The 56,370-nt window shown below is 69.3% G+C and carries 54 protein-coding genes (1 of these 54 only partly in view); 13 read left to right on the forward strand and 41 right to left on the reverse strand.

Translation table 11 applies throughout. The features are described 5' to 3' along the window. Positions 1-141: 141 nt before the first annotated feature. The 9 genes from F787_RS0111365 to bluB all read right to left on the reverse strand — a co-directional run bounded on the left by F787_RS0111365 (position 142) and on the right by bluB (position 8,982). Positions 142-1,416 (reverse strand): flagellin, encoded by a 1,275-nt coding sequence (locus F787_RS0111365; protein ID WP_028492254.1) that lies wholly within the window; start codon positions 1,414-1,416, stop codon positions 142-144. A gap of 292 nt (positions 1,417-1,708) precedes the next feature. Further along, positions 1,709-2,497: an adenosylcobinamide-GDP ribazoletransferase gene (gene cobS, locus F787_RS0111370; RefSeq protein ID WP_028492255.1), complete on the reverse strand. Its 789-nt coding sequence runs from the start codon at positions 2,495-2,497 to the stop codon at positions 1,709-1,711. Beyond that, entirely contained in the window at positions 2,494-3,105 is a 612-nt protein-coding gene (locus F787_RS0111375) for a histidine phosphatase family protein (protein WP_028492256.1), read from the reverse strand. Before F787_RS0111375 ends, cobS begins: the two co-directional genes overlap by 4 nt. Next, complete coding sequence (cobT, locus tag F787_RS0111380; protein ID WP_028492257.1) at positions 3,102-4,175, reverse strand: nicotinate-nucleotide--dimethylbenzimidazole phosphoribosyltransferase; 1,074 nt, start codon at positions 4,173-4,175, stop codon at positions 3,102-3,104. The genes F787_RS0111375 and cobT overlap by 4 nt, the downstream gene beginning before the upstream one ends. A 28-nt stretch (positions 4,176-4,203) precedes the next feature. Beyond that, complete coding sequence (gene cobU / locus F787_RS0111385; RefSeq protein WP_018870691.1) at positions 4,204-4,731, reverse strand: bifunctional adenosylcobinamide kinase/adenosylcobinamide-phosphate guanylyltransferase; 528 nt, start codon at positions 4,729-4,731, stop codon at positions 4,204-4,206. After that, positions 4,728-6,236 carry a cobyric acid synthase gene (locus tag F787_RS0111390; protein ID WP_028492258.1) on the reverse strand — a complete coding sequence of 503 codons (1,509 nt, stop codon included), beginning with the start codon at positions 6,234-6,236 and terminating at the stop codon, positions 4,728-4,730. Before F787_RS0111390 ends, cobU begins: the two co-directional genes overlap by 4 nt. Then, positions 6,229-7,287 (reverse strand): threonine-phosphate decarboxylase CobD, encoded by a 1,059-nt coding sequence (gene cobD, locus F787_RS0111395; protein ID WP_028492259.1) that lies wholly within the window; start codon positions 7,285-7,287, stop codon positions 6,229-6,231. Before cobD ends, F787_RS0111390 begins: the two co-directional genes overlap by 8 nt. Further along, positions 7,274-8,203 carry an adenosylcobinamide-phosphate synthase CbiB gene (gene cbiB / locus F787_RS0111400; RefSeq protein ID WP_028492260.1) on the reverse strand — a complete coding sequence of 310 codons (930 nt, stop codon included), beginning with the start codon at positions 8,201-8,203 and terminating at the stop codon, positions 7,274-7,276. Before cbiB ends, cobD begins: the two co-directional genes overlap by 14 nt. Next, a complete protein-coding gene (gene bluB / locus F787_RS0111405) occupies positions 8,200-8,982 on the reverse strand; it encodes a 5,6-dimethylbenzimidazole synthase (protein WP_028492261.1) in 783 nt (260 codons plus the stop codon). The genes cbiB and bluB overlap by 4 nt, the downstream gene beginning before the upstream one ends. 283 nt (positions 8,983-9,265) lie before the next feature. Here bluB and F787_RS0111410 point away from each other — a divergent pair, with 283 nt between their 5' ends. The 5 genes from F787_RS0111410 (at position 9,266) to F787_RS0111430 (ending at position 13,316) form a co-directional block, all read left to right on the forward strand. Then, entirely contained in the window at positions 9,266-10,183 is a 918-nt protein-coding gene (locus F787_RS0111410; RefSeq protein WP_028492262.1) for a cobalamin-binding protein, read from the forward strand. 6 nt (positions 10,184-10,189) lie between these two features. Continuing rightward, the gene (locus F787_RS0111415; RefSeq protein ID WP_018947826.1) at positions 10,190-11,161 is read left to right on the forward strand and encodes an iron ABC transporter permease; all 972 of its coding nucleotides are present in this window, start codon (positions 10,190-10,192) and stop codon (positions 11,159-11,161) included. A gap of 1 nt (position 11,162) precedes the next feature. Further along, positions 11,163-12,017, forward strand: coding sequence for an ABC transporter ATP-binding protein (locus tag F787_RS0111420; protein ID WP_019570675.1), 855 nt, complete (start codon positions 11,163-11,165; stop codon positions 12,015-12,017). 3 nt (positions 12,018-12,020) lie between these two features. Beyond that, positions 12,021-12,380, forward strand: a complete 360-nt coding sequence (locus F787_RS0111425; protein ID WP_019590306.1) for a hypothetical protein — start codon at positions 12,021-12,023, stop codon at positions 12,378-12,380. A gap of 87 nt (positions 12,381-12,467) precedes the next feature. Beyond that, positions 12,468-13,316 carry a pirin family protein gene (locus F787_RS0111430; RefSeq protein WP_028492263.1) on the forward strand — a complete coding sequence of 283 codons (849 nt, stop codon included), beginning with the start codon at positions 12,468-12,470 and terminating at the stop codon, positions 13,314-13,316. 28 nt (positions 13,317-13,344) lie between these two features. On the opposite strand, the gene F787_RS0111435 is transcribed toward F787_RS0111430, so the two are convergent. The 17 genes from F787_RS0111435 to rnhB form a co-directional block, all read right to left on the reverse strand. Then, positions 13,345-13,767, reverse strand: coding sequence for a putative toxin-antitoxin system toxin component, PIN family (locus tag F787_RS0111435; protein WP_018870701.1), 423 nt, complete (start codon positions 13,765-13,767; stop codon positions 13,345-13,347). After that, positions 13,764-14,000 carry a hypothetical protein gene (locus tag F787_RS0111440; protein WP_018870702.1) on the reverse strand — a complete coding sequence of 79 codons (237 nt, stop codon included), beginning with the start codon at positions 13,998-14,000 and terminating at the stop codon, positions 13,764-13,766. Before F787_RS0111440 ends, F787_RS0111435 begins: the two co-directional genes overlap by 4 nt. 60 nt (positions 14,001-14,060) lie before the next feature. Next, positions 14,061-14,207, reverse strand: coding sequence for a hypothetical protein (locus tag F787_RS16800; RefSeq protein WP_018870703.1), 147 nt, complete (start codon positions 14,205-14,207; stop codon positions 14,061-14,063). Further along, positions 14,204-14,428 (reverse strand): addiction module protein, encoded by a 225-nt coding sequence (locus F787_RS0111450; RefSeq protein ID WP_028492264.1) that lies wholly within the window; start codon positions 14,426-14,428, stop codon positions 14,204-14,206. The genes F787_RS16800 and F787_RS0111450 overlap by 4 nt, the downstream gene beginning before the upstream one ends. A gap of 32 nt (positions 14,429-14,460) precedes the next feature. Then, positions 14,461-15,966: a glycerol kinase GlpK gene (gene glpK / locus F787_RS0111455; RefSeq protein ID WP_028492265.1), complete on the reverse strand. Its 1,506-nt coding sequence runs from the start codon at positions 15,964-15,966 to the stop codon at positions 14,461-14,463. A 35-nt stretch (positions 15,967-16,001) separates the two neighbouring features. Further along, complete coding sequence (locus F787_RS0111460; protein ID WP_028492266.1) at positions 16,002-17,792, reverse strand: ABC transporter transmembrane domain-containing protein; 1,791 nt, start codon at positions 17,790-17,792, stop codon at positions 16,002-16,004. 40 nt (positions 17,793-17,832) lie between these two features. Then, positions 17,833-18,213, reverse strand: coding sequence for a VOC family protein (locus F787_RS0111465; RefSeq protein ID WP_042805918.1), 381 nt, complete (start codon positions 18,211-18,213; stop codon positions 17,833-17,835). Continuing rightward, complete coding sequence (gene ispF / locus F787_RS0111470) at positions 18,210-18,710, reverse strand: 2-C-methyl-D-erythritol 2,4-cyclodiphosphate synthase (protein WP_018870708.1); 501 nt, start codon at positions 18,708-18,710, stop codon at positions 18,210-18,212. Before ispF ends, F787_RS0111465 begins: the two co-directional genes overlap by 4 nt. Then, positions 18,707-19,450: a 2-C-methyl-D-erythritol 4-phosphate cytidylyltransferase gene (ispD, locus tag F787_RS0111475; RefSeq protein ID WP_028492268.1), complete on the reverse strand. Its 744-nt coding sequence runs from the start codon at positions 19,448-19,450 to the stop codon at positions 18,707-18,709. The genes ispF and ispD overlap by 4 nt, the downstream gene beginning before the upstream one ends. Further along, positions 19,443-19,832, reverse strand: coding sequence for a cell division protein FtsB (gene ftsB, locus F787_RS0111480; RefSeq protein ID WP_019570668.1), 390 nt, complete (start codon positions 19,830-19,832; stop codon positions 19,443-19,445). The genes ispD and ftsB overlap by 8 nt, the downstream gene beginning before the upstream one ends. A gap of 39 nt (positions 19,833-19,871) precedes the next feature. Then, positions 19,872-21,149 carry a phosphopyruvate hydratase gene (eno, locus tag F787_RS0111485; RefSeq protein ID WP_018870711.1) on the reverse strand — a complete coding sequence of 426 codons (1,278 nt, stop codon included), beginning with the start codon at positions 21,147-21,149 and terminating at the stop codon, positions 19,872-19,874. A 63-nt stretch (positions 21,150-21,212) separates the two neighbouring features. Further along, positions 21,213-22,055, reverse strand: coding sequence for a 3-deoxy-8-phosphooctulonate synthase (kdsA, locus tag F787_RS0111490; protein ID WP_018870712.1), 843 nt, complete (start codon positions 22,053-22,055; stop codon positions 21,213-21,215). Between the two features lie 14 nt (positions 22,056-22,069). After that, complete coding sequence (locus F787_RS0111495) at positions 22,070-23,740, reverse strand: CTP synthase (RefSeq protein WP_019022781.1); 1,671 nt, start codon at positions 23,738-23,740, stop codon at positions 22,070-22,072. A gap of 152 nt (positions 23,741-23,892) precedes the next feature. Continuing rightward, the gene (gene tilS, locus F787_RS0111500; RefSeq protein ID WP_081694127.1) at positions 23,893-25,176 is read right to left on the reverse strand and encodes a tRNA lysidine(34) synthetase TilS; all 1,284 of its coding nucleotides are present in this window, start codon (positions 25,174-25,176) and stop codon (positions 23,893-23,895) included. Then, a complete protein-coding gene (locus F787_RS0111505) occupies positions 25,151-26,116 on the reverse strand; it encodes an acetyl-CoA carboxylase carboxyltransferase subunit alpha (protein WP_019022783.1) in 966 nt (321 codons plus the stop codon). Before F787_RS0111505 ends, tilS begins: the two co-directional genes overlap by 26 nt. 90 nt (positions 26,117-26,206) lie before the next feature. Next, positions 26,207-29,782 (reverse strand): DNA polymerase III subunit alpha, encoded by a 3,576-nt coding sequence (dnaE, locus tag F787_RS0111510; RefSeq protein WP_051246130.1) that lies wholly within the window; start codon positions 29,780-29,782, stop codon positions 26,207-26,209. After that, complete coding sequence (gene rnhB / locus F787_RS0111515; RefSeq protein WP_028492271.1) at positions 29,779-30,402, reverse strand: ribonuclease HII; 624 nt, start codon at positions 30,400-30,402, stop codon at positions 29,779-29,781. The genes dnaE and rnhB overlap by 4 nt, the downstream gene beginning before the upstream one ends. Before the next feature lie 121 nt (positions 30,403-30,523). On the opposite strand from rnhB, the gene F787_RS0111520 reads away from it, so the two are divergent. The 3 genes from F787_RS0111520 to lpxB are packed head-to-tail and all read left to right on the forward strand — an operon-like array spanning position 30,524 to position 33,806. After that, positions 30,524-31,534, forward strand: a complete 1,011-nt coding sequence (locus tag F787_RS0111520; protein ID WP_028492272.1) for a Gfo/Idh/MocA family protein — start codon at positions 30,524-30,526, stop codon at positions 31,532-31,534. Further along, the gene (locus tag F787_RS0111525; RefSeq protein WP_019591341.1) at positions 31,531-32,628 is read left to right on the forward strand and encodes a DegT/DnrJ/EryC1/StrS aminotransferase family protein; all 1,098 of its coding nucleotides are present in this window, start codon (positions 31,531-31,533) and stop codon (positions 32,626-32,628) included. The genes F787_RS0111520 and F787_RS0111525 overlap by 4 nt, the downstream gene beginning before the upstream one ends. Continuing rightward, positions 32,625-33,806 carry a lipid-A-disaccharide synthase gene (lpxB, locus tag F787_RS0111530; RefSeq protein ID WP_028492273.1) on the forward strand — a complete coding sequence of 394 codons (1,182 nt, stop codon included), beginning with the start codon at positions 32,625-32,627 and terminating at the stop codon, positions 33,804-33,806. Before F787_RS0111525 ends, lpxB begins: the two co-directional genes overlap by 4 nt. Positions 33,807-33,939: 133 nt before the next feature. Here lpxB and lpxA read toward each other — a convergent pair whose 3' ends face one another. From lpxA to rpsB, 13 genes are all read right to left on the reverse strand, one after another. Continuing rightward, entirely contained in the window at positions 33,940-34,722 is a 783-nt protein-coding gene (lpxA, locus tag F787_RS0111535; protein ID WP_028492274.1) for an acyl-ACP--UDP-N-acetylglucosamine O-acyltransferase, read from the reverse strand. Next, positions 34,719-35,177, reverse strand: a complete 459-nt coding sequence (gene fabZ, locus F787_RS0111540; protein WP_028492275.1) for a 3-hydroxyacyl-ACP dehydratase FabZ — start codon at positions 35,175-35,177, stop codon at positions 34,719-34,721. The genes lpxA and fabZ overlap by 4 nt, the downstream gene beginning before the upstream one ends. A 74-nt stretch (positions 35,178-35,251) precedes the next feature. Then, positions 35,252-36,268: a UDP-3-O-(3-hydroxymyristoyl)glucosamine N-acyltransferase gene (gene lpxD / locus F787_RS0111545; RefSeq protein WP_028492276.1), complete on the reverse strand. Its 1,017-nt coding sequence runs from the start codon at positions 36,266-36,268 to the stop codon at positions 35,252-35,254. After that, on the reverse strand, positions 36,261-36,776 hold the full coding sequence (locus tag F787_RS0111550; protein WP_019022791.1) for an OmpH family outer membrane protein: 516 nt from the start codon (positions 36,774-36,776) through the stop codon (positions 36,261-36,263). Before F787_RS0111550 ends, lpxD begins: the two co-directional genes overlap by 8 nt. Before the next feature lie 53 nt (positions 36,777-36,829). Then, positions 36,830-39,163 (reverse strand): outer membrane protein assembly factor BamA, encoded by a 2,334-nt coding sequence (bamA, locus tag F787_RS0111555; protein WP_028492278.1) that lies wholly within the window; start codon positions 39,161-39,163, stop codon positions 36,830-36,832. Between the two features lie 39 nt (positions 39,164-39,202). After that, a complete protein-coding gene (rseP, locus tag F787_RS0111560) occupies positions 39,203-40,567 on the reverse strand; it encodes an RIP metalloprotease RseP (RefSeq protein WP_028492279.1) in 1,365 nt (454 codons plus the stop codon). Next, positions 40,564-41,766, reverse strand: a complete 1,203-nt coding sequence (ispC, locus tag F787_RS0111565; RefSeq protein WP_028492280.1) for a 1-deoxy-D-xylulose-5-phosphate reductoisomerase — start codon at positions 41,764-41,766, stop codon at positions 40,564-40,566. The genes rseP and ispC overlap by 4 nt, the downstream gene beginning before the upstream one ends. A gap of 41 nt (positions 41,767-41,807) precedes the next feature. Next, a complete protein-coding gene (locus F787_RS0111570; protein WP_028492281.1) occupies positions 41,808-42,635 on the reverse strand; it encodes a phosphatidate cytidylyltransferase in 828 nt (275 codons plus the stop codon). After that, on the reverse strand, positions 42,628-43,380 hold the full coding sequence (gene uppS, locus F787_RS0111575; RefSeq protein ID WP_042805921.1) for a polyprenyl diphosphate synthase: 753 nt from the start codon (positions 43,378-43,380) through the stop codon (positions 42,628-42,630). Before uppS ends, F787_RS0111570 begins: the two co-directional genes overlap by 8 nt. A 12-nt stretch (positions 43,381-43,392) precedes the next feature. After that, a complete protein-coding gene (frr, locus tag F787_RS0111580; RefSeq protein WP_018870730.1) occupies positions 43,393-43,950 on the reverse strand; it encodes a ribosome recycling factor in 558 nt (185 codons plus the stop codon). Further along, positions 43,947-44,681, reverse strand: coding sequence for a UMP kinase (gene pyrH, locus F787_RS0111585; protein ID WP_028492283.1), 735 nt, complete (start codon positions 44,679-44,681; stop codon positions 43,947-43,949). The genes frr and pyrH overlap by 4 nt, the downstream gene beginning before the upstream one ends. Before the next feature lie 104 nt (positions 44,682-44,785). Continuing rightward, positions 44,786-45,655, reverse strand: a complete 870-nt coding sequence (gene tsf / locus F787_RS0111590) for a translation elongation factor Ts (protein WP_019590323.1) — start codon at positions 45,653-45,655, stop codon at positions 44,786-44,788. Between the two features lie 63 nt (positions 45,656-45,718). Further along, on the reverse strand, positions 45,719-46,483 hold the full coding sequence (gene rpsB / locus F787_RS0111595) for a 30S ribosomal protein S2 (RefSeq protein WP_019022798.1): 765 nt from the start codon (positions 46,481-46,483) through the stop codon (positions 45,719-45,721). A gap of 213 nt (positions 46,484-46,696) precedes the next feature. Between rpsB and map the strand changes: the two genes are divergently transcribed. Further along, positions 46,697-47,482 (forward strand): type I methionyl aminopeptidase, encoded by a 786-nt coding sequence (map, locus tag F787_RS0111600; RefSeq protein WP_028492284.1) that lies wholly within the window; start codon positions 46,697-46,699, stop codon positions 47,480-47,482. 31 nt (positions 47,483-47,513) lie between these two features. After that, positions 47,514-50,219 carry a [protein-PII] uridylyltransferase gene (gene glnD / locus F787_RS0111605; RefSeq protein ID WP_028492285.1) on the forward strand — a complete coding sequence of 902 codons (2,706 nt, stop codon included), beginning with the start codon at positions 47,514-47,516 and terminating at the stop codon, positions 50,217-50,219. Here the strand turns inward: glnD and F787_RS0111610 are convergent. Continuing rightward, on the reverse strand, positions 50,152-50,961 hold the full coding sequence (locus F787_RS0111610) for an OmpA family protein (RefSeq protein WP_028492286.1): 810 nt from the start codon (positions 50,959-50,961) through the stop codon (positions 50,152-50,154). The two genes, glnD and F787_RS0111610, sit on opposite strands and share 68 nt — an antisense overlap. Next, positions 50,958-52,040 carry a hypothetical protein gene (locus F787_RS0111615; protein ID WP_028492287.1) on the reverse strand — a complete coding sequence of 361 codons (1,083 nt, stop codon included), beginning with the start codon at positions 52,038-52,040 and terminating at the stop codon, positions 50,958-50,960. The genes F787_RS0111610 and F787_RS0111615 overlap by 4 nt, the downstream gene beginning before the upstream one ends. 286 nt (positions 52,041-52,326) lie before the next feature. Between F787_RS0111615 and F787_RS0111620 the strand changes: the two genes are divergently transcribed. The 3 genes in view from F787_RS0111620 to F787_RS0111630 are tightly spaced (at most 49 nt apart) and all read left to right on the forward strand, a layout consistent with a single transcriptional unit that may run on beyond the window. Continuing rightward, complete coding sequence (locus F787_RS0111620) at positions 52,327-53,259, forward strand: phosphate/phosphite/phosphonate ABC transporter substrate-binding protein (protein WP_028492288.1); 933 nt, start codon at positions 52,327-52,329, stop codon at positions 53,257-53,259. 34 nt (positions 53,260-53,293) lie between these two features. Then, the gene (locus tag F787_RS0111625; protein WP_028492289.1) at positions 53,294-53,686 is read left to right on the forward strand and encodes a DoxX family protein; all 393 of its coding nucleotides are present in this window, start codon (positions 53,294-53,296) and stop codon (positions 53,684-53,686) included. 49 nt (positions 53,687-53,735) lie between these two features. After that, on the forward strand, positions 53,736-56,370 hold the 5' portion of the coding sequence (locus F787_RS0111630; protein ID WP_028492290.1) for an EAL domain-containing protein. The gene runs 164 nt beyond the window's last position; 2,635 of the gene's 2,799 nt are visible here — the first part of the coding sequence; it begins with the start codon at positions 53,736-53,738; its stop codon lies beyond the right edge, outside the window.

A 56,370-nucleotide genomic window follows, 5' to 3' on the forward strand; every position in this document is an offset into this window, starting at 1 on the left:
GGAGCGCGCTCGCGCGCGAAACCCGCACCCGCCCAAACCACCGGCCTTCACGATCTCCCCCACCACAAAAAAGGCCCGCCCCGATCACTCGGGGCGGGCCCTGGGATGGCCCGCGGCACGGGCCCGGAGGAAACCTCCTTGTTACTGCAGCAGACCCAGCACGTTCTGCGGCACCGCATTGGCCTGGCCGAGCACCGAGGTGCCGGCCTGCTGCAGCACCTCGGCGCGGGTCAACTCCGCCGTCTCCGCCGCAAAGTCCGCGTCCATGATCCGCGAACGCGCATCCGACAGGTTCTCCGAACCGATCTCCAGGTTGGAGATCGTGCTCTCGAAGCGGGTCTGTACCGCACCCAGCTCGGAGCGCAGCGAACTGATCTGGGTCAGCGCGCCATCCAGAGCACCAATCGCCTCGGTAGCAGAATCACGCGAGGTGACGTCGATATCCGTCAGGTCGATGGGTTCGGAAGGTTCCTCGTCACCGAAAAAGGCATTGTCGGCAGCCTCCCCATCATCTTCATTCTGCGAAACCTCGAACGGCGAGTTGAATGCGCCGGTCAATGCAATGCCCTGGTTGCCGTCATCGTCGACCCGGATCGATGCCTGGATGTCAGCAGCCTGCAAGGCCTCGTTCGCCGCCGCAGTAGCTTCTTCATCAACGTTACCGTTATCCATCACGTCATCTACGCCTTCCGCAAGCGTAGAATTGATCGCGCGCACCACGTCATCCAGAGACTCCACCCCGTCAATTTCGTCGAAATCCACCGTCACGGTACCGACCGGATCATCGCCATTGTCGGGATCAGCCCCCGGCGCATAGACTTCAATCTCGATGTTTTCCATCTCATCAAAATCGAAGTCCTCCAGCTCCGACGAGCTGTAGACCCCGCTGCCGACCACCTCCTGAGAACCCAGCTGGGTGGTGCGCGCGTCCACCTCGGTAACCGAGATCATCTGGCCCTGGTTGGCACCCACCTGGAAGAACAGCTCCTCGGCGCTGCCATCGAGGATTCGCTGGCCATTGAACTCGGTGTTGTTCGCGATCCGGCCCACCTCGTCCATCAGCTGCTGGACCTCGTCATTCAGCGCCTGACGGTCCGACGCCGAGTTGGAGTCGTTCGCCGCCTGTACGGACAGCTCGCGAGCCCGCTGCAGGGCATCGCTGACCGTATCCAGCGCACCCTCGGCGGTCTGCGCCAGCGAGATGCCGTCGTTCGAGTTGCGTACCGCCTGGTTGAGGCCGTTGATCTGGCTGGTGAAACGCTCCGAGATCGCCAGACCCGCCGCGTCGTCCTTCGCACTGTTGATGCGAAGCCCCGACGACAGACGCTCCAGCGACTGCGAAAGCGCGCCCTGCGACTCGTTCAGGTTGCGCTGGGCATTCAGCGACATCACGTTGGTGTTGATGACCTGGGACATGGTTGTTTCCTCCGGAACTAGGGTGCCGGCGGGGCCGGCTGAGGCAATCCTTCTGCGGCGTCATGCCGCCTTCGATTCCCTTAACGACCGTTCGGGCTAAGGCTTTAGGGATCCGGATGATTTTTGTCCCGGATGAAGGGATGCCCGCGCCCGGTCGGGCAATGCCGAATCGGCCAGGGGGCTGGCCTCCTACGGTTGAACCCGTGCCCCCCGGCAAGAGGCCGGCCCTCCGGCCGATCGGGCCCGGGGGATGGCCGCTGTAATCGGCCAGAGGCTGGCCGCCTGCGAGGCCCTACGCGGTGAGGGTCAGGGCCATCACCACCAGGGCCACGGTCTCGACGATCTCCAGGGTGGCACCGGCGGGATCGCCGGTGAAGCCGCCGAGCCAGCGGCGGAAGAACGCGGCCAGGGCGGCCACGGTGGCGCCGGCGGCGATCAGGGCGATGATGGCGCCGGGCAGGCCGCCGGCCACGCCGAGGATGACCACGGCGATGGCGGTGGCCAACAGTACTCCGGCCGCAGGCCGTTCGGGCAGGTGCGCCGCCATGTCGGCGCCCAGGCCGGCGGGATTGAGGTAATCCGCGAGACGGAACAGCAGCACCAGCGCGGCGCGGCCGAGGACCACGGCGATCACCAGCGCCAGCCACTGCGCGGCGGCCACCAGCGGCACCAGCGCGGCGAACTTGACCAGCAGCACCAGCATCACGGTGGCCACCGCGATCGGGCCGGAGGTCGGATCCTTCATGATGGTGCGGGCGCGTTCGGGGTCGCCATGGCTGCCCACGCGGGCATCCACCGTGTCGGCCAGCCCGTCCAGATGCAGCGCGCCGGTCACCGCCACCCAGCCGGCTAGTACCAGCGCGGCCAGCAGCAGCGGATCGGCGCCCGGCAGCAGTGCCAGCAGCATGCCCACGGCGACCAGCAGCAGGCCCAGCACCAGCCCCACCAGCGGGTAGAACAGCAGCGAGCGTCCGACATCTTCCGGGCGCGGGGCCTCCGGCAGCAGGCGTGCCGGCAGTGGCACCCGGGTGAGGAACACCAGCGCCAGCCACAGCGGGGCGAGCGTGGCCGGCCGGCTCATGCCTGCACCCGCGCGGGATCGACCCAGTGCAGCACCGCCAGCGGGGCCTCGATGTTCAGCAGTTCGGCCAGCGGGATGCCCTCGAAGTGCGCGCGCAGCACGCGGATGACGCCGCCGTGGGTCACCACCAGCGTGCGCGCGGTGCCGGGCGTGGCCACGCTCTCGCGCCAGCCGGCCAGCACGCGCTCGCGGAACACGCTCAGCGCCTCGCCTTCCGGCGGCGGACAGCCTTCCGGATCCTCCCAGAAGCGGCCCAGCGCGTCGGCCTCGGTCTCCATCAGCGCGGCGGCGCTGCGGCCCTCCCAGGCGCCGAAGTGCAGCTCTTTCAGGCGGGGTTCCACCACCAGCGGCACGTCCCAGCGCTCGGCCCAGGCCGAGGCCGGTCCCTGACAGCGCTGCAGCGGCGAGGTCACGATGCGATCCCAGGCCGGTTCGTCGGAGGCCAGGCCCGGCGGGCGCCGGCGTGCCAGCTCGCCCTCCATCGCCGCCTGGCCGCGCGCGGTCAGCGGCACGTCGCTGCCGGCGCCGCAGAAGCCCTCGCCGGTGGTCTCGCCGTGGCGCAGCAGCCCGACCCGCGCCCCGTCGCCGGCGGACGCCCCCGTACTCACGCGCCCGCTCCGGACTCGTCGTCCGCCACCCCGGCCTCATCAAAAGTCGCCATGCCGGCGTGCAGCTCGCAGGCCATGCGCAGCAGCGGCACCGCGGTCGCCGCGCCACTGCCCTCACCCAGGCGCATGCCCAGATCCAGCAGCGGCTGCGCGCCCAGCGCCTCCAGCACGCGGTCGTGCCCGGGCTCGGCGGAGCGGTGGGCGTAGAAGAACCAGTCCCCCGCCCCCGGGCACAGCCGCGTCGCCACCAGTGCCGCGGTGCTGGCGATGAAACCGTCCACCAGCACCGGCTGACCGATCTGCGCGCTGGCCAGGAACGCACCGGTCAGCCCGGCGATCTCGAAGCCGCCGACCCGGCGCAACCACTCCAGCGCCGAATCCCCGGCCTCGGCGTGCAGGGCCAGTGCGCGTTCGATCACCTCGGCCTTGTGCCGCACCCCGGCCGGGTCCAGCCCGGTGCCCGGGCCCGCCAGCGCGTCCGGCGAGGCCCCCAGCACACCGCAGGCTACGGCCGCCGCCGAGGTGGTGTTGCCGATGCCCATCTCGCCGCCGATGAACAGCCCCGCCTCGCCCTGGCGCGCCCGTTCGGCCGCCTGGCGTCCGGTGTTCAGCGCGCGCTCCAGCTGCGCCGGGGTCATCGCCGGCTCGCGCGCGAAATTGGCAGTGCCCGGGCCCAGGCCGGCGCGAATCACGCCCTCGGGCTCGGGACCGCCGGGCAGCGTGCCCAGGTCGATGATCTCCAGCCCCGCGTCCAGGCTGCGCGCGAGCACGGCGATGGCCGCCCCGCCGGCGGCGAAGTTGGCAACCATCTGCCCGGTCACGGCCTGCGGAAAGCGCGAGATGCCCTCGGCGACCACGCCATGGTCGCCGGCGAACACGGTGATCCACGGCTGCGGCGGGTGCGGGCACTCGCGGCCCTGCAGCCCCGCCAGGCGCTCGGCCAGGGGCTCCAGGCGACCCAGCGAGCCCGGCGGCTTGGTCAGGCGTTCCTGTCGGGCGCGGGCACGCGCGGTCGCCCCGGCATCCAGGGGCGCGGCAGGGACGTTCAGCCAGTCACAGTCTTCGGTCACGCGCGTTCCTCGCGGGTCGATTCGGGCATCAGGCGTTCACCACCGGACCCTTGAGCACGTGCGGCAGCCCGGCCACGGTCAGCACCACGCGGTCGAGATCGGCGGCCAGGCGCTGGTGCAGCGCGCCGGCCTCGTCGGCGAAGCGCCGCGACAGCGCATCCAGCGGCACGATCCCCAGCCCGGTCTCGTTGCTCACCGCGATAATGGTACCCGGCAGGGTCGGCAGCGTGGCGATCAGTGCCTCGCGCTCGCGCTCGATGTGCGCCTCGTCTTCGGTGCACAGCAGCTGCGTGAGCCACAGGGTCAGGCAGTCGATCAGCAGGCAGCGATCCGGCGCCGCGGCCTCCTGCAGCCGCACGGCCAGATCGTCGCCGGCCTCGATCAGGTCCCAGCCGGCCGGACGGCGGCGGCGGTGCTGTTCCACCCGCCGCAGCATCTCGTCGTCGTCGGCGCGCGCGGTGGCCACGTAGGTCACCGGCTGGCCGGAACCCAGCGCCAGCTGCTCCGCCATGCGGCTCTTGCCCGAACGCACGCCGCCCAGGATCAACGTTCTCATGGCCGGGCGCCCCCTTGTGGCACGTGCAGCAGGTCCAGCAGTCGGTCGATGTCCATGTGTTCCTCCAGTGCGTCGGCCAGACGCTCCAGGCTCGTCTCGCGCAGCGCGTCCAGATCCACGGCGGCGCCGTCCGCGTCCAGCCCGGCCCAGGCCAGCAATGCCCCGGCGGCGGCCGGCTCGTCGAACACCCCGTGCACGTAGGTGCCGGCCACTGCGTCGTCCGTCGACCGCGCGCCGTCCGGCCCCGCGGACAGTTGCAGCACCGGGCGTTCGCAGTCCGCCCCGGCGGTGTGCCCGGCGTGGATCTCGTAGCCGCGCACCGGCGCCGCCCGCTCCATCACGCCTTCGCCGGTCACCTGCCGCAGCTGCTTGGCCGGGCGCAGCGTGGTCTCCACGTCCAACAGGCCCAGCCCGATCGAGGAGCCCGGGGTGCCCTCGACGCCTTCCGGGTCGTGTACCGCGCGCCCCAGCATCTGGTAGCCGCCGCAGATCCCCAGCACCCGGCCACCGTAGCGCAGGTGGCGCATCAGTTCGCGTTCGAAGCCCTGTTCGCGCAGCCAGGCCAGGTCGTCGCGCACCGCCTTGGACCCCGGCAGGAGCACCAGATCCGCCGGCTGCAGCCGCTCCCCCGGCCCGGCGAAGCGCAGCGACACCCCGGGGTGCAGGCGCAGCGGGTCGAAATCCGTATGGTTGGAGATCCGCGGCAGCGCCGGCACCACCACCTGCAGGGCCTCGCCCTCGCCGCTCGCCCACGCGTCACTCGCCGGGGCCGCCTCGCGCAGCAGCGCGTCCTCGGCATCCAGCTGCAGCCCGGACAGATACGGCAGCACGCCCAGCACCGGCTTGCCGGTCTCGGTCTCCAGCCAGTCCAGCCCGGACTGCAGCAGCGCCGGATCGCCGCGAAAGCGGTTGATCACGAAGCCGGCCACCCGCGCCCGTTCGCTTTCCGCCAGCAGCGCCAGCGTGCCCACCAGATGCGCGAACACCCCGCCGCGGTCGATGTCCGCGACCAGGATCACCGGACAGTCCACCGCCTCGGCGAACCCCATGTTGGCGATGTCACCCGCGCGCAGGTTGATCTCCGCGGGCGAGCCGGCCCCTTCCACCAGCACCGCGGCATATTGCGCCACCAGACGCCCGTGCGCCGCCAGCACCGCCTCGCGCGCCACCGGCTTGTAGTCATGGTAGGCGCGCGCGTCCAGCTCCTCCACCGCGCGGCCGTTGACGATCACCTGCGCACCGCGATCGCTGGAGGGCTTGAGCAACACCGGGTTGAAGTCGGTATGCGGCTGCAGCCCGCAGGCCGCGGCCTGCAGGGCCTGGGCCCGCCCGATCTCGCCGCCCTGCGCGGTCACCGCGCTGTTGAGCGCCATGTTCTGCGGCTTGAACGGCGCCACCGCGATACCGCGCCGGCGCAACACGCGCCCCAGCCCGGCCACCAGCACGCTCTTGCCGGCATCCGAGGTGGTGCCCTGGACCATCAGCGTGCCGCCGGTATCAGTCATCACTCAGCTCCGAAAGCGCGGCCTCCAGGCGCCGCCAGCCGGCCTCGTCACCGGGCAGACCGAAGCGCAGGCTGGCCGGCTCGTCGAAGCGCCGCACCAGGATCGCCGCCCGCGCCAGCCGGTCCTGGATCTCTTCGGCGCGTGCGCTGCGCACCCACTGGAACAGCGCGGTGCCGCCATCCGGGGCGAGTCCGTGCGCGCGCAGCAGGCCGGCCAGGCGTTCGCCCTCGCCCGCCAGCTGCATGCGCCGCGCCGACTGCCAGCCATGATCCGCCAGCGCCCCGGCCGCGACCTGCCGCGACGGCCCGGGCACGCTCCACGGCCCCAGGCGCGCGCTCAGCACCCGGCGCAGCGCTTCCGGCGCGAACACGAACCCGACCCGGGCCCCGGCCAGGCCGAAGAACTTGCCCAGCGAGCGCAGCACCACCAGCCCGTCACGCGGACCCTCCGGCACCAGGCTCAGCTGTGGCTCGCTGTCGACGAACGCCTCGTCCACCACCAGCCAGCCGCCGCGCCGCGCCAGCCGCGCATGCCACTCGCGCAGCTGCGCGGGCTCGAAGCGCGTGCCAGTGGGGTTGTTGGGGTGGATCAGCACCAGCACGTCGAGCGCGTCCAGCACGGCCTCGATGGCGCCGGCCTCCGGCTCCACCGGCTGCACGGCGTGGCCGCAGGCGCTCCAGGCGCGGGCGTGCTCGTTGTAGCCGGGGTGCAGCACGCCGACGCGGGCCTGCTCGCGGCCGGTACCCTCGCCCCACAGCACCGGCAGGGCCTGGATCGCGGCCTGGGACCCGGGCAGCGGCAGCAGGGCATTGCTGCCGTAATACGCGGCGGCCGCCGCCTCCAGCCCGTCATCGGCCTCCGGCAGCCGCGTCCAGGCCTGCGGCGGCAGCGGCGGCACTGGCCAGCCCCGCGGGTTGATGCCGGTGGACAGGTCCAGCCAGTCCTCGACCGGATGCCCCCAGCGCCGGGCCGCCGCGCGAACGCCCCCGCCATGGCGCGACTCCGGCGTCCCGCCGTCCCGGGATCCGGACCGGACGTCAGGCGAGGACAACGAACGACACCCCGATCACGACCACCGCCATCCACAGTGCCAGCGCGCGGTCCACCAGCGCCATCGCCCGGCGGATGCGTGCGGCCCCGGCCGCCCCCTCATCTTTGTCGCTGGTGGCCTCCGCGGCCTGCCCCAGCACCGGACGCCATTCGCGCCGGCCGTGGTAATACGCATAGCCACCCAGGCGCAGGCCCAGCGCGCCCGCGCCGGCGGCCATCACCGGCCCGGCGTTGGGGCTCTTCCACGCGGCGGCCTGTTCGCGCCAGCAGCGCAGCGCGCTGCCCATGCGCCCGGCGGCGGCATAGGCCAGCGCGGTCAGGCGCGCCGGGATGTAGTTGAGCACGTCGTCCAGGCGCGCGGCGGCCCAGCCGAAATCGCGGTGGCGCGGCGTGCGATAGCCCCACATCGCGTCTAGGGTGTTCACCAGCCGATACGCAACCACCCCCGGCGCGCCGGCCACCAGGAACCAGAACACCGTGGCGAACAGGGCGTCGTTGCCGTTCTCCAGCACCGATTCCACGGTCGCGCGGCTGACCCCGTCGGCATCCATCTCGTCGGTCGCGCGCGACACCAGCATGCCGGTTCCGGCGCGCGCGCCTTCAAGGTCGTCCTGCTCCAGCGCCACCGCCACCCGCTCGGCGTGTTCGTCCAGCGAGCGCCAGCCCAGTGCCAGCACCAGTACCAGCAGGCTGACGATCCAGCCCCAGGCGAGGCTGGCCGCCCAGGCCGCCAGCACCACCCAGGGCAGCACCAGCACCATCAGCAACAGGGCCCCGCGCAGCCGGCTGTCCGCGTGGAAGCGCCGTTCCAGCCCCTGCGCGAGGCGGCCGAAGCCGGCCAGCGGATGGAAGCGCCGGGGGTCGCCGAACAGCCGGTCCAGGGTCAGCGCGCCCAGCAGGACGAGAAAGGCGGTCATGAGACACTCCTGTTTCGGGAAACGTCCCGGGATGCGTCCTGCGGGGGGTCGTCCTGCGAATGGGACACGGGCGTCGAAGCCGATTGCCCCCAGCGGTCCTCGAACACCAGTTCTTCCAGCGGACGCCGGGTGTCCCAGCCCTCGGTCTGCAGCATCGGCTCGTCGTAGAACGCCTCCACCTCGCCCAGGCACAGGATCGCGATCGGGTGCGCCCCCTCCGGCATCTCCAGGGTGCGCGCCAGCCATTCCGGCTCGAACAGCGACACCCAGCCCATGCCCAGGCCCTCGGCGCGCGCCGCCAGCCACAGGTTCTGGATCGCGCAGGCGGCCGAGCACAGGTCCATCTCCGGCAGGGTGCGCCGGCCCAGCACATAGCGTTCGCGCCCGTCGGTCAGGGCGACCACCAGGATCTCCCCGGCGTCGCGGATGCCCTCCAGCTTCAGCCGCTGGACCTCGGCACCGCGCTCGCCGCAGGCTTCGGCGGTGCGCTCGTGTTCGGCGGCCACATGGCCGTGGATGCGTTCGCGCAGCGCCGGATCGGCCACCCTTACGAAGCGCCAGGGCTGCATGTAGCCGACGCTGGGGGCACGATGCGCCGCCTCCAGCAGGCGCCCCAGCACCTCCGGGTCCACCACGGTGCCGGCACGGAAATGCCGCATGTCGCGGCGCTCGTTGATCGCGCGGTAGACCGCGGCGGCTTCTTCCGGCGGAAAACCCGACTCCGGGGCGGCCGGGAAAGGGCTGGAAGGTTCGGCGGATGACGGGGTGTTGCGGGACATGCGAAGGCGTCTCCCGGCAGCGGGCGAGATGGGTGCAAGGGTGTCGCGAGGATCCGGCGCATGGCCGGACGGGAAGGCAGGATGATACGCGTTCGCACCCGCCCTCTCCAGTGCACCCGGTCACACACGGCCCTGCCGCGGGCGGGCTCTCCCGCGGGGGCCGTGACACTCCTGTTATGATGTTGCGTCCTTGCAGGCGCGGCATACCGCCGGTTGCGGCTTGCTGCCGCAGAAGCACCGTCCGCGCCAGCCCCCGGAATCGGAAATCCAGGAACCACTGCGCATGTCATATCGTTCGAACCTGTTGCCGGCCCTGCTCGCGGCGAGTGCCCTGCTGCTGAGCCCGTCCGGCCACGCCGCCGACAACGACTCGATTTCCGTGATCGACGACACGGATCGGGAAGTCCGGCTGGACGCCCCGGCCGAGCGGATCGTGAGCCTGGCCCCGCACATCACCGAGGTACTGTTCGCGATCGGCGCCGGCGACCGCGTGATCGGCGCGACCGACCACAGCGATTACCCGGAACAGGCCGCGGACATCCCCCGGGTCGGGGGCTACACCAGTCTCGACCTGGAACGCATCCTCGCCAAGGAACCCGACCTGGTGGTGGCCTGGGACAGCGGCAACTCGCGCTCGCACATCGAACGCCTGCGCGAACTGGGCCTGACCGTCTACACCTCCGAACCGCGCGGGTTCGACGGCGTGGCTTCCAGCATGGAGCGCATGGCCGAACTGGCCGGAACGGGCGATCAGGGCCGCGCCGAGGCGGAACGCTTTCTCGACGGGATCAAGGCGCTGCGTCAGAAATACGCGGATCGCGACCCGGTCCCGCTGTTCTATCAGGTCTGGGACCAGCCACTGATGACGGTGAACAACGAACATCTGATCGCCGAGGCCATCGAGGTCTGCGGCGGCGAGAACGTGTTCGGCCACCTCGACCGCCTGGTACCCCGCATGGACCGCGAAGCGGTGATCCACGCCGACCCCGAGGTCATCATCGGTGGCGGCATGGGCGAGGACAACCCCGCCTGGGTCGAGGCCTGGCGCGAGTGGGACAACATGCTCGCGGTGCGCCGCGACAACCTGTTCTTCCTGCCGCCGTCGCTGCTGCAGCGCCACACCCCGCGCATCGCCGAGGGCACCGCCCTCATGTGCGAGGACCTGCAGACCGCCCGCGACCGGCGTCCCGAATCGCCGTAAGCTCCCGTGACCCGATCCTTCCTGCTGGCGGCGGGCGTGCTGCTGCCCGCCTCGCTGCTGTCGCTGGTGGTGGCCCTGGCCTGGGGCAGCGTGGCCATCCCGCTCGGCGAGCTCCCGCGGGTGCTCACCGGCGAGGCCTCGGCGCTGCACGCCACGCTGATCACCGAGCTGCGCCTGCCACGCGCGCTGGCCGCGTTCGCCGCGGGCGGGCTGCTGGGCGTGGCCGGCGCGCTGATGCAGGTGCTGCTGCGCAATCCGCTGGCCGACCCCTACGTGCTGGGTCTCTCCGGCGGCGCCTCGGTGGGCGCACTGCTGGCCATGCTCGCCGGGCTGTCGATGTTCTCGGTGTCGGCGGCCGCGTTTGCCGGGGCCATGCTGTCCACGCTCATCGTGTTCGGCCTGGCACATGGCACCGGATCCTGGACCGCCACCCGCCTGCTCCTGACCGGGGTGGTGGTGGCCGCCGGCTGGGGCGCGCTGATCAGCTTCCTGCTGGCCGTCAGCCCCACCGCGGAGCTGCCGGGCATGCTCTACTGGCTGATGGGCGACGTCTCGCATGCCCGCCATCCGGGCCCGGCCTGGGGCGTGCTGGTGTTCGTGGTGCTGGCGGCCATGCCGCTGGGCCGCACCCTGAACGTCCTCGCGCGCGGCCCGATGCAGGCCGCCGCCCTGGGCGTGTCGGTGCGGCCAGTGGAATGGTCGATCTACATCGCCGCGTCGCTGATCACCGCGACCGCGGTCACCCAGGTGGGCGCAGTGGGCTTCGTCGGCCTGATCGTGCCGCACATGCTGCGGTTGGTCTTCGGCAACGACCAGCGCGTCATCCTGCCCGCCTCGGCGCTGGCCGGTGGCATCCTGCTGACCCTGGCCGATACCCTCGCGCGCACCATCATCGCCCCGGAGCAGTTGCCAGTGGGCGTGATCACCGCAATGCTGGGCGTGCCGGTGTTCCTGTTCCTGCTGTACCGGAGCCGCTGAGATGAGCCGCGCCGACACCCGCAGCGACGCCCACGCCCATGTCTCCGCCGCGGCCCTCAGCGTGCACGAGGCCCCCACGGCGGACACCCTGCTGGCCACCCGCGATCTGGTGATCGACATCCCCGAACGGGCCGACTCCTCGCCGCTGCACCTGACCGTGAATCCCGGCCAGTGCTGGGGCATCCTCGGGCCCAATGGCGCCGGCAAGAGCACGCTGCTGCACACCCTTGCCCGCCTGCGCCCCCCGCGCGCCGGCGGGATCGAACTGACCGGGCAGCCCCTGGGCAGCCTGTCGCGGCCGGATCTGGCGCGACGCCTGGGCCTGGTGTTCCAGAACCACCACGACGGCTTCCCTGCCACCGTCCTCGAAACCGCGCTGATCGGCCGCCACCCGTACCTGCGCCCCTGGGACATCGAGACCCGCGAGGACGTCGACGCCGCCCGCGCCGCGCTGGCCACCGTGGATCTCGACGGCATGGAGGGCCGGCAGGTGGATACCCTCTCCGGCGGCGAACGCCAGCGTCTGGCCCTCGCCACCGTACTGACCCAGGACCCGCAGGTCCTGCTGCTGGACGAACCCACCAGCCAGCTCGACTTGCACCACCAGGTCAGCGTCCTGCAGCGCGTGCGCGAAATCGCCGGCGGTGAACGCCGCGCTGCGGTGATGGCCCTGCACGACGTCAATCTGGCCGCCCGCTTCTGCGACCACCTCCTGCTGATGTTCCCCGACGGCGGCGCCTGCTGGGGCCCCACCCGCACCATGCTGGTGCCCGCCGCCCTGGAACGGCTGTACAACCAGGCCCTCAGCGTCGGCGAGGTGGACGGCCACCCGGTATTCCTGCCCCGCGTGGAGTAGCCCATGGAGTTTCACCGCATCCTCGACCAGACGACCGACCCGGACAGTCTGCAGCGACGCCTGACGGTTCCGGACCTTCCCGCCGCCTGCGACCTGATCGACAACCTGGTCGAGGATCGGGGGGCCGATCAGGGTGTCATCTATTGCCTGTGGGGCGAGTTCCGCGTGAACCGCGAGCTCATCCACGGCGGCGTGCGCTTCAGCCTGCCGGACTGCCCCAACGGCGTGGCCTGGACCCTGACCACCGGCCACCCGCCCGACGAATCGGCCATCGTGCTGCACCTGACCATGCATCGGCGCGAACACGAGCCCGACTTCATCGAGAGCCTGGAGGCCTTCGCCGACGCGTGGCAGCTCCCCTGACCGGCAATATCGCGCCGGATCGGACCATGCAATTTTCTTTTCGTTTTGCGGTCGGTATGGTGCAGACTCGACGCGAAGGAGAACGCCATGAACCCCACGCCACCGGACAGCATCCGCCACTCGCACCCGACGCAGGACGGCGCGGGCGTGAAGATCCGCCGCATCCATGACTTCGGCGGCGGCCTCGACCCGTTCCTGATGCTGGACGAGCTGAAGACCGCCCCCGGCGACGAAGACGTGGGCGGCTTTCCCGACCATCCGCATCGCGGCTTCGAGACCCTCACCTATCTGGTGCGCGGCGGCGTCAGCCATCGCGATTCCATGGGCAACGAAGGACAGGTGCAGGCCGGCGGCGCGCAATGGATGAGCGCCGGCCGCGGCGTGATCCATTCCGAGACCCTGCATGCCGAGCCGGAAGGGCTGCACGGCTTCCAGCTGTGGGTGAACCTGCCGGCCGCGCGCAAGATGGAACCCCCGCGCTATCGCGACGTCGGCACCGACGCCATGCGCCACCTGCCGGAGGAAGACGCCCCGCTGGACTTCAAGGCCGTGGCCGGCTCCTGGCAGACCAGCGCCGGCGACACCGAGGGCCCGCTGGGCCAGATCGGCGAAGGCGCGGGCATGGCGGATCTCACCCTGCCGGCCGGTTACCGCCTGTCACTGGCCGTACAGCTGGACGAGCGCGTGCTGGGCTACGTCTTCGAGGGCGCGCTCACCGGCCTGAACGCCGGCGAACTGGGCGTCTGGCACGGCCACACCATGATCCATCTGATCGCCCGCCAGGACAGCCGCGTCCTGCTGTTCAAGGGCCGTCCGCTGGAAGAACCCATCGCCCACTACGGCCCGTTCGTGATGAACACCGACACCGAGATCCAGCAGGCCATCTCCGACTACCAGTCCGGCCGCCTCGCCGCCCGCCCCGCCAGCATCGACTGACAGCGGGGCCGAAGGGTGGGGCTGGAATTCAGCCGATGGAGACATAGTCACCGGCGGTGATGACCTTGCCCTCTGCTGGCGGATCGTCCAGCAGCAACCGGTCACCTGTGATCAGAACAGTGTGCGGCTGGAGATGCAGAAGCGCCCAGAGGTGGGCATCTCCCGGATCCGGTGCCGCGCACGGAGAAGGTGGCGGTTCACGCCAGATGGCATTCGCGGTCAGGTGGACGAGCAGATCGTCAATCGTCCCGGCTTCCAGCCCGTGGAGCCTGGTCAGGCGGGGGCGCAGCAGGACGCGACGATACTCCCCCAGAAGGTCGGGAGAGAGCAGGAACGGCAGTCTCGCGTCGAGCATGTCGTCGAGGATGTGACATACCGGTGACTCGGCGTCGGCCGAAAGGAGCCCGGCCACCACCACATTGGTGTCGACGATATACGTACGGTTGTTCACCGTTGACGGGTTTTCCGTGTCTCATCAACGGCAATGGCCAGAGCGTCTTCTTCGCTGAGCCCCGCCTTCTTTCGAGCGGCATCAACAAGGCCGCGGGCATCCACATGGGTCTTGATTCCCCGGTAGACCAGGCTCTCTTCCACAATCGAGGCGATCGAGCGGCGCTGTCGGGCCGCTGCCTCCTTCAATGCCTGATGAACCTGATCATCGAGAGAAATGGTCAGTCGCGCCATGGTGTATTCCCGGCTTTTCCATTGCTACACAATAGCACCAGAACACCAGTGCCTGCATATCTACTGCTTCCAGACGATCGCCTGATCGAGCAGGGGCAGCGCCCGGACCCGATCGCCCCCCATCGGTGCCAGAGGATCGCGCGTTTCGGGGTCAGTCTCGAGCGTCACCAGACCGAAGAAGCAAGCGAAACGATCGCGGAAGCTCATTGAGGTTGCTCGCCCCGGATCTTCGCGAACACTTCTTCTCCGGGAACGGCCTCCACATCACCGGAACGAAACCCCTTCAATCGCTCCTGCGCCACCGAAGCCCATTTTTCATCGATCCGGGATTCGGGGGAATTGAGACTGCGCATAAGCGAATCGACCACCAGCGCACGCTCCTCAACCGGGAGTGCCTCGGCTTCATCAATCAGATCCTTGATCTTCATAGGACACCTCTCGCGTAAATGGCGACGCGGGCCTACCCCCGCGCGTCGCGTTCCCAGTTCATGCAGCGGCGCACGGCTTCCTTCCAGCCATGGTACTGGCGGTCGCGGGTGGTGGGGTCCAGCTGCGGTTCGAACACGCGCTCGATGCGGCTGAATGCGCGCAGGTCATCGCGGCTCCACAGGCCGGTGGCCAGACCGGCCAGGCCGGCGGCGCCCAGTGCGGTGCTCTCGGTGATGGCCGGGCGTTCCACCCGTACCCCGAGCTGGTCGGCCTGAAACTGGACCATCAGCTCGTTGGCCACCGCACCGCCGTCCACGCGCAGGGTCTTGAGCGCCAGACCGGAATCGGCCTGCATCGCCTCGATCACGTCGCGGGTCTGGTAGGCCAGGGCATCCAGCGTCGCACGCGTCACGTGCTCCTTGCGCGTGCCCCGGGTCAGACCGAAGATCGCCCCGCGCGCATGCGGATCCCAGTACGGCGCCCCCAGCCCGGCGAAGGCCGGCACCACGTAGACCCCGCCGGCATCCGCCACCTTGCCCGCGTAGTATTCCGAATCCTCGGCCGTATCGATCAGGTGCATCTCGTCGCGCAGCCACTGCACGGCGGCACCGGCGATGAAGATGGAGCCCTCCAGGGCGTATTCCACCTGCCCGTCCAGGCCCCAGGCGATGGTGGTCAGCAGGCCGTGCTCCGAGGTCACCGGGCGGGTGCCGGTGTTCATCAGCAGGAAGCAGCCGGTGCCGTAGGTGTTCTTCGCCATGCCCGGCTCGAAACAGGCCTGGCCGAACAGGGCTGAGTGCTGGTCCCCGGCCATGCCGGCCACCGGCACCCGCGCGCCGCCGAACATCTCCGTGCCGGTGTGGCCCAGCACCTCGCTGGAGGACACCACCTCGGGCAGCATGCCGCGCGGGATGTCCAGCGCTTCCAGCAGGGTGTCGTCCCACTGCAGGCGGTGGATGTCGAACAGCATGGTGCGCGAGGCGTTGGTCACGTCGGTGACATGGCGCTCGCCGCGCGTCAGGTTCCACACCAGCCAGCTGTCCATGGTGCCGAACAGCAGGTCGCCGTTGCGGGCCTTCTCGCGCGCGCCGTCCACGTGATCGAGGATCCAGCGGATCTTGGTGCCGGAGAAATAGGCGTCCGGCAGCAGCCCGGTGGTCGCGCGGATATGGCCTTCCAGACCCTCGTCGCGCAGGCGGTCGCAGAGATCCGCGGTGCGCCGGTCCTGCCACACGATGGCCGGATGGATCGGGCGGCCGCTGTGACGATCCCACACCAGCGTGGTCTCGCGCTGGTTGGTGATGCCGATGGCCGCCAGCTGCGCGGGCTTGATGCCATTGCGCTCCAGCGCCTCGCGCGCCACGCCGATCTGGGTGCCCCAGATCTCCATCGCGTCGTGCTCCACCCAGCCGGAGTGCGGGTAGGACTGGGCGAACTCCTTCTGCGCGACCCCGGCGATGCCGCCCTCCAGATCGAACAGGATCGCCCGGCAGCTGGTGGTGCCCTGGTCCAGGGCGAGGATGTATCCGTTGGCCATGATCTCCTCCCGCTTGATCCCCCTCACCCCGAGTTTCAGGCGAGCGCGTCCGCATCCGCAAACTGCAGCGCCGCCAGCCGCGCATACAGCCCGCCCTGCGCCATCAGTTCGGCGTGCGTGCCCTCGCCCACCACGAGTCCGCCGTCGAGCACCACGATCCGGTCCGCCGACTGCACGGTGGCCAGCCGGTGGGCGATGGTCAGCACCGTGCAGCGACCACGCACCCCGGCCAGCGCCGCCTGCACCTCGCGTTCGCTTTCGGCGTCCAGCGCGCTGGTGGCCTCGTCCAGCAGCAGCACGGCCGGCTCGCGCAGCAGGGCGCGGGCCAGCGCCAGACGCGCCCGCTGACCGCCCGACAGGCGCACGCCGCGCTCGCCCAGCGCGGTGTCCCAGCCCTCCGGCAGCGCCTCGATGAACCCCCGCGCATGCGCCGCCTCCGCGGCCGCCTGCAGCGCCGCGTCGGATGCATCCGGCACGCCGTAGGCCACGTTTTCGCGCACGGTGCCGGAGAACAGCACCGGCTCCTGCGGCACCACCGCGATGTGCCGGCGCAGTTCATCCGGCCGCAGGTCACGCAGGTCGTGCCCGTCGAACAGGACGCGTCCGGCGTCCGGGTCATGAAAGCGCAGCAGCAGCCGGAACAGGGTCGACTTGCCGGAACCCGAGGGACCCACCAGCGCGACCGATTCGCCCGGGCGCACCCGCAGGGAGACCCGGTCGAGCGCCGGCGGATGCGGGCGCGTCGGATAGGCGAAGACCACGCCCTCCAGTGCGATCTCGCCGCGTACCGGTTCCGTCAGGTCTTCGGGGTGCCGTGGCCAGGGCGGGCCGGAACGGACCTCCGCGAGCTCCAGCAGGCGCTCCGCGGCCCCGGCCGCCCGCAGCAGTTCGTTGGTCACCTCGCTGAGCGCGGCGATCGACCCCGCCACCAGGGCCGCGTAGAACAGGAACGCGGCCAGCTCGCCCGGGGTCATCACCCCGTCCAGTACGCGGTGGCCACCGATCCAGAGGACCCCGGCGATCAGGCCGAACATCAAGAGCATCACCGCAGCGGCCAGCAGTGCGCCGGTGGCGGCCCGACGCGTGGCCATGCCGAAGGCGGCTTCCACCGCCGAGGCATGCCGGCCGCGTTCGGCGTCTTCCTGACCGTGGGCCTGCACCGTCTCGATCGCGTACAGGGTCTCGTCGGTGCGCGCGCCCACGTCCGCGACCCGGTCCTGGGTCCGGCGCGACAGCCGCCGCACCCGACGGCCGAGCAGCCACACCGGCACGGCCACCGCCGGCAGGCCGGCCACCAGCAGGGCCGCCAGCGGCGGGCTGGACAGGAACATCAGGACCAGCCCGCCGACGATCAGCAGCAGGTTGCGCGCGGCAATGGTCAGGGTGGTGCCGACCACGGTCTGGATCAGCGTCGCGTCGGCCGTCAGGCGCGAGATCACCTCGCCGGTACGGGTCTGCTCGAAAAACGCCGGATCCAGCCGGATCACGTTGGCGAACACCGCGCGGCGCAGGTCCGCCACCACCCGCTCGCCCAGCCAGGTCACCAGATAGATTCGCGCCCCCACCCCGATGGCCATCACCGTCACCACCACCAGCAGCAGCACCAGCGCGCGATTGAGCCCGGCGGGGTCCTCGGGACCCAGGCCGGCGTCCACCAGCAGGCGCAGCACCCCGCCGAAGGCCAGGATCGCCCCCGAGCCCACCACCAGCGCCACCAGCCCGAACACGATGCGCCGCCGGTACGGCCGCAGGAATGCGAGCAGCGGCATCAGGACCCGCAGGTTACGGGCCGCGGGGCGCGGGGTGTCGGCGTCGTCCCAGTTCATGCCCGCTACCGGCGGTGAGGGAATGCGGGTGCGGACAGCGTCATTCGCCGGCTGCGACGAATTCGACGGTGTTCCCGTCCGGATCGCGCACGAAGGCCGCGGGGCGCCCGGAACGGCTGCGCTGCGCGGGGAAGCCCGCCGCCTCCAGGCGGCCCAGCAGGGCCTCCAGGCCGTCCACCACCAGGGCCAGATGGCGGTCGCGGCCACCGGCGACCCCGCGCTCCACCGGGTCCGGGTTGGGCACCCCCAGCAGATGCAGGGCGCGCCCGTCACCCAGATCGAACCAGCGCCCGGGGAACCCGAGATCGGGACGCGGCAACGGCGCCAGTCCGAGCAGATCGCCGTAGAACGTGGCCGCACGCTCCGGATCCGACACCACCACGCTCACGTGGTGCACCCCGCGCACCACGCCGTCGCTCATGCGACCTCCCCGTCTCCCGGGGTCTTCAGCAGCACCACGGTCTGCGCGGCGAGGCCCTCCTCGCGGCCGGTATAGCCCAGCCGCTCGGTAGTGGTGGCCTTCACGTTGACCGCGTCCGCCGGCAAACCGGTATCCGCGGCGATGTTGGCGCGCATGGTGTCCACGTGCGGGCCCATGCGCGGACGCTGGGCGATGATGGTGGCGTCGATGTTCACCGGCACCCAGCCCGCCTCGCGCACCCGGCGCAGGGTCTCTTCGAGCAGGTCGCGGCTGTCGGCACCGGAGAACGCCGGATCACTGTCGGGAAAGTGGCGCCCGATGTCGCCCAGACCGGCCGCCCCCAGCAGCGCGTCGCACAGCGCGTGCAGCAGCACGTCGCCGTCGGAATGCGCGCGCACGCCGTAGTCGAACGGGATCCGCACCCCGCCGACCACCACATGATCCCCCGCCTCATAGGCGTGTACATCGAAACCCTGGCCCACACGCATCGCTGTCATCCCCGGTACCCCCCGTCGAGTCGTCCCTGTTCCAGCAAGTATAGACGGGCCAGTTCGAGGTCTTCGGCGCGGGTGATCTTGATGTTCATCAGCGAGCCCTCCACCAGCCGCGGCCGCAGTCCCGCCCATTCGATCGCGCTGGCCTCGTCGGTCACCGGGTGTCCGGCGGCACGCGCGCGGGCGTTGGCGTCACGCAGCGTACCCAGGCGGAACATCTGCGGGGTCAGGGCCCGCCACACCCGCTCGCGATCGAGCGTGGATTCCACCCGACCGTCGGCGTCCGCCCACTTGATGGTATCGGTGGACGGGGCCGCCAGCACTCCCCCCACGGGATCGTCGCGCAGCTCGTCCAGCATGCGATCGAGATCGTCCGGCGGCAGGCACGGGCGCGCGGCATCGTGCACCAGCACCCAGTCCTCGGGACCGGCGCGTTCCTCGAGGAAATCCAGGCCGTTCTGCACGGAGTCGGCCCGCTCGTCACCGCCGGCCACGCGGAACAGCCGCCCGCCGGCCAGCGGCAGGTCGAGCGCGTCCGGATCCACGTCCGGACCCAGCACCAGGATCACGCCGCGAATCCGCGGATGCTCCAGAAAGATCGACAGGGTGTGGGCCAGCACGCTGCGCGGCCCCAGGGAAAGGAACTGCTTGGGACGATCCGTCCCCATGCGGCGGCCAATGCCGGCCGCCGGAATCAGGGCCCAGAAGACGCCCGAACCCTCGGGGGCGCCGGCATCACTCATCGAACGGATCCTCCACGATCGTCGTGTCCTCCTCGGCAGGCTCCGGGGCAACGCCGGCGGAGGCGTCTTCGGGCATCAACCCCGGGACTTCGCCCGGCACTTCGTCTTCTTCGTCCACGATGAAGAAAAAGGTCTCGTCCTCGCGAATCATGCCCAGGTCACGCCGGGCGCGTTCTTCCACCGCCGCGGAGCCCTCGCGCAGATCGCGGACCTCGGCCTCCAGCGCCCGGTTGCGTTCACGCAGGCGCTGGTTTTCCGCTTCCTGCATGGCGGTCTCGCTGCGCAGTTCGCGGACATCCGGCCAGCCGCCCTCGCCGAACCACAACGGCCACTGCAGCGCCAGCACGAGCAGCAACAGACCGCCCGGCAGCAGCCAGCGCATCGCTCAGGCCTCCGGCCGGGACACCCCGGTTCCCCGGAGTCAGGGCCGGACCCGGAAGGCGTCCATGCCCGGGTAGCGGGCCTGCCCGCCGAGATGCTCCTCGATCCGCATGAGCTGGTTGTACTTGGCCACGCGATCGGAGCGCGACAGCGAGCCGGTCTTGATCTGCCCCGCGCCGGTGGCCACCGCCAGATCGGCGATGGTCACGTCCTCGGTCTCGCCCGAACGGTGCGAGATCACCGAGGTGTAACCCGCGTCGCGCGCCATCTCGATGGCCTGCAGGGTCTCGGTCACGGTGCCGATCTGATTCAGCTTGATCAGGATGGAGTTGGCCACGCCGCGGTCGATGCCCTCGCGCAGGATCTGCGTGTTGGTCACGAACAGATCGTCGCCCACCAGCTGCACGCGCTCACCCAGACGTTCGGTCAGGATCTTCCACCCCTCCCAGTCGTCTTCGGCCAGCCCGTCCTCGATGCTGAGGATGGGGTACTGATCGACCCAGTGCGCGAGGTAGTCACAGAATTCCTCGGCATTGAACGACTTGCCCTCGGAATCCAGGTGGTAGCGGCCATCGCGGTAGAACTCGGAGGCGGCGCAGTCGAGGCCCAGCCAGATGTCGCGCCCGGCCTTGAACCCGGCCTGATGGATCGCTTCGAGGATGGTCTCCACCGCCGCCGAGTTGGACTCCAGGTTGGGCGCGAACCCGCCCTCGTCGCCCACGCCGGTGCCCAGACCGCGCTGGTTGAGCACCTTCTTCAGCGCGTGAAAGACCTCGGCGCCGTAGCGCACCGCTTCGCGCACGCTGGGGGCGCCCACCGGCAGGATCATGAACTCCTGCATGTCGACGCTGTTGTCGGCATGCTCACCGCCGTTGACGATGTTCATCATCGGCACCGGCAGCAGATGCGCATCCGGCCCGCCGACCGTCTCGAACAGCGGGCGCTCGGCATCGGCTGCGCGGGCATGGGCCACGGCCATGGACACCGCCAGCAGAGCGTTGGCGCCCAGGCGCGACTTGTTCTCGGTGCCGTCCAGCTCCAGCATGCGCTGGTCGACCGCGGTCTGGTCAGCCTCCATGCCGCGCAGGGCGTCGCGGATCTCGCCGTTCACATGGCCCACCGCCTTCTCCACGCCCTTGCCGCCGTAGCGGGCCGCGGCGTCGCGCAGTTCCAGGGCCTCGCGCGCCCCGGTGGAAGCCCCCGACGGCACCGACGCCCGCCCGGTCGCACCGGAGGCCAGGACGACGTCGGCTTCCACCGTCGGGTTGCCGCGGGAATCAATGATCTCGCGCGCGTGGATCTCGGCAATCTGGGACATGCTCGTACTCTCTCCTTGACTCGTTCGATTCGGGGCCGGCCGCCCCCGGGGGTCGTCCCGGGGTCAGCCCAGGCCGTATTCGGCTTCCGCCAGCGGACGCGACTTGGTCGCCTCGTCCAGCGCCTTCAGGGTTTCCAGCAGCTCGCGCATGCGCGGCAGCGGCCAGGCATTGGGGCCATCCGACAGCGCGTTCGCAGGATCGGGGTGGGTCTCCATGAACAGCCCGGAGATACCGCTGGCCACGGCCGCACGGGCCAGCACCGGCACGTATTCGCGCTGCCCGCCGGAGCTGGCACCCTGCCCGCCCGGCTGCTGCACCGAGTGGGTGGCGTCGAACACCACCGGGGCGCCGGTGCGGCGCATGTCGGCCAGGCCGCGCATGTCGGAGATCAGGGTGTTGTAGCCGAAGGACACCCCGCGCTCGCAGACCATCACCGACTCGTTGCCGGCCTCGCGCGCCTTGTCCACCACGTTGCCCATGTCCCAGGGGGCCATGAACTGGCCCTTCTTGATGTTCACCGGGAGCCCCTGACGGGCCACGTTCTGGATGAAATTGGTCTGGCGGCACAAAAACGCCGGGGTCTGCAGCACGTCCACCACCGCGGCAACCTCCGCCAGCGGGGTGTCCTCGTGCACGTCGGTCAGCACCGGCACGCCCATGCGCTCGCGCACCGATTCGAGGATACGCAGCCCCTCCTCCATGCCCGGGCCGCGATAGCTGCGGGTGGAGGACCGGTTGGCCTTGTCGAAGGACGACTTGTAGATGAACGGAATCCCCAGCTCGCGCGTGAGCTCGGCGAGCTGCCCCGCGGTTTCCTCGGCCATGGCCTCCGATTCGATCACGCAGGGACCGGCGATCAGGAAGAACGGCCGGTCCAGGCCCACGGAGAAACCGCACAGTTCCATCAACCTGCCTCCCGTCAATCGGTCAGCGCCGCGCCCACATCCGGCGCGCGCTCGTTCTGGTAGTCCCGCGCCGCACGGACGAAGCCGGCGAACAGCGGGTGTCCGTCGCGCGGCGTGGAGGTGAACTCGGGGTGGAACTGACAGCCGACGAACCACGGATGTTCCGGAAGCTCCACCGCCTCCACCAGTTCCCCGGACTCGGACAGCCCGGAGATCACCAGCCCGGCCTGCTCCAGACGCGCGCGGTAGGCGTTGTTGAATTCGTAACGGTGGCGGTGGCGCTCCTCGATGCGACTGGTGCCGTAGGCCGCGGCGATGCGCGAGCCCTCGGTCAGGCAGGCGGTCTGCGCACCCAGGCGCATGGTGCCGCCCAGATCGCTTTCGGCATCGCGATGTTCGATCCGCCCCTCGCGGTCCTGCCATTCGGTGATCAGCGCGATCACCGGATGCGGAGTATCGGGCGCGAACTCGGTGGAATGTGCCCCGTTGAGGCCGGCCACGTTGCGGGCGTATTCGATCACCGCCACCTGCATGCCGAGGCAGATGCCCAGATACGGGATGCCCTCCTCGCGCGCATGGCGTACCGCCTCGATCTTGCCCTCGACGCCGCGTTCGCCGAAGCCGCCCGGCACCAGGATCGCATCCAGCCCTTCAAGCTCCGCGCGTGCCTCGGGGGTGTCGCCCTCCAGCTTTTCCGAATCCAGGTAGCGGATGCGCACCCGGGTGCCGACCTCGATGCCCGCATGGGTCAGGGCCTCGTTGACCGACTTGTACGACTCGGTCAGCTCGACGTACTTGCCGACCATGCCGACCGTAACCTCCGACTCGGGGAACTCCATGGCGTTGACCACGTGCTTCCAGTCGGACAGGTCGGCGACCGGCAGATCCTCGATGTGCAGCTTGCGCAGCACGATCTCGTCGAGCTTCTGCGAATGCAGCCACAGCGGGATCTTGTAGATGTTGTCGACGTCCACCGCAGAGATGACCGCCTTTTCCTCGACGTTGGTGAACAGCGCCATCTTGCGCCGTTCCCCTTCGGGGATCGCCTGACTCGAGCGGCACAGCAGGATGTCCGGCTGGATGCCGATGGAACGCAGTTCCTTGACCGAATGCTGGGTCGGCTTGGTCTTGATCTCGCCGGCGGCGTCGATATAGGGGACCAGGGTCAGGTGCATGAACAGCGCGTTGTCGCGCCCCAGCTCCACGCCCATCTGGCGGATCGCCTCGAGGAACGGCAGGGACTCGATGTCGCCTACCGTGCCGCCGATCTCGATCAGTGCGATATCGGCGTCATCCGCCCCTTCGCGGATCGAGCGCTTGATCTCGTCGGTGATGTGCGGAATGACCTGCACCGTGCCGCCCAGATAGTCGCCGCGACGTTCCTTGCGGATGACGTTCTCGTAGATCTGGCCGGTGGTGAAATTGTTGTGCCGCGAGGTGCGGATGCGCACGAAGCGCTCGTAGTGCCCGAGATCCAGGTCGGTCTCGGCCCCGTCATGGGTAACGAACACCTCGCCATGCTGGAACGGACTCATGGTCCCCGGATCGACGTTGATGTAGGGGTCCAGCTTCATCAGCGTGACCTTCAGGCCACGCGCCTCGAGGATCGCCCCCAGAGAGGCGGATGCAATACCTTTGCCCAGAGACGAAACCACGCCTCCGGTGATAAACACGAATCGCGTCATGCGGGAAACCTGGCCGGGACCGACGGGGGTCAAAATGCCCGCAAAGGGTACCAGACCCCCCGTTTTCGCTCAATCGCGAACGCGCCCCGCGGGGCGCCTGCGGGCCCGTCATGGCGGGGCTGCGGCGCCTCGGCCCGAACCTGCGACGCAGCTCACGGGGGGCCGCCGTCATCCGGTCCGCGCGGCCACAGCACGGCACGCACCTCGCCCCCCGGCGGGCGCAGCAGCGGGATGCGCGCACGCCGCCATGGCGGAATCCCGCGCTCCTGCATCAGCGACTTCAGCCGCCGGTGCCGGCCGCCCGCCGGCACCCGTTCACCACCCTGCCGGAACACCACCTCCACCGCCCCGGCCAGCAGCGGATCGGCGAACGCCGGATGCTCGCGCGTCAGCACCCGACCATCGGGCAGACGCAGCCGCTGCTGGCCGGCCGGCCACGGGATGGGCGACGCGGGCTCCGTCTCCGGCGGATCCAGATACAGCGCATCGCGGTAGCGCCGCAGGCACCCCTCGTTCCAGTCCAGCCGCGGCTGGCGATCTTCGCCAGCCGCCAGCGCCTGACGCAGGAATTCCGCCAGCCGCCGGTGGCCCGGCGGGCGCAGGCCGTGTTCCCGGATCCAGTGCCGCAAAAGGGCGCTCCGGCGCCCCGGTTCCAGCGGCCGCAGGACGGACAGCGGCAGGCACTCACCGGCCCCGGCGCCCGCCAGATGGCGCGCGAGAACGGCGTCCTCCCCGTCGGCCACCCCGGCCTGCCAGCGCGCGGCCCGCGCCAGCCCGGCCGACGCAGCAAACCGTTCATTGAGCCGGGGCAGGATCTCGCGGCGCAGGAAGTTGCGGTCGAACCCCGGATCGGCGTTGGTGGGGTCCTCCATCCAGGTCAGCCCCTCGCGCCGCGCCCGCGTCGCCACGGCTGCATCCGCCACGTCCAGCAGCGGGCGCGCCAGCCAGCCCTCGCCTTCGCGGCGCCACGGGGGCATGCCACGCAGGCCGAGCGGACCGCTGCCGCGCAGGGCCGCGAGCAGGAAGGTCTCGGCCTGGTCCCCGGCATGATGCGCGGTGACCACCACCCCGGTCGGCCCCAGGCCCTCGCGCAGCAGCGCATAGCGGGCGTGCCGGGCCGCGGCCTCCACCCCGTCCGCGCGGGTCTCGAGGGGACCGACCGCGCGGTGCTCGAAATGCAGACCCAGCGAATGCGCCACCGCACGACAGTGTTCCGCCTGGGCCGCGGACTGCGCGTGCAGCCCGTGGTCCACGTGCCAGACTTCGGGATCGGGATGCCCGACAACTCGACAGGTCGCAGTCAGGGCATGCAGCAGGAGGCTGGAATCGCGACCGCCGCTGAAGGCGACGCGCAGCGGGCCGCCCGCGGGACACTCCTCGAGGAACCGCCGCAGCGCGACGTCGACGGGATCAGGCGCCGGCTTCCTGGAAGGCACCGTAGTCCATCAGCCGGCGGTAACGCCGCTCCAGGCGCTTGCCCGGGTCCAGCCGCTCCAGCCCGCCCAGGGTCTCGGCCAGCGCCGTACGCAGATGCTCGGTCATGGTCTCCGGATCGCGGTGGGCGCCGCCCAGCGGTTCGTCAATCACCCGGTCGATCAGCCCCAGGTCCTTCAGCCGCCCGGAGGTGATCCCCAGCGCCTCGGCGGCCTCGGAGGCCTTTTCCGAACTCTTCCACAGGATGGAGGCGCAGCCTTCCGGCGAGATCACCGAATAGGTCGAGTACTGCAGCATGAGCGTCGCGTCGCCCACGCCGATCGCCAGCGCACCGCCGGAGCCGCCCTCGCCGATCACCGTGGCGATGATCGGAGTGTCCAGCCGCGCCATCACCCGCAGGTTGCGCGCGATCGCCTCGCTCTGGCCCCGCTCCTCGGCCCCCACGCCGGGGTAGGCGCCCGGGGTGTCGATGAAGGTGAACACCGGCATGCGGAAGCGCTCGGCCATCTCCATCAGGCGCAGGGCCTTGCGATAGCCCTCCGGACGCGGCATGCCGAAATTGCGCTGCACCTTGTCGCGGGTCTGGCGGCCCTTCTGGTGGCCGATGATCATCACCGGCCGCCCGTCGAAGCGGGCCATGCCGCCGACGATCGCGGGATCATCGGCATAGGCGCGGTCGCCGTGCAGTTCCTCGAATTCCTCGAACAGCGCCGGGATGTAGTCGAGCAGATACGGACGGCGGGGATGACGTGACAGCTGGGCGATCTGCCAGGGCGTGAGCTTGGCGAAGATGCTTTCGGTCAGCGACTGGCACTTGTCCTGCAGCCGCTGGACCTCTTCCTGGATATTGACCTCGGTGTCGTCGCTCACGTACTGCAGGTCGCGGATGCGGGCCTCCAGTTCGGCGATCGGCTGTTCGAAGTCGAGAAATTCCGGGTTCATGCAAGGATTCCAGTCAGTCACGTTCGGGGTGGCGAGTGTAACGAATCGGCGCGATCTACGCTGGCCGGCAGCGGGCCCCGCCGGCCGGGCCTAGCCCCGCTGGTAGAGCAGCCGCGCCTCGCAGGACGGACCCAGGGTCTGCTGGATGCCGCGCAGCAGGGCCTCGTTCGGCAGGATGCGCCAGTCCTGCGGCACCTTCAGTTCCGCCTCCATGCCGTCGCGGCGATAGCGCAGGCGCAGCGGGCAGCCGGGCGGGGCACCCTCTTCGTCCGCCTCCGGAGTCCCGCCATTGCCGTTGCCGCGCCCGGCCGGCCGGTGCTCCTGCAGCAGGCCGTGCAGCCCGGCGATCTGCTCCGGCCGGACCTCGCGCAGGTCCAGACACAGCGCCTGGGCCCATTGCACGCGCGCCTCGTCCAGGGTCAGGACCCGGCGCGCGCGCATGCGCACCCCGCCGGCGTAGTCGTCCAGGGTCACCGTACCCTCGGCCACCAGCAGGGTGTCCGGCTCGAGCCGGTCGCGGTACTGGTTGAAATCGTCGTTGAACAGCACCAGCTCGGCGCGCCCGCTGCGGTCGTCCAGGGTCGCCACGCCCATGCGCCCGCTGTTGGTGTTGCGCACCCTCACGCCCACCACCAGCCCGGCGATGCGCACGGTCTCCTGGCGCCCGCGCCCGCGGTTCTCGCCCTCGTCGGGGCGCTGTTCCAGCTTCGCCTCCAGTTCAGCCAGACTGGTCCGGGTCAGTTCGCGCAGCTCCTCGCGATAACGCTCCACCGGATGCCCGGTGAGATACAACCCGAGGGTCTCCTTCTCCCCCCGCAGCCGGTCATCGTCCTCCATCTCCGGCTGCGTCTCGCTCTCCGGCACCACCGCGGCCGCCGGATCGCCGAACAGATCCACCACGCCCAGGCTGGCGTTGCGTTCGGTCTGTTCCGCCGCGGCCACCGCGGTGGGGATATCGGCCAGCAGGGTCGCGCGGTTGGCGCCGAGGGAATCCAGCGCACCGGCCCGCACCAGGGTCTCCAGCACCCGCTTGTTGAGCTTGCCCAGATCCACCCGCTGGCACAGGTCCACCAGCCCGTGGAACGGCCCGCCCTCGTTGCGGGCCTTCAGCAGGGTCTCGATCGCCGACTCGCCGACCCCCTTGATCGCCCCCAGCCCGTACACCACCGTGCGCGCGTCCTGCACGGTAAAGCGGTAGTCCGACTGGTTCACGTCCGGCGGCAGCACCGCCAGCTCCATGCTGCGGCATTCCTCGATCAGGCCGACCACCTTGTCGGTGTTGTCCATGTCCGCGGACAGCACCGCCGCCATGAACGGCGCCGGATAATGCGCCTTGAGCCAGGCGGTCTGATAGGCCACCAGGGCATAGGCCGCGGAGTGCGACTTGTTGAAGCCGTAGCCGGCGAACTTCTCCACCAGGTCGAAGATATAGGTCGCGGTGTGCTCCTCCACCCCGCGTTCCACCGCGCCATTGACGAAGATCTCGCGCTGCTTGGCCATCTCCTCGGGCTTCTTCTTGCCCATCGCGCGGCGCAGCAGGTCCGCACCGCCCAGGGTGTAGCCGGCCAGCACCTGGGCGATCTGCATCACCTGCTCCTGGTACAGGATCACGCCATAGGTCGGCTTGAGCACCGGCTCCAGATCCGGGTGCGGGTATTCCACCTCGGAGCGTCCGTGCTTGCGGTCGATGAAGTCGTCCACCATCCCCGACTGCAGCGGCCCCGGGCGGTACAGCGCCACCAGCGCGATGATGTCCTCGAAGCTGTCCGGCTGCAGACGCCGGATCAGGTCCTTCATGCCACCGGATTCCAGCTGGAACACCGCGGTGGTCTGATAGCCTTTCAGAAGACGGAAGGTCTCCGGGTCGTCCAGCGGCACGCCCTCCAGATCGATCTCGATCTCCGGATCCATGCGCTTCAGGTTCTGCACCGCCCAGTCGATGATGGTCAGCGTGCGCAGCCCGAGAAAGTCGAACTTGACCAGGCCCACCGCCTCGACATCGTCCTTGTCGAAATGGGTCACCAGCGAGCCGCCGTCATCTTCGCAGTACAGCGGAGAGAAGTCGGTCAGCGCCGACGGCGCGATCACCACCCCGCCGGCGTGCTTGCCGGCGTTGCGGGTCAGTCCTTCCAGTTTCATCGCCAGATCGATGATCGCGCGGACCTCCTCGTCCTCGTCGTACTGCGCCTTGAGGTCCTCGCTCTCGGTCAGGGCCTTCTCCAGGGTCATGCCCAGCTCGAACGGGATCAGCTTGGCGATGCGGTCGACGAAGCCGTAGCCGTGCCCCAGCACGCGCCCGACGTCGCGTACCACCGCCTTGGCCGCCATGGTGCCGTGGGTGATGATCTGCGAGACCTTGTCACGGCCGTAGCGCTCGGCGACGTATTCGATCACGTCGTCGCGCTTCTCCATGCAGAAGTCGACGTCGAAGTCGGGCATGGAGACCCGTTCGGGATTGAGAAACCGCTCGAACAGGAGCTCGTAACGCAATGGATCCAGGTCGGTAATTCCCAGCACGTAGGCCACCAGCGAGCCGGCACCGGAACCGCGCCCCGGCCCCACCGGGATCCCGTTGTCCTTCGCCCACTGGATGAAGTCGGCCACGATCAGGAAGTAGCCGGGGAAGCCCATCTGGCAGATCACGTCCAGCTCGCGCGTCAGCCGCGCCTCGTAGTCCGCGGTGTCGGCGAACTGGAAGCGCTCCAGGCGTGCGCGCAGCCCCTGATCGGAGATCTCGCGCAGATGCTGCTCCACCGTGCGCCCTTCCGGCACCGGGAAATCCGGCAGCACCGATTCCCCGAGCGTCAGGCGCACGCTGCAGCGCCGGGCGATGGCCACGCTGTTGGCCAGGGCCTCGGGGATGTCCTCGAACAGCGCGGCCATCTCCTCCGGCGTGCGCAGGTACTGCTGCTCGGAGTAGCGCCGCGGCCGGCGCGCGTCGTCCAGGGTGTGGCCGTCGTGGATGCACACCCGCGCCTCGTGGGCCTCGAAGTCCTCGCCGCTGAGAAAACGCACGTCGTTGGTGGCGACCACCGGCAGTCCGTGGCTCTCGGCCGCGCCGATCGCGGCCTCGATCCAGGCCTCCTCGCCCGGCCGCCCGGTGCGCGTGAGCTCCAGATAGAAGCGCCCGGGGAAACGCTCCAGCCACGGCTGCAGCACGGGCTCGGCAAGGGCCTGCGCGACCCCGCTGCCACTGACGAACAGCCCGTCGATGGTCCCGGACAGGGCGATCAGCCCCTCCGCCGCGCCGCCGTCGAGCCAGGCGCAGTCGATCCGCGGCACGCCCTTCTCCTGACCCTCCTGCCAGGCGCGCGAGATCAGCCGGGTCAGGTTGCGATAGCCGGCATCGTTCTGCGCCAGCAGGGTCATGCGCGCCGGAGTGCCGTCGGCACGCGCGTCGCGCACCAGTACGTCCGCGCCCACGATCGGCTGCACGCCGGCGCCGATCGCCGCCTTGTAGAACTTCACCAGCCCGAACAGGTTGCAGTGATCGGTGACCGCCACCGCCGGCATCCCGGCCGCGGCCACGGTCTGTACCAGCGGCTTCAGGCGCACCAGCCCATCGATCAGGGAATATTCCGAGTGCACCCGCAGGTGCACGAACCCCGGATCCTGCAGCGGATCCTGCAGCCCGGCGTCGGCGATCGTGGCGGGGGAGTCGGTCACGCGTGCCCCCGTTCTTCCGCAGCCGGTTGCGCGGCAGCCGCCAGCGCGCGCGCCACCGGGCCGAAGCTGCGCCGATGCGCGGGACACGGCCCGTGGCGTTCCAGGGCCGCGCGGTGCGCGGCGGTCGGGTAGCCGGCATGGCGGTCGAAGCCGTATTCCGGCCATTGCTCGTGCAGCGCGCGCAACTCGCGATCGCGCGCCACCTTGGCGATCACCGAAGCGGCGCTGATCGCGGCCACGCTGCCATCACCGCCCACCCGGGCCTCGGCGGTCCACGGGCCCTCCGGTGTAAAGCGCCCGTCCACCAGCAGGTGCGTCGGGGCCGGATCCAGGGCCTGCACCGCCCGTTGCATCGCCAGCAGGGTCGCGCGATGGATGTTCAGACGATCAATCTCGGCCGCCTCGGCGCGCCCCAGGGCCCACGCCAGGGCACCGTCGCGGATCTGCTCGTCCAGGGCCTCGCGGCGGCGCGCCGTCAGTTTCTTGGAATCGGTCAGACCGGGGGCATCGAAGCCTTCCGGCAGGATCACCGCCGCGGCCACCACCGGCCCGGCCAGCGGCCCGCGACCCACCTCGTCGACGCCCGCGACCCCGTCTGCCCCGCCTGTCTTACCGCTCATGAAGCCGCTCCCGATGTCCGCACGCAGTGTTCCCGGACGATGCCCCGCACGCCATCCGGGGGATCCGTTACAATGGCGCCGAAATCCTAGCACAGCCCCCTCCGGACCGAGCATCCCGACCATGTCCCAGAATCCCCTGCGCTGCGCCGCCGTCGGTGTTGGCCATCTCGGCCGCTGGCATGCGGCCAAATACGCGGCACTGCCCGACACCGAACTGGTGGCGGTGGCCGATGCCGACCCCGAAACCGCCCGCCGTGTCGCCGCCGAGCACGGCTGTGCGGCCGAGACCGACCACCGCGCCCTGATCGGCCGGGTGGACGCGGTCTCCATCGCCGCGCCCACCACCCTGCACTACGCGATCGCCCGCGACTTCATCGAGGCCGGCTGCCACGTGCTGGTGGAGAAGCCCGTGACCGCGACACTGGACGAGGCCGAGGCCCTCAACCAGCTGGCCGAAGAACGCGGCGTGGTACTGCAGGTCGGGCATCTGGAACGCTTCAACGCGGCCCTGCGCCAGCTGACCGAGAATCCGCTGCACCCGCGCTTCATCGAGTCGCACCGACTGGCGCCGTACAAGCCGCGCGCCACCGACGTCTCGGTGGTGCTGGACCTGATGATCCACGACATCGACATCATCCTGGCCCTGGTCGACTCGCCGCTGGCCGAGATCCGCGCTTCCGGCGCCCGGGTCCTGACCGGCGACATCGACATCGCCAATGCGCGCCTGGAGTTCGAGGACGGCTGCGTGGCCAACGTCACCTCCAGCCGTATCAGCACCAAATCCGAACGGCGCATGCGCATCTTCCAGTCGCATGCCTACGCCTCGGTGGACTTCCAGAACCGCATCCTGTCGTTCAACCACCTGGGTGACGTCGATCCCGAGACCGGGGCGCCCGAGATCCACCGCGACGAGCGCGTGTTCGATGAGGCCGATGCCCTGCTCGCCGAGATCCGCGCGTTCGTGGCCGCCGCGCGCGGCGACGCCCCGGTCCTGGTCAGCGGCCGCGACGGACAGCGCGCGCTGGAGACCGCCAGCCGCATCACCGAACTGGTGCAGGCCAATCTCAACGTGATGGGCCGCGCCGACGGCCCGCACTCCGCAATCGAATCCGCAACAGGAGCCCGCCCGTGATTCCCATGGTCGACCTGCAGCGTCAGTACCAGACGCTGCGCACCGAGATCGATGCCGCCCTGCAGGAAGTCCTCACCGGCGCCCGTTTCATCCTCGGGCCCAACGTCCAGGCACTGGAAGAGGAGCTGGCCGACTACCTCGGCGTGGAACACGCCATCACCTGCGCCTCCGGCACCGACGCCCTGCAACTGGCGCTGCATGCCGCGGGCGTCGGGCCCGGTGACGAGATCATCACCACGCCGTTCACCTTCATCGCGACCGCCGAGGCCATCCGCTACCTGGGCGCCGAGCCGGTGTTCATCGACATCGACCCGCGGACCTTCAATCTGGACCCGGAGCAGATCGAGGCGGCGATCAGCCCGCGGACCCGGGCCGTGCTGCCGGTGCATCTGTTCGGCCAGCCGGCCGACCTGCCGCGCATCCGCGAGATCGCCGAGCGCCACCAGCTGCTGGTCATCGAGGACTGCGCGCAGTCCTTCGGCGCCAGCATCGACGGCGCGCAGACCGGCTCCACCACCGCGTTCGGGGCGTTCAGCTTCTTCCCCAGCAAGAACCTCGGCGCCTTCGGCGACGGCGGGCTGGTGACCACCTCCTGTCCGTCCTCGGCCGAGGCCCTGCGCCGCCTGCGCAACCACGGCTCCAGCGTCCGCTATTACCACGACGAGATCGGCTACAACTCGCGCCTGGACGAGATGCAGGCGGCGATCCTGCGCTGCAAGCTGCCGCACATCGACCACTACAACGCCGAGCGCCGGCGCGTGGCTGCGCGCTACAGCGAGGGGCTGAAGGACCTGCCGCTGGAGACCCCGCACGAGGACGGGATCGGCGTCCACGTATACCACCAGTACACCCTGCTGACCGATCACCGCGAGGCGCTGATGAGCGCACTCACCGAGGACGGCATCGCCAACGCGATCTACTACCCGGTGCCGCTGCACCAGCAGAAGGCGTTCGCAGAACCCGACGGCGAGCCTGAATCCCTGCCGGTAACCGAATCGGTGGCCGCGCGCTGCCTGTCCCTGCCGATCTTCCCCGAGCTGGAAGACGCCCAGGTCGATCGCATCGTCGAGCGGATCCGCCGCACACTGGCATGACCCGCGAGGTCGTCGTCTGCGCCGGGGAGACCTCCGGCGACGCCCTGGGGGCGGGACTGGTGCGGGAACTTGCCGGCCACGCCGACGACCTGCGTTTCTCCGGGATGGGCGGTGAACGCATGCGCGCCGCCGGCGTCGATACCCGCATCGACGTGGAAGAACTGGCGGTGGTCGGGCTGGTCGACGTGCTGGTCAACTACCCCCGCCTGCGACGGCTGTTCCGCCGCATGTGCGACCACCTCGAGACCACCCGCCCCGCGCTGCTGGTGCTGGTCGACTACGTCGAATTCAACCTGCGTCTGGCCGCGCATGCCAAACGCCTGGGCATCCCGGTACTGTTCTACGTGAGTCCGCAGCTGTGGGCATGGCGCAGTGGCCGTATCCGGCGCATCCGCCGGTACGTGGATGCCATGGCCGTGCTGTTCCCGTTCGAGACCGCCATCTACGAACGCGCCGGCGTGCCGGTACGCTACGTCGGCAACCCGCTCGTTGACCACGTGCAGGCGCCGGAACCACCCCTGCGCGAACGCCTGGGCGTCGCGCCGGATACCCGGATCATCGGCCTGCTGCCGGGCAGTCGCGGCGGCGAGCTCAAGCGCCACTGGCCCCTGCTGCTGGAAACCGCCCGCCGCCTGCACCACCGGCACCCGGATCTGCGCTTCGCGGTGGGTCTCGCCCCCGGGGTCACCGCCGAGCGCCTGGCCGAGCTGGCCCCGCCGCCCGCCGGGCACGACGCGAGCGCCGGCGAGCCGCCACTGGACTACGTCGAGGGCGAGGACGGGACCCACGCGGTGATGGCCGGCGCCGATCTGCTGCTGACCGCCTCCGGCACCGCCACCCTGGAGGCCGGCCTGCTGCGCGCCCCGATGCTGGTGTTCTACCGCATGGGCGCGCTGTCGCATTTCGTGTTCCGCCGCCTGGTGCACCTGGAGCACATCGCGCTGGTCAACATCGTCGCCGAGGAAGGGGTCGTCCCCGAATACCTGCAGCACGACGCGAACCCGCAACGTCTCACCGACGACGCCGACGCCCTGCTGCGGGAACCGCAACGCCTGGAGGCGATGCGCGAGCGCCTGTCACGGGTACGGGAAAGACTGGGCGACGGCGGCGCCGATCGCCGCGTGGCCGCGGCGGCCGCCGAGATGCTGGAGCACGGACACCTGCTGCCCGCCGACTGACGCCCCGTGCGGGCTCGGCGCGTTTGCCCCTGGTTCGCGACCAGGGCCGCCCCTGCATGCCGGAACCCGACAAATGCCCCGTGCGCCCCATGCGGTACCCCCGCAGGAGCGCGCTTACGCGCGAAAACCGCGATCAGTGCTGGCGGCCACCCCGCAGGATGCCGCGCCGCGATCCCTGGACGAAGTGGATCAGGTCGCGCACCTCGGGGATATCGGTCTCCGCCAGCATCGCGTCGAGATGGGATTCGCGCCCGGCGCGTCCGCGCATGCCGCGGATGAACACCCGATGCAGCCCCTGGATCGCCACGTCGCTGAAACCATTGCGGCGCAGCCCCACCTTGTTGATGCCGATCAGCCGCGCGTAGTTGCCGCTGGCCAGGCAGTACGGCGGCAGGTCACGGTTGAGCGCCGAGCCCATGCTGGTGAACGCGAAGGTCCCGACGCGGCAGAACTGGTGCACCAGGGTAAAGCCGCCCAGAGTGGCCTTGTCGTGGATCTCCACGTGGCCGGCCAGCGAGGTGGCATTGGAGAAGATGATCTCGCTGCCGATGGTGCAGTCATGGGCGATGTGCACGTAGGCCATGATCAGGTTGTCATGGCCGATCACCGTCTCGCCCAGTCCCTTGGCGGTTCCGCGGCTGAGGGTCACCGACTCACGGATCACGTTGCGGTCGCCGATCACCAGACGGGTCGGCTCGCCACGATAGCTGGTGTCCTGCGGCTCCTCGCCGATCGACGAGAACTGGAAGATGCGGTTGTCGCGGCCGATCTCGGTCGGCCCGTTGATCACCACGTGCGGCCCCACGCGGGTCCCCGCGCCGATGCGCACGTTCGGGCCGATCACCGAGAACGGCCCCACTTCCACCGAACTGTCCAGCTCGGCACTCGGATGGATGTCCGCCCGCGAGTCGATCACGCCTCGATTTCCTTGCCCGCACACATCAGTTCGGCGGTGGCGCAGATCTCGTCTTCCACCTTCGCCTCGGCGTCAAAGCGCCAGATCCCGCGCACCGTTCGGGTCAGCTCCACCCGCAGATCCAGCTGGTCACCGGGCACCACCTGGCGGCGGAAGCGCGCCTGATCGATGCCGACGAACAGATACAGCTGCTGCTTGTCCTGATTCTCGCCGCGCGCCTCCTCGGTCTTGAACGCCAGCAGCCCGGTCGCCTGCGCCAGGGCCTCGAGGATCAGCACCCCCGGCATCACCGGCTTGACCGGGAAATGCCCCTGAAAGAACGGCTCGTTGATGCTGACGTTCTTCAGCCCTACCAGATGCTCGCCGGGTTCGCACTCCACCACCCGATCCACCATGAGGAACGGGTATCGATGGGGGAGGTACTGCATGATCTGCTGAACGTCGAGGGCATCCACGGGGCGTATCCTGTGTTCTTGTTAGGGTATTGTCGTGCCGGGCCGCCGGATGCCCTGCTTTTGTATGTGTCGCGTTATGTGTCGCGCGCGCGCCGACCCATGCGCCGCAGACGGGCCAGGGTCCGGTTCCACAGGCGGGCCTCCTGGTGCGGAACACCCGAGGCGTAGTGCCCGGCATGATCGATGCTGCGCGTAACCAGTGTCATCGCGTGGATCGTCACGTTATCGGCAATGCTCAGATGGCCGAGGATCCCCGCCCCTCCACCAATGGCGCAGTGACGACCGATACGGGCGCTGCCGGCGATTCCGACACAGCCGGCGATGGCCGTATGGTCTCCAATCTCGACGTTATGGGCAACATGAACAAGGTTGTCGATCTTCACGCCTTCGCCAATCCGGGTGTCTTCCACGGCCCCGCGGTCGATGGTGCAGTTGGCCCCGATCTCCACATCATCACCCACGCGGACCCCGCCCAGCTGCTCGATCTTGAGCCAGGTACCGTCTTCCGGCGCGAAGCCGAAACCGTCGGCCCCGATAACCGTGCCGGCGTGCACCAGACAGCGCTCGCCCAGCACCACGCCGTCGAGTACGCGCACGCCGGGATGCAGGAAGCTGCACGCGCCGATCACCGCGTCGCGGCCGACATGCGCCTGCGCCTCGACCACGGCGCCGGATTCCAGGCGGGCACCCGCGCCAATCACCGCGCCGGCAGCGACCGTCGCGGCGGGATCGACCCGTGCCGACGGATCGACAACCGCCGAAGGCGCAATGCCCGGCTCACGCGCGCGGCGCGATGCGGCCAGCATCTGGCTCACACGCGCATAGGCCGGATAAACCGCCGCTACGCGGATGCGCGCCGCCCCCGCCGGCAGAACCGCGGCAGGCAGATCGGCGGGAATCAGCAGGGCCCCGGCGCGCGAGTCCGCCAGCCCGTCCGGCAATGCATCGGCGCGCACCACGAATGCCAGCTGATCCGGTGCCGCACGCGCCGGGGAGGCCAGTCCGCGGATACGCCGCGCACCGTCGCCCTCCAGCTCGCCCCCGACCCGACGCGCCAGGGCCGCGGTCTCGATGCCGTCCGGATCACTCACGCTGCATCGCGGCCAGCACGTCGTCGGTGATGTCCACGCGATCCGAGGCGTAGAGCACGTTGCGCTCGGTCAGGATCACGTCGATGTCGCGCTCGCGCGCCAGCTCGGCGATCGCGTCATTGATGCGCCGCTGCAGGCGCGACAGTTCCTCGTTGCGGCGCACGTTGAGGTCTTCGGAAAAGCTCTCCTGGGCGCGCCGGAACTCGCGCGAACGCGCCGAAAACTCGCGCTCCAGCGCGGCCCGTTCGGACGGATCCATCATGTCGCCCTCGCGCTCCAGGCGATCGCGCAGCCGCTGCAGTTCCTCGCGTTCGGCCACCAGTTCGGAATCGCGCGGGGAAAACTCCTCCTCCAGCTCGCGCATCGCCTGTTCGGCCTGCGGTGAATCCTCCAGGATCCGGTTCATGGTCACGTAACCCACGGTCTGCGCGCCGGCCATCGCGGGCACTGCCGTCCAGCCCGCCACCACCAGTGCGAAACCGATCCCGGCCGTTATCCAGGCCTTCATGCCGCCTCCCGGGGCATTGCCGCCCCCGTGCTTGTCACTGCGGTTGTGCTCGTTCAGAAGCCCGCGCCCAGCTGGAACTGGAAGCTCTGGGTATCGTCACCCGGCTCGTCGTTCAGCGGCTCGGCCACGCTGAAGCTCAGCGGCCCCACCGGCGAGAACCAGGTCAGCGCCAGTCCCGCCGCCGCGCGCAGCTCTCCCACGTCGAAATCGCCCGGCTCGTTGAACACGTTGCCGGCGTCCACGAAGGTACTCATGCGGATCGCATCATTATCCGCGGCGAACGGGGCCGGGAAGAACAGCTCGCCGGACACCGTGGTGCGCAGGCGCCCGCCATAGGGATCATCGTTGCTGTCGCGCGTGGCCGGCTGTCCGTTGCGCAGCGGACGCAGGTCGCCCAGCCGGTTGTCCTCGTAACCGCGCACCGACTGGATGCCGCCGGCGAAGAACCGCTCGAAGAACGGCAGTTCGTCGTCGCCAAAGCCGTCACCATAGCCAACGCCGCCAGAGAACGAAAAGGTGAAGCGCTCGCTCAGCCGGAACAGTTCCTCGCCCGAGTAGGTCAGCTTGTAGAATTCGCGGTCACTGCCCGGGATCGCCAGTTCCGCGCTCACGCGGTGCCGCCGACCCTGGGTGGCGAAGGTGGTGGAGTCGCGGGTGTCGTGAGTGTAGCTGGTCTCCAGCTTGAACAGATTGGCGCTGTCACCGAACTCGTCCAGCTCGTCGCGGATCTCCACCGGGGTCCCGGTCTGCCCGTCGGTGTGATCCACGGTATTGACCGCAATATGCTCGAACCCCGGCCGGATCCGCAGCCGGTCGACCTCCGACAGCGGGATGCCGTAGGTCACGTTGAAACCGTAGCGGTCGGTGGAATAACGCGAGATGTTGGCCGCCTCGGCGTCCACCTCACGGTAGAACACCGAGAAACCGCGGCTGGCCCCGGCCGGCGTGTAATGCGGGTTCGTCAGGTTCATGCGGAAAACCCGGTTCACGTCGGAGGTGCTGATCTCCGTGGAAAACCGGTTGCCGGTGCCGAGGAAGTTGTCCTGCGAGATCGAGCCGGACAGCAGCAACCCCTGGTTCTGCGAATACCCGGCGCCGATGGACAGCGCGCCGGACTGGCGTTCGGTCACGCTGATGTCGAGATCGACCTCGTCGTCCGAGCCCGGCACCCGCCGCGTTTCCACGTTCGCGCTGGCAACGAACGGCAGCCGCTGCAGGCGGATCCGCGAGCGCTCGATCAGCGCCCCGTTGTACCAGGACGACTCCATCTGCCGCAGCTCGCGGCGGTAGACGCTCTCCTGGGTGTTCTCGTTGCCGGAGATGTTGATCCGCCGCACGTACACCCGGGGACCGGGGTCCACGAAGAACGTCACCGTGACTTCACGGCTGTCCTCGTCGACATCCGGCACCGGATTGACGTTGGCAAAGGCATAACCCTCGCGCTCCAGGCGTTCCGCCATGCGCTCCGCCGACTCGGTGACCTGGCTGCGCGAGAACGGCGCGCCCAGATCCACCTCGATCAGACCCTCGAGTTCCTCCTCCGGGATGACGAAATCACCGGCCAGCGAAGTGCCGGTCAGGGTATAGGGTTCGCCCTCGTCGACATTGATGGTGATGTACAGGTCTTCGCGATTGGGCGACAGCGTGACCTGGGTGGAATCCACGTCGAACTCGAGAAAGCCGGAATCCAGGTAGCGCGAGCGCAGGGTCTCCAGGTCGCCGGAGAGCTTCTCGCGGGAATAGTCGTCGCGGCTGGAGAAAAACTGCCACCAGCGCGGGATCCCCGATTCGAAATCACCCTTGAGATCGCCGTCGTCGAACGCCTGGTTGCCGACCAGGTTCACGCCCCGGATCTTCGCCTGCGGCCCTTCGGTGATGTCGATGTCGACATCCACCCGGTTGCGCGCGAGGTCGACGATGTCGACGTCGATGCGCACGTTGTAGCGTCCGCGGGCGAAATGCTGTTCGCGGATCTCGTTCTCGATGCGCTCCAGCAGCGTCCGGTTGAACACCCGCCCGCTGCGCAGGCCCACCGATTCCAGTGCCTCCTCCAGCGCCTCGTCGGGGATGTCGTTGTTCCCGGAGAAGCGGATCTCGTTGATCGCCGGCCGTTCGGAAACGATCACCACCAGGACGTCACCGCGCCGCGCCAGCTCCACGTCGTCGAAAAAGCCGGTGCGGAAGAGCTCGCGGATCACCTCCGGCGTCTGGCTGTCATCGAAGGTGTCACCCACCTCCACCGGGAGATAGCTCAGAGCCGTCCCCGCGGTAATGCGTTCCAGCCCTTCAATCTCGATGTCCTCGATCTGATAGGCCTGCCCCCAGGCCGGCCCCGCGAGGGTCACCAGGCCGAGCAGGGCCCATCCTTTCAAGCTTTGTCGCGCCATGCTGTCCGCCAAGTGGAGGGCGTCCGGTCCCGTTTCCGGTCAGCCGAACAACCGTGTCAAGTCGTTGTAGAAGGCGAGGATCATCAATGCCGCGATCATCAGCAACCCGATCTGCTGGCCCACGATCTGGGTCTTTTCCGACACCGGGCTCCCCTTCACGGCTTCCGCCGCGTAGTACAGCAGGTGCCCGCCGTCGAGCATCGGGATGGGCAGCAGATTGATAATCCCCAGCGACACGCTGACGATCCCGAGAAAACCGAGGAAGGCGGAGATCCCGATGACCGCGGACGTGCCGGCAAACTCGGCTATGGTAACCGGTCCGCTGATATTTTTGACCGAGGCCTCGCCGGTCACCATGCGCCAGAGGATCCCGAGGGTCAGGGTCGTGACCTCCCAGGTCCGCACCGCGCCGGAACCGACAGCCTCCACCGGCCCCTGGCGCACGATCACGCTCAGCTCGCGCATCGCCGGCTGATCCGGATCCACGCCGGCCCCGATCCGCCCGATGGTACCCGGTTCGGCCTCTACCGGCTCGGGGGTCAGCGTCACCTGTTGCCGCACCCCGTCGCGTTCCAGCGTGACGGACAGCTCGCTCCCGGCGCTGGCCCGGATACGCTCGACCCAGGCATTCCAGTCCGCGACGCCGTCGCCGTTCATCGCGACCACCCGGTCCCCGGGCTGCAGCCCGGCGCGATCGGCCGGCGAACCGGATTCGACCTGGCCGATCACGGGCTCCAGCTGCGGCCGGTACGGCGCCACGCCCAGGCGGTCGAGGAACTGTCCCTCGCCCAGCAGTTCGGCGCGGGCCGACAGATCCAGGCTGCGTTCGATCTCGCGACCGTCGGCATCGCGGACGATCAGCGGCACCGTATCACCCCGCACCGCGTGGTCAAGCAGCCGCAGGTTGGCCTGTTCCCAGTCCCCGACCTCGCGCCCGGCGATGCGCACGATCTCCTCGCCCCGCTCCAGGCCCGCTTCCGCGGCCGGCGATCCCGGGGTGATCTCGCCCACCACCGGGCGCACGCCGCCCACGCCGATCATGAACATCACCGCGAACACCGCGATCGCCAGCAGGAAGTTCGCCGCGGGGCCGGCGGACACCACGAACGTCCGCGCCCCCAGTCCCTGGCGATCGAACGCGCGGTGTTCCTCGTCCGCCGGCACCTCGCCCTCGCGACCGTCGAGCATCTTCACATAGCCGCCCAGAGGGATGGAGGCGATCGCGAATTCGGTCCGATCACGCCCGAAACGCCGCGACCACAACGGCCGGCCGAAGCCCACGGAAAAACGCAGGACCTTCACGCCCATCAGGCGGGCCGCCAGAAAATGGCCGTACTCGTGCACCGTGACGAGCACCCCGATCGCCACGACAAAGGCCAGCAGACTGGTCAGAAATCCCGTCACACCGCTTCACGCCTCCGCATGTCCAGCCAGTCCCGCGCGTGCGCTCTCGCCCGCGCGTCGGCACCCAGTACGACTTCCAGCGTGCCCGCGGGTTCCGGCTCCACCCCCTCCAGGGTCGCCTCGATCAGGGCCGGGATCGCATCAAAGGCCAGCTCGCCCGCGAGGAAGGCCTCCACCGCGACCTCGTTGGCGGCGTTCAGCACCGCGGTGGCCGTGCCGCCCTTCTCCAGCGCGCGCTGCGCCAGGCGCAGGGCCGGATAACGGGTCTCGCAGGGCTCGGAGAATTCCAGCGCCCCCATGCTGAGCAGGTCCAGTGCCTGTACACCGGAGGCCATGCGTTCCGGCCAGGCCAGCGCATGGGCGATCGGCGTGCGCATGTCGGGGTTGCCCATCTGCGCCAGCACCGAACCGTCTTCATACGCCACCATGGAGTGCACGATGCTCTGTGGATGCAGCACCACCTGGATGCTCGTCGGCGGCACCGCGAACAGCCAGCAGGCCTCGATCAGCTCCAGCCCCTTGTTCATCATCGTCGCCGAGTCGACCGAGATCTTGCGGCCCATGTCCCAGTTGGGATGGGCGCAGGCCTCGTCCGGGGTGATCTCGCCGAAGGTCTCCAGCGAGCGCTCGCGAAACGGCCCGCCGGAGGCCGTCAGCCAGATCCGGCTGGCCCCGTGCGGGCTCACCGGATCGGCGCAGGTGTAGCCGTTGGGCAGGCACTGGAAGATCGCATTGTGTTCGGAATCGATCGGCAACAGCCGCGCGCCCGAGCGCCCGACGGCATCCATCAGCAACGCCCCCGACATCACCAGCGCTTCCTTGTTGGCCAGCAGCACCCGCTTGCCGTGCTCCGCCGCCGCCAGGGTCGGCAGCAGGCCCGCGGCGCCGACAATCGCCGCCATCACCGCATCCACCTCGGGTGCGCGACAGACCTCGACCAGCGCCTCCGCACCGCCGCGCACCTCGGTCTCGCAGCCGGCGGCGGTCAGTCGGTCGCGCAGGCTCTCCGCCGCCTCCGGCTCCACCATCACCGCCACCCGCGGGCGAAACTCCAGGCATTGCGCCTCCATCCGCTCGACATTGCGGTGCGCGGTCAGCGCGTACAGCGAAAAGCGTTCCGGCTGGCGCGCCACCACGTCCAGGGTGCTGAGTCCGATGGAGCCGGTGGAGCCGAGGATGGTGATCTGTTGCTTGTTCATGGAATGCTCCCGGAGGTCGGGGCGTGATGCCCCGGAAACCATCAGGCTGCGGGTACCGGCCACAGCTGCAGCCAGTACAGCCCGCCCGCCAGCACTGGTGCCGCCGCAAGATGGCTGTCCACACGATCCAGAATACCGCCGTGCCCCGGCAGCAAGGAACCGCTGTCCTTGGCCCCGGCACGGCGCTTGAGAATGCTTTCGAACAGATCGCCCACCACCGAGATCAGCCCGGTCACGATGGACAGCAGCACGAACGGGAGGGCATCCATCGGATCCAGATCGGCGGCCCCGGCCACGATCACCGCGAACACGAACACCAGGCCCATGCCCCCCATCAGGCCCTCGCGGGTCTTCCCGGGACTGATCTCGGGCGCCAGCGCGGTGCGGCCGAAGCGCCGACCCGCAAAATACGCCCCGGTATCCGCCAGCCCGATCAGTACGATCAGATAGACCACCAGCAACGGTTCGAGACGATGCAGCGCCAGGATGGACACACCCGCGGCGACGACCATCAACCACCCGCTGGCTCGCAGCAAGGGGCGCCAGACCGCCTCCGACGCCGTATCCGCATGATAGAACGGCAGCGCAAAGGCCGCCGCCGCCCAAAGGGCCACGCCCAGGATCACCCCCGTCAGCTCCAGGTGCTCACTGCCCGCCAGGGTCGGCAGCGCAATCCCGGCCACCGCCAGCACGGTCCAGGGCACCAGCATTGCGGCACCCCGAAGCCGCGCCAGAACGCCCCACTCCCAGGCCGCCAGGCCCAGGGTCGCGGCGACCAGGATCAGCACCGCCCACGCCGGGCCCCAGGCAATCAGCGCCAGCGCCGGAAGTCCCAGCGCACTGGCCGTGATCACGCGCTGCTTAAGCATCCACCGCCTCGCCCTGCGTCCCCGGAACGCCCCCGAAACGGCGCTGCCGGCCGGCATACCATTCCAGCGCGGCGGCGAAATTCTCGCGGGTCATGTCCGGCCACAGGGTATCGATGAACAGCAGTTCCGCGTAGGCCGCCTGCCACAGCAGAAAATTGCTGATCCGCTGCTCGCCGCCGGTGCGGATCAGCAGATCCACGTCGGGCAGGCCTGCGGTACTGAGATAGCGTTCCAGACCGATCTCGTCGTCGCTGCGCGCACCGTCTCCCTGCTCGCGCGCCCAGCGCAGCGCCGCCTGCTGCATGTCCCAGCGCCCGCCGTAACCCAGCGCGATCACCAGTTCCAGCCCCCGGTTATCAGCGGTCCGGCGCTCGGCTTCCTGCATGCGTTGCTGCAGCTCCTCGGGGAAACGCGCGCGCTCGCCGATGAAGCGCAGTTTCACGCCGCGCTCCAGCAGTTCCGGGAGTTCGCCCTCGATGGCGGAGACAAAAAGCTCGAACAGCGCCTCCACCTCTTCCCGCGGACGGCGCCAGTTCTCGCTGCTGAAGGCAAACAGGGTCAGCGCGGTGACCCCGCGCTCGCCGAAATAGCGGACCGCCTCCCGGGTCGCACCGAGGCCTTCACGGTGCCCGGCGGCCCGGGGCTGGCCACGCGCCTCGGCCCAGCGGCCGTTGCCGTCCATGATCACTGCCACATGGGCGGGCAGCACGGCTTCGGCACTCATGTTCGGGTGCGGATCCGGCATGATCGGAGGCCGTCAGACCTCCATCAGCTCGTTTTCCTTGTCGGCGAGCATCTTGTCGATGCGCGCGATGTGATCATCCGTCAGCTTCTGGATCTCGTCCTGAGCGCGCTTTTCGTCGTCCTCGGAGATCGCCTTGTCCTTCACCTGCTGCTTGAAGGTATTGTTGGCGTCACGCCGGATGTTGCGCACGGCCACGCGCGCCCCTTCGGCCTCCGACTTGACTACCTTGACCAGTTCGCGCCGCCGTTCCTCGGTCAGCGCCGGCAGCGGCACGCGGATGACCATGCCCTGGGACGACGGGTTGAGCCCCAGATCGGAGGTCATGATCGCCTTTTCGATCTTGCCGATCATGTCCTTTTCGTACGGCTGCACCGCCAGCGTGCGGGCATCCTCCGCGTTCACATTGGCCACCTGGTTGATCGGCACTTCGGTACCGTAGTACTCCACGTGCACGTGATCCAGCAGGCTGGGGTGAGCGCGCCCGGTGCGAATCTTGCCCAGTTCCGTGCGCAGCGATTCCAGCGTCTTGTCCATGCGCTCGCGCGCATCCTTGATCGTCGCATCTGTCATTGCCTGGACCCCTCAACCAGGGTTCCCACCGCTTCGCCCATCACCAGGCGCTGCAGGTCCCCCTTCGCAAACATGTTCATGACTCGTATCGGCAGCTCGTTGTCGCGGCACATCACCAGTGCGGTGGTGTCCATCACGCCCAGACGCCGCTCCAGCGCGTCGTCGTAGGTGAGCTTGTCGAAACGCCGTGCGTCCGTCTGTGTGAACGGATCCGCGTCGTACACCCCGTCCACCTTGGTGGCCTTGATCATCAGATTGGCGTTGATCTCGATCGCCCGCAGACTGGCGGCGGAATCGGTGGTGAAGAACGGGTTACCGGTGCCGGCGGCAAACACCACCACCCGGCCCTTTTCAAGGTGCCGCACCGCGCGCCGGCGGATGTAATCCTCGCAGACCTGGTTGATGCGGATGGCCGACATCACCCGGCAGAAGCGCCCGGCCCGCTCGATCGCGTCCTGCAGCGCCAGGGCATTGATCACCGTGGCCAGCATGCCCATGTGGTCGCCGGTCACGCGGTCCACGCCGCCTTCGGCCAGCCCGGCGCCACGAAAGATATTGCCGCCCCCGATGACGATACCCACCTCGACCCCGCGCCGCGAGAGTTCGCAGACCTCTTCGGCCACCTGCGACAGCACCGCCGGATCGACACCGTAATGATGTTCCCCCAGCAGGGCCTCCCCGCTCAGCTTCAGCAGGATGCGTCGGTAGGCGGGCTGCGTGTCCTGGCTCATCGGGTTCCTTTTCTCGGGCTGGCTGACGGGATCGGAGTGGTATTAATCCTGAAATGCTGCTTGTTACGGGCAGGCCGGACCCCGCAGGATCCGGCCCGGCCGGCTCAGGCCCCGCGGGCCTGCGCCATCACTTCCTCGGCGAAGTTCTCGCTCTTCTTCTCGATACCCTCGCCCACTTCGTAACGCACGAAGCCGGTGACCTTCGCGCCCTTCTCCTTGAGCAGGTCGCCCACGGTCTGGTCCGGGTTCATCACGAACGCCTGACCCACCAGGGTGATCTCGCCCAGATACTTGCGGATGCGGCCTTCGATCATCTTCTCGACGATGTTCTCCGGCTTGCCGGATTCCTCGGCCTGGGCCTTGAACATTGCGCGTTCCTTGTCGAGCATCTCGGTCGGGACTTCGTCCTCGTCCACGCACACCGGCTGCTGGGCGGCGATGTGCATGGCGATGTGCTTGGCCAGCTCGTCGTCGGCCTTGTCCAGCGCGACCAGCACGCCGATGCGTGCGCCGTGCTGGTAGGCGCCCAGCGAACCCTCGGCGTTGAGGCGCTCGAAACGGCGGACCTGCACGTTCTCGCCGACCTTGGCCACCAGCTGGGTGCGATGCTCTTCCAGCTTCTCGCCCTCGACTTCTTCGTTCATCAGGCCATCCACGTCGGTGGCCTCGGTGTTCAGCGCGGTCTGCGCGCAGCGCGTGGCGAACGCACGGAAGTTGTCGTCGTTGCCGACGAAGTCGGTCTCGCAGTTCACTTCCACGATCACCGCGCGGTTGCCCTCGCTGACGATCTCCACGCGACCCTCGGCGGCCACGCGGTCGGCCTTCTTGTCGGCCTTCGCCATGCCGGACTTGCGCATGGCCTCCACGGCGGCCTCGAGATCACCGTCGGTCTCGGTGAGGGCCTTCTTGCATTCCATCATGCCTGCGCCGGTACGTTCGCGCAGTTCCTTAACCTGGGCAGCACTGATTGCCATCGGAATCAACTCCTGAAGAATTCTTGCGGGGCCGGCCGCGCGGATCGCGGCCGGCCGGTTTCATCAAGCCTGGTCGGCGGCCGAAGCCTCGGCACCTTCGGCCGTTTCGGCCTGGCCGAACGCCTCTTCGCCGGCGGCGGTAGTCATCGTGCCCTTGGCCTCGACGATGGTGTCGGCGATCGCGGCAACGTACAGCTGGATCGCGCGCATCGCGTCATCGTTGCCCGGGATCACGTAGTCCACGCCGTCCGGCGGGTTGTTGGAGTCGACCACGGCGACCACCGGGATACCGCGCTTCTTCGCCTCGTTGACCGCGATGCGCTCGTAACCGACGTCGATCACGAACATGGCATCCGGCATGCGGTTCATGTCCTTGATCCCGCCCAGGCTGCGATCGAGCTTGTCCTTCTCGCGACGGCGGGACAGCGCCTCGCGCTTGTTCAGCACGTCGAAGGAGCCGTCGGTGTCCATGGTCTCGAGATCCTTGAGACGCTTGATCGACTGCTTCACGGTGCTGAAATTGGTCAGCATGCCGCCCAGCCAGCGGTGGGTCACGTGCGGCATGCCGGCGCGGCGGGCTTCTTCGGCGACCACATCGCGGGCGGAGCGCTTGGTACCGACGAACATGATCTGGCCACCGTCGGCCGCGACCTTGCCGAGGAAGTTCAACGCGTCGTTGAACATCGGCAGGGTCTTTTCCAGGTTGATGATATGGATCTTGTTACGCTCGCCGAAGATGTACGGCGCCATCTTGGGATGCCAGTAACGGGTCTGGTGGCCGAAATGGACGCCGGCCTCCAGCATCTGACGCATGGTCACGAGGGACATGAGTGTTCTCCTGTTGTACGGGTTGGGCCTCCACGCATCCCGGCCTGAAACCGGCCCGCTCGCGCGAACCAGCACCCGACAGACCGTGTCGATACGTGTGTGGATTAAGGTTGCAAGTCTCCGCTCAATTGCCAGCGAAGCGCGCGCTTTATAGCATAGAACGCTTATTCGAACCAAGCACGCGCGGCCCGTCATGCCGCGTCCGGAGACCCCATGTCCGTCACCATCAAGACCCCGGAAGAAATCGAGTACATGCGCGTGGCGGGCCGTCTGGCCGCCGAAGTGCTGGAGATGATCGAGCCCCATGTCGTCCCCGGTGTCACCACCGGCGAGCTCGACCGGATCTGCCATGACTACATCGTCAACGAGCAGCAGGCCACGCCCGCACCGCTGAACTATCGCGGGTTCCCCAAATCGGTGTGCACCTCGGTCAACCACGTGGTGTGCCACGGGATCCCCGGGGATCGCACACTCAAGAACGGCGACATCGTCAACATCGACGTCACGGTGATCAAGGACGGGTTCCACGGCGACACCAGCCGCATGTTCACGGTCGGCAAGCCGAGCATCCAGGCGCAGCGGGTGATCGACGTCGCCCGCACCGGGATGTACCTGGGCATCCAGCAGGTGCGCCCCGGCGCGACCCTGGGCGACATCGGCCACGCCATCCAGACCTACGCCGAAAAGCAGCGCTGCTCGGTGGTGCGCGAGTTCTGCGGCCACGGCATCGGACGCGGCTTCCACGAGGACCCGCAGGTGCTGCACTACGGCAAGCCCGGTACCGGCATGGTGCTGGAAGCCGGCATGTGCTTCACCATCGAACCCATGGTCAACGCGGGCAAGCGCCACACCAAAGTGCTGGCCGACGGCTGGACCGCGGTCACCAAGGACCGCAGCCCCTCGGCCCAGTGGGAGCACACCCTGCTGGTGACCGACGACGGCTACGAGATCCTGACCCTGCGCAAGGATGAGACCCCGCCGCAGGAAGCGGCGGCCTGACATCCGTCCCGACACCGCCCCGGAGGCGCGCATGGCCAACACGGAACCTGCCCTGACTGACAGCAGCGCGGACTACCAGGAGCTCAGCCGCCACCCCGGTGACATCGCGCGGTTCCGCGAATATCGCCGGGGGATCGTGGAACAGCAGTACCGGGGCTTCCATGACGGGGTGGCGATCGAGGATCTGATCTTCGGCCACGCCCGCCGGATCGACGACCTCCTGCGCCTGATCTGGGCCCAGTTCGGCCTCGCCGCCGACCCGAACCTGTGTCTGGTGGCGGTCGGCGGCTACGGCCGGGGCGAACTGCACCCGGCCTCCGACATCGACATCCAGATCCTGGTGACGGGCGAACGTGACGCCACGCGCTCCGAACGCATCGGCGAGTTCGTCACCTTCCTCTGGGACATCGGCATCGAGGTCGGCCACAGCGTACGCAGCATCGAGGACTGCACCCGCGAGGCCCGCGACGACATCACGGTGGTTACCAACCTGATCGAGTCGCGCTATGTGAGCGGCAGCCTGGCCCTTTTCAACGACTTTCGCGCCACGATCGAGGCCGATCGCGTATGGGATTCACGCAGCTTCTATGCCGCCAAGCTGGCGGAGCAGCAGGCCCGCCATCGTCGCTTCGGCGAAACCGCCTATCGTCTGGAACCCAACGTCAAGGAAGGCCCCGGCGGACTGCGCGACATCCAGATGATCGGCTGGGTGACCAAGCGCCACTTCGGCGCGGAACGGATCGAGGAGCTGGTCTCGCTCGGCTTTCTGCGCGAGGGCGAGTTCCAGGAAATGGTGGAGGGACAGAACTTCCTCTGGCGGGTGCGCTTTGCCCTGCACATGCTCACCGGCCGGCGCGAGGACCGCCTGCTGTTCGACCTGCAGCGTCAGCTCGCCAGCACCTTCGGCTTCGTCGACCAGAACCACAACCGGGCGGTCGAGCAGTTCATGCAGCGCTACTTCCGCACGATCAACGACCTGGAGCGCCTGAACGAACTGCTGCTGCAGCATTTCAACGAGGCGATCCTGGATGACCCGGAACAGCTCCAGCAGCCCGAACGCATCCATCCCCGCTTTCAGGTCCGCGGCGGCTATCTGGAGGTCGCCCACGACCAGGTCTTCATGATCTACCCGCCGGCCCTGCTGGAAGTCTTCCGTATCCTCCAGCAGCACCCGGAGATCCAGGGCATCCGCGCCTCCACGGTGCGCCTGATCCGCGCCCACCGGCACCTGATTGACGGCCACTTCCGCCGCAACCGCCTCAACCGCGAGCTGTTCATGGCGATCCTGCGCGCCCCGCGCGGCATCACCAGCCAGCTGCGGCGGATGAACCGCTACGGCGTGCTGGGCAACTACCTGCCCGCCTTCGGCCGCATCATCGGGCGCATGCAGTACGACCTGTTCCACGTCTACACGGTCGACGAACACACCCTGAACGTGGTGCGCAACGCACGCCGCCTGGCGCTGCCCGAATTCGCCCACGAACACCCGCTGGCCAGCGAGATCCACTCCGGCCTGGAACGCCCCGAACGCCTGGTGCTAGCCGCGCTGTTCCACGACATCGCCAAGGGCCGCGGCGGCGATCACTCGGAGCTGGGCGCACAGGACGCGCTGCACTTCTGCCAGCAGCACGGGCTGTCGGACGAGGACGCCGCGCTGGTCGCCTGGCTGGTGCGCTCGCACCTGCTGATGTCCCTGACCGCCCAGCGCCGCGACATCTCCGACCCCGACGTGGTGATGGAATTCGCCCGCGAGGTGCGCTCGCCGGAGCGCCTCGATTTCCTCTATCTGCTGACCATCGCCGACATCCGCGGGACCAACCCGGAGATGTGGAACAGCTGGAAGGATTCCCTGCTGCAGACCCTGTACCACGCCACCCGCAACGTCCTCGACCGCGGGCTGGACCGGCCGCCGGACATGGAGGAACAGATCCGCCAGACCCGCCGCGAGACCCTGGAACTGCTGGCGCCGCAGGGCATTGGCGGGGAAGATGCCGCGGTGCTGTGGGGCCGCCTGGACGACGAATACTTCCTGCGCCATTCGCCCGACGAGATCGCCTGGCACACCCAGGCCCTGCTGAACAACGACCTCGAGGACCTGCCCCTGGTGCTGGTGCGCCCGCGCACCTCGCGCGGCAGCACCGAGGTCTTCGTCTATGCCGAGGACCACCCGCGCCTGTTCGCGCGGACTACCGCCGCCCTCGCCCAGCTCGGGCTGGACATCGTCGACGCCCGCATCATCAGTACCGCCGACGGTCACAGCCTGGACACCTTTCTGGTGCTGGAGAACGCCGGACAGACCGTCGAATCCGGCTACCGCACCCAGGAGATCTGCGCGACCCTCAACCGGGCGCTGCGCGAAGGCGCGGGCGGCGCAGCCCCGGTGCAGCGCCAGCTGCCGCGGCGGCTGAAGCATTTCGACGTCGACACCCGGGTGGAATTCGAGGAAGGTTCGCCGGGCGGTGCCACGCGCATGCGCATCCGCGCGCTGGACCGCCCGGGCCTGCTGTCCACCGTCGGCCATGTGCTGGCCGAACACGACACCGACATCCGCACCGCGCGCATCGCCACCGCCGGGGAACAGGTCGAGGACAGCTTCACCCTCACCGGCAGCGACCGCCGGCCGCTCACTGCGGCCGAACGCGAGCGCCTGCGCACGGCCCTGCTGGAAGCTATCCGGGAGTCGGAGCCCCCGGGTCCGAATGCGGGCCCGAATGCAGCGGACGCGGGACCGGCATGACCCCCGCCTCCGTGGCGCCCGGCTCGCCCGCCTCGCCCAGCAGGCGCGACTCGAAATCCGTCAGCACGCTGAACTCCACCCGCCGCGAGGCCTCGCGGTCCTCGCGTCCGCGCTCATCCAGCACCCGGCGCGAGGACGACATGCCGACCGCCGCGACGCGCTCGCGGAACCAGTCCTCGCCGCGCACGCGCTCCAGACCCCAGGCGTATTCCAGCACCGAACGCGTACGCCGCTGACTCAGGTCCATGTTGGCGAAATAGGCCTCGCGCGCGTCTTCCGCCCCGGCCCATTCGCTGGACGTATGGCCCTCGATGCGCACCTCGCGGATGACCCCGGCGAACGGCCGCAGGCGCTCGGCGTAGCGCGGCATGAAATCCTCCAGGATGGCCTCGAAGCGCGGCCGGATCGCCGCCGAACTCTGCTCGAACAGCACCTCCGGCTCGCGGAAGCTGAGCGTCAGATCCTCGCGGTCCAGCTCCGCGTTCCAGCGCTCCAGGTCCTCCTCGAATTCGTCCAGCAACGCGGCGTGGATCGCATCGCGCAGGGCCAGCGCCTCGCTGCGGGTTTCTTCGTGGGCCGCCTGCGAACGCTCCACCTGCACCATGTGCAGCACCGCAATGAACAGGAAGATCATCATCAGCGCGGCCATCAGATCGGCCACCGCCAGCCATTGCGAACCCTGCTCGGAAGGCGTTTCCCCCGCAGCCCGCGCCCGCCGGGCGAACAGCCGCCGCAGGATCACGAGCGCCCCCCGGCGGCCGCCATGCTGCGCCCTTCGGTGGCGGACCAGCGGGCCTGCGCGGCCTGTCCCGCCTCAATCGCGTTCTCCAGGCTCTCCAGCATGCCCTCCAGACGCGCGTCCATCGCCGGGAAGGCCTCGGTCGCACGATCCCGCAGCGCCGCGATGGATCCCAGCAGGGCCTCCAGCTCCACCGTCTCGCGGCGCAGGCTGGACAGCGTCGCATCCTGATCCTCCACGTGCCGCGTGATGCGGAAGGCCTGATCGGTCAGCTTCTCCAGACTGGCGCCGGAGTGCTCCATGCCCTCGCGCGCCTGATCGAACGCCCGCCGCAGTTCCTCCATCTGGTCGCGGTACTGCCCCTGCCATTCCAGCAGGCGACCCACCGAGGCATCCAGGCGGCGGAAGTTCTCGCCGAACTGTTCGCCCAGGCGCGTGTTGAAGTCACGGATTACCTGCTCCAGCGCCGCCACCAGATGGCCGCTGCTCATCTCGCTCATGCGCTCCGCAAGCCCGTCCAGTGCCTCCAGGGTCTCGCGATGCTGGCGCTGCTGACGCTCCTCCAGGCCGCGGTCCATGGCCTCCAGCCGCTGCGCCACCGCCTGCATCGCATCGCGCTGTTCGCGCAGCAGATCCGGCACCAGGGCCGGGTCCTGCGGCAACCCGTTGCCGCCCGCGGCCCCCGTGCCCCCGGCCGCGTCCGGATCATCCGCGGCGGCGGGCTCGGGCCGCAGCACCTGTAGCAGGCGCAACAGGGCCGCCAGCGCAATGCCAACGATGCTGGTAACGAACGCCAGCTTCAGCCCTTCCAGCAGCGCCGGCACCGAGGCCTCGACCCGCGCCGCATCGAAGTCCAGCAACCCGATCGCCACCCCGAGGAAGGTCCCGAGGATCCCCAGCGTGGTCAGCAGTGCCGGGGCCGCCGCCTGCAGCCGCGTCATCCGGCCCAGCGCCATGCCCGCCAGCGCCAGGCCGGCGAGGACCAGCAGGCCGAGGGAAAACGCGCCGATCACGGTCATCGGCGTCAGCGCCTCCAGCGTCCCCAGCAGGGCGCTCGCCAGTTCGTTCAACCACTGTGTCATGCTTGCTCCTGTCCGGGTGTCGGCGCCCGGGAAACGCCCGCGGCGCCATGGCCATGCCGACTCCCCGGATCCACAAGCAATATCAGGGCCACCCGTCGCAGGCCCCGCGCGCACGGACGTCGTCCCGACAAACGTCGACCTTCCGACACCGTCGGAGGCGCCCGCGGCTCCATCCCGAGCCCGCACCGTCAACAATCCGTCAGGCCGTGGGACGCCGATCGCCGGCGGACGGCAAAGCGCCGCCAGAAACGCTACCCTGAGGACAGATTTGCCCCGGGAGGGCCCGATGCCAGGCCGCACCAACCTGCCCCTGATCCTGACCCTGGTCCTGCTGCTCGGGAGCATGGCCGCCGCACTCCCCGCCACCGCGCAGACCGCGGAAGAACCCGCGCCGGATGCCGACCCCGTGACCCTCGGCATCCTGCCGTTCGCCAGCCCCGGGACCCTGTTTCAGCGCTATGCACCGTTGCGGGACTGGCTGTCGCAGACCCTCGAACGCGAAGTGCGCATCGAGACCGCACGCAATTTCGAAACCTTCCTCGGGCGAACCGATGCGGGCCGTTACGATCTGGTGCTCACCGGGTCCCACCTGGCCCGGCGCGCCCGCACGCACGGCGACTACCGCCCGCTGGTCGCGGCCACCCACCGCCTCTCCGCGCGGATCGTGACGCCGGTCGATTCCCCGATCAACTCCGTGCAGGACCTGGCCGGGCACACCATCGCCGCCCCGCCGCGCCTGAGCATGGGCACCGTGGCCGTGCGTTATCTGCTGGATCTGCCACTGGCGGACAATCCGCCGGAGTACCTCTATTATTCCCATCACGAGACCGCCCTGGATGCGCTGCAGCGCGGGCTTGCGGATGCTGCGATCATGGTGGTGGATGACGAGGCGGGTTCCACACGTCCTGAAACGCGTGACCCGGACCGGGAACGCCTGATCTCCCTGCGGGACGGGCAGCTGGTGCGCATGCTGATGCGCACGCCGCGTTTCCCGGGTGCGGTCATCCTGGCGCGCGAGGACCGCCTGCCGGCCACCGTTGACCTGGCCGGACAGCTAACCGCGCTGAGCGACACGCCGGAGGGGCGCGAGCGCCTGGGGCGCATCGGCCATCGGGGCTTTGAAGCCTTCGACACGGACGCCATCCCGGACATGATGCCGCTGCCGGATCCGGGCTTTGTCCTTCCCGACAGCGACGACCCGGCGGTTACGGACCACTGAATCCGCCACCACTCGAACCACAACGGGGGACACCATGGACAGCATGCTCGACGACACCGGAAAACTGGTCCTGCGCCTCGCGCTGGGGATCCTCATCCTGCTGCACGGGATCGACAAGATCCTCGGCGGGATCGGCGGCATCGAATCCATGGTCGTGGACGCCGGCCTGCCCGCGTTCGTGGCCTGGGGCGTCTACATCGGCGAAGTCCTGGCCCCGGTGCTGGTGATCCTCGGGCTGTATTCGCGCATCGGCGCGGTGCTGATCGCGATCAACATGGTGGTCGCCATCGCCCTGGCCCATGCCCACGAACTGACCGACCTGACCACCCACGGCGGCTGGGCCCTGGAACTGCAGGGCATGTTCCTGTTCGCGGCGGTCGCCCTGGCGCTGACCGGCCCCGGGCGCTACTCGGTCAACCGGAGCTGAGACCTCTTGGCGGGCGGCCTGCTCTGCACGCGTGATCGGGCATGATGCCATGCGCCTGAATTTCGCCGCGCAGATCGCCATCGGCACGGTCGCCATCCAGGCCGTGATGGTCATCGTGCTGATGGCCAGCGGAACCTCGCTTATCCGCGACAACCAGGCCGAGGTGCTGGAACGCTTCGCCGACCAGCAGGGCCGTCTGCTGAGTTCGGCCGTCGGGCCCGGTCTGGCCTACGCCGACCCCGGCATGCTGCAGGAGCTGCTGGACGACCTGGAGCAGGACACGACCCTGCGCTACGCGGTGGTCGAAGACGCGGACGGCCGACGCATGGCCGAGGTGGGTTCGGTGCCCGCCAGCCTTCCCGAACACGACGGCCTGCGCCAGCAACCCGGCACCCTGGAAATGGGCATCCCGGTGGATCTGGCCGGGCAGCACCTCGGGACGATCCACGTCGAGTACTCCACCGACGATATCGACGCCCTCGCCACCGACCTGCTGCACCGCAACATCGCCCTGGCCCTGGGCGTGCTGGCCCTGTCCATGGCCGCGGGGACCCTCTTCGCGCTGATCGTGACCCGCCGGCTGCGGCTGCTCAACCTGGGCGGCCAGGCCCTGCAGCGCGGCAATCTCGAATATCGCCTGAAGGTCACCTCCAACGACGAATTCGGCGATCTCGCCCGCACGTTCAACAACGTCGCCGCCCACCTGGAAAACACCCAGAGCGAGATCCAGCAGCAGAACCTCCGGCTCAACCGTTCGGTGGCGCGCCTGGAGTCCATGCTGGGCGGCGCCGACGCCATCCTGTGGGAATCGCACCCGGATACCGGATACTGGGAGTTCGTCGCCGGCGACACCCGCGAACTGCTGGGCTACCCGGTCGAGCGCCTGGCCCGGCCGGGGCTGCGGGTCCGCCGCATCCATCCGGAGGACCTGCCCCGCGTCCGGGAGGCCACGCGCGACCCCGCGGAACGGCCGCGGCCGGTGGACTACCGCTTCCGCCACCGCAACGGCCACTGGATGTGGCTGCGCGACATCCTGTCCTGGGCGGCCGACGACCGCGGCGAGCCGGTACTGCGCGGCCTGACCCTCAACATCACCGCCCATCGCCAGGCCGCCGACGCCCTGCACGAGACCGAGTCGCGCTACGAGGAGGTCGTCAACAACATCTCGGAGGTGATCTTCCGCACCGACGCCGAGGGCCGCTGGACCCTGCTCAACCCCGCCTGGGAGAAGCTGACCGGCTTCAGCGTGGACGAGAGCCTCGGCCGCAGCCTGTGCGAATTCGTCGCCACCGAGGACCGTGCCGAGGCCGACCAGGTCTGCCGCACCCTGATGCAGAGCGAGCAGGACCGCGACTTTGCCGAAGAGATTCGCCTGCGCACCCGCGAAGGCGACGCTCGCTGGGTCAGCGTGTTCGCCAGCACCCGGCGCGACGAACGTGGCCGCGTGATCGCGCTGTTCGGCACCATCATGGACATCAGCGACCGCAAGCGGGCGGAAGAAGAAGTGCGGCGCCTCGCCTTCTTCGACAACCTCACGCACCTGCCGAACCGCACGCTGCTGCACGACCGTCTGTGTCAGTCACTGGCGCATGCGCACCGGACCGGCCTGCACGGTGCGGCGCTGTTCCTCGACCTCGACAACTTCAAGGACATCAACGACACCCTCGGTCACGCGGTGGGCGACGAACTGCTGCAGCAGGTCGCCGCCCGCCTGAGCACCACCACCCGCGAGGCCGACACGCTGGCACGCCTGGGCGGCGACGAATTCGTCCTCGTGCTCAACGACCTCAACGCCGACCAGGATCGCGCCGCCACCCAGGCCGAGGCGGTGGGGCGCAAGCTGATCGAGCTGATGCGCGAGCCGTTCCCGATCGGCGGCCAGGATCGCCACGTGAGCCCCAGCATCGGCGCGACCCTGTTCAGCGGCGACCACCTCGGCGTGCAGGAAGTGCTCAAGCAGGCGGACCTGGCGATGTACCGGGCCAAGAACGCCGGGCGCAACACCGTGCGCTTCTACGACCCCGAGCTGCACCGCGCGGTGGAAGCCCGCTTCCAGCTCGAGACCGAGCTGCGGGAAGCCCTGCGCAGAGACGAGTTCGAGGTCCACTGCCAGCTGCAGGTCAACAGCGACGACCGCCCGGTGGGGGCCGAACTCCTGCTGCGCTGGGCGCACCCGGAACGCGGCTGGGTCTCGCCCGGCGAGTTCATCCCGGTCGCGGAGCAGACCGGGCTGATCGTGCCCATCGGCCAGCGCGTCCTGGAGGAGGCCTGCCGGCGGCTGGCGCAGTGGAAACACGACCCCGCCCTGCGCGACCTGACCCTGTCGGTGAACGTGAGCGCGCGCCAGTTCCGCCACGGTACGTTCGTCGCCGAACTCGCCGGCCTGCTGGAGGCCACCGGCGCGCCGGGCCACCGGCTGAAGCTCGAGATCACCGAGAGCATGCTGCTGGAAGACATCGACCACGCGATCGACAACATGCAGCGGCTGCGCGAGCTGGGCATCGGCTTCGCCCTGGACGACTTCGGCACCGGCTATTCGTCGCTGGCCTATCTCAAGCAACTGCCGCTGTCCCAGCTCAAGATCGACCAGTCCTTCGTGCGCGACGTCCTCGACGATCCCAATGACGCCGCCATCGCCGAGATGGTGGTCAACCTCGCCCACACCCTCCGTCTGGACGTGATCG

This window comes from Thioalkalivibrio sp. ALE19 (assembly GCF_000428605.1).
Classification (GTDB): Bacteria; Pseudomonadota; Gammaproteobacteria; order Ectothiorhodospirales; family Ectothiorhodospiraceae; genus Thioalkalivibrio.

What these genes read in the sequence shown, in the direction of transcription:
- ispD (WP_028492268.1), bottom strand. Translation starts at nt 19,450, where the DNA reads ATGAGTGATGCCGGCGCCCCCGAGGGTTCGGGCGTCTTCTGGGCCCTG.
- ftsB (WP_019570668.1), bottom strand. Translation starts at nt 19,832, where the DNA reads ATGCGCTGGCTGCTGCCGGGCGGTCTGTTGCTGCTCGTGCTGGCGCTG.
- ispF (WP_018870708.1), bottom strand. Translation starts at nt 18,710, where the DNA reads ATGACAGCGATGCGTGTGGGCCAGGGTTTCGATGTACACGCCTATGAG.
- F787_RS0111615 (WP_028492287.1), bottom strand. Translation starts at nt 52,040, where the DNA reads ATGACACAGTGGTTGAACGAACTGGCGAGCGCCCTGCTGGGGACGCTG.
- cbiB (WP_028492260.1), bottom strand. Translation starts at nt 8,203, where the DNA reads ATGACCGCCTTTCTCGTCCTGCTGGGCGCGCTGACCCTGGACCGGCTG.
- rpsB (WP_019022798.1), bottom strand. Translation starts at nt 46,483, where the DNA reads ATGTCCCTCGTGACCATGCGTCAGATGCTGGAGGCCGGCGTCCATTTC.
- F787_RS0111625 (WP_028492289.1), top strand. Translation starts at nt 53,294, where the DNA reads ATGGACAGCATGCTCGACGACACCGGAAAACTGGTCCTGCGCCTCGCG.
- F787_RS0111410 (WP_028492262.1), top strand. Translation starts at nt 9,266, where the DNA reads ATGTCATATCGTTCGAACCTGTTGCCGGCCCTGCTCGCGGCGAGTGCC.
- F787_RS0111465 (WP_042805918.1), bottom strand. Translation starts at nt 18,213, where the DNA reads ATGAGCGACGGCGTGGTGCGCGGGGTGCACCACGTGAGCGTGGTGGTG.
- F787_RS0111505 (WP_019022783.1), bottom strand. Translation starts at nt 26,116, where the DNA reads ATGAACCCGGAATTTCTCGACTTCGAACAGCCGATCGCCGAACTGGAG.
- frr (WP_018870730.1), bottom strand. Translation starts at nt 43,950, where the DNA reads ATGACAGATGCGACGATCAAGGATGCGCGCGAGCGCATGGACAAGACG.
- glpK (WP_028492265.1), bottom strand. Translation starts at nt 15,966, where the DNA reads ATGGCCAACGGATACATCCTCGCCCTGGACCAGGGCACCACCAGCTGC.
- eno (WP_018870711.1), bottom strand. Translation starts at nt 21,149, where the DNA reads ATGTCCCAGATTGCCGAGATCCACGCGCGCGAGATCATTGATTCCCGC.
- rnhB (WP_028492271.1), bottom strand. Translation starts at nt 30,402, where the DNA reads ATGAGCGGTAAGACAGGCGGGGCAGACGGGGTCGCGGGCGTCGACGAG.
- F787_RS0111430 (WP_028492263.1), top strand. Translation starts at nt 12,468, where the DNA reads ATGAACCCCACGCCACCGGACAGCATCCGCCACTCGCACCCGACGCAG.
- F787_RS0111440 (WP_018870702.1), bottom strand. Translation starts at nt 14,000, where the DNA reads ATGGCGCGACTGACCATTTCTCTCGATGATCAGGTTCATCAGGCATTG.
- F787_RS0111570 (WP_028492281.1), bottom strand. Translation starts at nt 42,635, where the DNA reads ATGCTTAAGCAGCGCGTGATCACGGCCAGTGCGCTGGGACTTCCGGCG.
- F787_RS0111520 (WP_028492272.1), top strand. Translation starts at nt 30,524, where the DNA reads ATGTCCCAGAATCCCCTGCGCTGCGCCGCCGTCGGTGTTGGCCATCTC.
- map (WP_028492284.1), top strand. Translation starts at nt 46,697, where the DNA reads ATGTCCGTCACCATCAAGACCCCGGAAGAAATCGAGTACATGCGCGTG.
- cobS (WP_028492255.1), bottom strand. Translation starts at nt 2,497, where the DNA reads ATGAGCCGGCCGGCCACGCTCGCCCCGCTGTGGCTGGCGCTGGTGTTC.
- F787_RS0111365 (WP_028492254.1), bottom strand. Translation starts at nt 1,416, where the DNA reads ATGTCCCAGGTCATCAACACCAACGTGATGTCGCTGAATGCCCAGCGC.
- bamA (WP_028492278.1), bottom strand. Translation starts at nt 39,163, where the DNA reads ATGGCGCGACAAAGCTTGAAAGGATGGGCCCTGCTCGGCCTGGTGACC.
- tsf (WP_019590323.1), bottom strand. Translation starts at nt 45,655, where the DNA reads ATGGCAATCAGTGCTGCCCAGGTTAAGGAACTGCGCGAACGTACCGGC.
- glnD (WP_028492285.1), top strand. Translation starts at nt 47,514, where the DNA reads ATGGCCAACACGGAACCTGCCCTGACTGACAGCAGCGCGGACTACCAG.
- F787_RS0111390 (WP_028492258.1), bottom strand. Translation starts at nt 6,236, where the DNA reads ATGACTGATACCGGCGGCACGCTGATGGTCCAGGGCACCACCTCGGAT.
- F787_RS16800 (WP_018870703.1), bottom strand. Translation starts at nt 14,207, where the DNA reads ATGAGCTTCCGCGATCGTTTCGCTTGCTTCTTCGGTCTGGTGACGCTC.
- F787_RS0111425 (WP_019590306.1), top strand. Translation starts at nt 12,021, where the DNA reads ATGGAGTTTCACCGCATCCTCGACCAGACGACCGACCCGGACAGTCTG.
- uppS (WP_042805921.1), bottom strand. Translation starts at nt 43,380, where the DNA reads ATGCCGGATCCGCACCCGAACATGAGTGCCGAAGCCGTGCTGCCCGCC.
- F787_RS0111550 (WP_019022791.1), bottom strand. Translation starts at nt 36,776, where the DNA reads ATGAAGGCCTGGATAACGGCCGGGATCGGTTTCGCACTGGTGGTGGCG.
- bluB (WP_028492261.1), bottom strand. Translation starts at nt 8,982, where the DNA reads ATGTCCCGCAACACCCCGTCATCCGCCGAACCTTCCAGCCCTTTCCCG.
- pyrH (WP_028492283.1), bottom strand. Translation starts at nt 44,681, where the DNA reads ATGAGCCAGGACACGCAGCCCGCCTACCGACGCATCCTGCTGAAGCTG.
- cobU (WP_018870691.1), bottom strand. Translation starts at nt 4,731, where the DNA reads ATGAGAACGTTGATCCTGGGCGGCGTGCGTTCGGGCAAGAGCCGCATG.
- F787_RS0111620 (WP_028492288.1), top strand. Translation starts at nt 52,327, where the DNA reads ATGCCAGGCCGCACCAACCTGCCCCTGATCCTGACCCTGGTCCTGCTG.
- kdsA (WP_018870712.1), bottom strand. Translation starts at nt 22,055, where the DNA reads ATGGAACTGTGCGGTTTCTCCGTGGGCCTGGACCGGCCGTTCTTCCTG.
- F787_RS0111450 (WP_028492264.1), bottom strand. Translation starts at nt 14,428, where the DNA reads ATGAAGATCAAGGATCTGATTGATGAAGCCGAGGCACTCCCGGTTGAG.
- lpxB (WP_028492273.1), top strand. Translation starts at nt 32,625, where the DNA reads ATGACCCGCGAGGTCGTCGTCTGCGCCGGGGAGACCTCCGGCGACGCC.
- F787_RS0111420 (WP_019570675.1), top strand. Translation starts at nt 11,163, where the DNA reads ATGAGCCGCGCCGACACCCGCAGCGACGCCCACGCCCATGTCTCCGCC.
- ispC (WP_028492280.1), bottom strand. Translation starts at nt 41,766, where the DNA reads ATGAACAAGCAACAGATCACCATCCTCGGCTCCACCGGCTCCATCGGA.
- F787_RS0111460 (WP_028492266.1), bottom strand. Translation starts at nt 17,792, where the DNA reads ATGAACTGGGACGACGCCGACACCCCGCGCCCCGCGGCCCGTAACCTG.
- F787_RS0111495 (WP_019022781.1), bottom strand. Translation starts at nt 23,740, where the DNA reads ATGACGCGATTCGTGTTTATCACCGGAGGCGTGGTTTCGTCTCTGGGC.